Source organism: Enterovirga sp. (genome assembly GCF_035325185.1).
Lineage (GTDB): Bacteria > Pseudomonadota > Alphaproteobacteria > Rhizobiales > Beijerinckiaceae > Enterovirga.
The window spans coordinates 5,617-53,559 of record NZ_DAOLAJ010000015.1; the positions used below are offsets into that span (position 1 = coordinate 5,617).

Genomic DNA, 47,943 nt, shown 5'->3' on the forward strand with positions numbered 1-47,943 from the left:
GCTTCGTCTGGCTGTCGCCGCTCTTCGATCTCGCCCTCTACGTCATCCTTCTGGGAGGGGCCGTCGCGCTGGCGGCCCGGACATTGCCATGAACCGCGTCCTCTCCTTGCTGCCGCGAATCGCCGTCACCGCCGCGGTCGTGGCGGTGGCCTGCGTCGTCGGGCTCGCCCTGTGGAACTACTACATGGAGGCGCCCTGGACGCGCGACGGCCATGTCCGCGCCGACGTCGTGACGGTCGCCCCCGACGTCTCCGGGCTGGTGACCGAGGTGCTCGTCGAGGACAACCAGGAGGTCAAACGCGGCGACCTCCTGTTCCGCATCGACCCGGAGCGGTTCCAGCTCGCGCTCCGGCAGGCGGAGGCCCTCGTCCAGGGCCGCCTCGTCACGGCCAAGCAGCAGGCGCTCGACGACGAGCGCTATGCCAAGCTGAGCGGCGGCATCGTCTCGGACCAGAAGGTCGAGCAGGCGCGGGCCCTCCATCTCTCGGCCCAGGCGGCCTACGAGCAGGCGGTGGCGGATCGCGACCTCGCCAGGCTCAACCTCGCGCGCTCGGAGGTCCACGCGGCCGTCAACGGGCGCATCACCAATCTCGACCTGCGCCCCGGAACCTATGTCCAGGCCGGGCGGGGCGTGGTGGCCCTCGTCGATACCGACACGATCCGCGTAGAGGGCTATTTCGAGGAAACCAAGCTTTCGCGGATCAAACCCGGGGCGGCCGCCCGGATCTCGCTCCTCGGCGACAGCGGCACCATTGCCGGGCGCGTGGAGAGCATCGCGGCCGGCGTCGCCGATCGCGAGCGCACCGCCGCCTCGAACCTCCTCGCCAATGTCAGCCCGACCTTCGCCTGGGTCCGCCTCGCCCAGCGCATCCCGGTGCGGATCGCGGTGGACATCCCCAAGGACGATCCGCGCCTGATTCCGGGGCGCACCGCGACCGTTTCGATCGAGCCCCCGGCGGGGGACCGGCCGCTCGGATTCTCATGGATGGGATGGTAGCGGGAGAAGAGGCCGCTCACACCAGGACCGGCTGGGCCACCTGCTCCTGCGCGCCGAAGAGGCGGCGGTAATGCTCGACCTCCTCGCGGGGCCCCGTGGCCTTGCTGGGATTGTCGGAGAGCTTCACGGCCGGCCGGCCGTCGGCGGCAATCACCTTGCAGACGATCGAGATCGGATCGAGGGCCCCGTCCGGCGCCATGCCGCGGAAATCGTTGGTGAGGAGCGTGCCCCAGCCGTAGCTGATCTTGGTGCGGCCGATGAAATGGGCGTGCAGCCGCTCGATCGTGTCGATGTCGAGTCCGTCCGAGAAGATCGTGAGCTTGTTGCGCGGGTCCTGGCCGCGCGCCTCCCACCACCGGATCGCCTGCTCGCCTCCGACGATGGGATCGACCGAATCGATGCGGATGCCGGTCCACGACGCGACCCAGTCGGGCGCGCGCTTGAGGAAATCGGTCGTCCCGTAGGTGTCCGGCAGGATGATCAGGAGGTTGCCCTGGTAGTCCTGCTGCCAGTCGGCAAGGACCTCGTAGGGCGCCGCGCGCTTCGCCTCGTCGCCGTCCGCGAGGGCCGTGTAGACCATCGGCAGTTCGTGCGCATTCGTGCCGATCGCCTCGACCTCCCGATGGAGCGCGATGAGGCAGTTCGAGGTGCCGGTGAAGGCCGGGCCGAGCCCCTCGATCATCGCCTGGACGCACCAGTCCTGCCACAGGAAGCCGTGGCGCCGCCGCGTGCCGAAATCGGACATGCGCAGGCCGCGCAGCTTCCTGAGCCGCTGGATCTTCTCCCAGACCCGCGTCATCGCACGGGCATAGAGCACCTGAAGCTCGAACTTGCCCATGTCGCGCGTGACGCCGCGCGAGCGCAGCTCGTTCAGGATCGCGAGCGCCGGGATCTCCCACATCGTGGTTTCGATCCAGGGGCCGTGAAAGGTCAGCTCGTATTGCCCGTCCCGCTGCGTCAGCTCGTATTCGGGGAAGCGGAAGCCTTCGAACCACTCCATGAAATCGGCCGAGAACATCTGCCGGCGGCCGTAGAAGGTGTTGCCGCGCAGCCAGGTGGATTCCCCGCGCGACAGCCGCAAGGTGCGGACATGGTCCAGCTGCTCGCGCAACTCGCCGTGATCGATGAGATCGGCGAGACGGACGCGCGTCGTCCGGTTCGTCATGCCGAAGCTGACGGCGACGTCCCGATGACGGCGCCAGATCGTCTGCGCCATCAGGAGCTTGTAGAAGTCGGTATCCAGAACCGAGCGGACGATCGGGTCGATCTTCCAGCTATGGTTATAGACCCGCGTGGCGATATCGACCATCGCGCACCAATCCTAGAGGCTGCACGGCCGATCCTGCCCCATTTCGGGGGGCGCGTCACGGCCCCCGCGACGGAACCGCGCCTTCAATTTCCCGCCGCGAGCGGGCGCGGCGGCGCGGCCCGCTCGCGCAGATCGAAGAGGCCGCCCTCCTCCTCGCTCATCTCGACCTGCCTGTCATGCATGCGGATCAGCGTCGAACGATGGCCGATCGAGACGATCGTCGTGTCCGGCAGCTCCCTGCGCAGGATCGCGTAGATGGCCGCCTCCATGGGCTCGTCGAGCGAGGCGGTCACCTCGTCGAGGAGGAGCCAGTCCGGCTTGGCGAGGAGAACGCGGGCGAGCGACAGGCGCTGCTGCTCGCCGCCCGACAGATGGTGCGCCCAGGCATCCTCGACATCGAGCTTGTCGACGAGATGGCCGAGACTGACCGCCTTCAGCGCGGCGACGATCGCGGCATCGTCGTATTGCGCGTCGAGGCCCGGATAGGTCACCGCCGCACGGAGCGTGCCGGAGGGGATATAGGGCTTCTGGGGAACCAGCATCACGCTCTTGCCGGCGGGCACCCCGACATGGCCTTGCCCGAAGGGCCAGATTCCCGAAATGGCGCGCAGCATCGTCGACTTGCCCGAGCCCGAGGGGCCCGTGACCAGCACCGAGGGGCCCTCCGCGAAGGAGAAATCCTTGATGTCGACGATCTCCCTTCCGTCCGGCAGCGCGAGCCTCAGGCCCTGGAGAGAGAGGTCGGCGCCGCTCTCGCGCGGCTCGAGGTCGATCGCGCTCGCGAGCCCCGTCGCCTCCGCGCGGGCCATCGAGGCGTTGAAGGTCGTCAGGCGGTCGGTATTGGCCTTGAAGGCGGCGAGCGTCGTATAGGCCGAGATGAAGAAGGACATCGCGCTCTGCACCTGCGAGAAGGCGCTCGCGGTCTGCTGGAACTGCCCGAGGGTGATCCGGCCCAGGAAATAGGACGGCGCGGCCAGCACGTAGGGGAAGATCACGCTGAGCTGGCTGTAGCCGGCGGTGAAGGTCGTCAGCTTCATCTGCCGGCTGAGGATTTGCAGGTAGTTCCGCACCACCTCGGAGAAGGACAGGTCGAGGCGCGCCGTCTCCGCCTTCTCGCCCCGCAGCAGGGCGACCTGCTCGCCATATTCGCGCAGCCGCGCCAGCGAGAAGCGATAGTCCGCCTCGACGCTCTCCTGCCGGAAATCGAGCCCGATCAGCGGCTTGCCGATGACGTGGGTGAGCCACGTGCCGACCACGGCATAGACCACGACCAGCCAGACGAGGAAGCCCGGAACGACGAGGCTCGTCCCCGGAATGACGAAGTCGCGCGAGAGACCCCACAGGATGATGACGAAGGAGACCAGCGTCGCGGCCTGGGAGAGGAGGCGGATCGACAGGCTCATCACCTGGAGGATGAAGAGGCGGATGTCGGATTGGATGCGCTGGTCGGGGTTGTCGGTTTCGTGGCTCAGGAGCGAAATGCGGTAATGGGTCCCGTTGTCGAGCCAGCGCGAGGCCATCTTGCGCGTCAGCCAGGTCCGCCAGCGGATATGCAGGGAATTGTCGACGAAGATCTCGTAGACGGCGACCGTGATCCAGATCGTCGCCAGCGGCACGAAGACGAGGAAGATCTGGTGCCAGAAGGTCGGCAGATCCTTGCCCTGGAGCGCGTTGAAGAGGTCGCGATACCAGACGTTGAGCCTGATCTGCATCGCGACCTGGAAGAAGTTGATGGCGACGAGGAGCGCGACGAGGCGCGAGCCGACCTGCCCCTCCGTCGAGCCGAGCCAGCGGAACGGATTGCCGAATTCGGCCGAGGACGCCTTCGCCTCGAAATAGGGGTCGGCGAGGGCCGTGATGGTCCGAATGACCGGCAGGAACGAGGCGCCGTAGACGATGAGCGCGAAGACGATCGCGGCCGCCGCCGAGAAATCGGGCGGCAGCAGCTCGACCATCGCCGCCGGCAGGACACCCGCCTCGCCGGCCAGGGTCAGCGAGGCCAGGAAGAGGAAGCCCGCCGCATACATCACGATGAAGATGCGCAGATAGGGCGAGATCGTCCGGGAGAGATGGATGACGGCGGCCAGGACGAGTCCGCCGAGGCTCACATAGACCGGAAGCCTGTCCGCCACGATGTTCGCGGCCGAGAACAGGGCCGTCACGATGGCCAGAAGCTGCATGGCGGGGCTCCTGCCGCCAATGCGTCGGGCGGCCCGAGGTCTCCGTCGCGCTCGACGTGAGCGCAGGCGACCTCGCGAGTTGGGATGGACCGTCCGGCGCCAAGCGCGGTCGGAAAAGATTCGCGCCCCTCTAGCCGGATTTCCAGGTCGCGCGAAGAGGCGGTGCCCGGTCCCTCGGTCGCACCTGCCTCAGAGCGAGCGCTCGAAGCGCAATTCGCCGTTCGGCCCCTTGATGATGAGCGTGCCGATCTGCGTGTCCCACTTGGCCGAGGTGCGGAGCGCCGTGAGGAAGGCCATCTCCGAATCCATCTTGCCCTTGTCGCAAGCGCGCTTGGTCAGCGCGAGCGGCCCGACCGCGAATCCCTGCTCGCGCAGCGGAAAGGCGGAGGTGGCGAAGCTGTTGCAGCCCCCGAAGCCGCGCACGCGGAACTGCTCGTCGAGCGAGAAGGCGGGCCGCTCCGCGCCCGTATAGGGCTTGCCGTTGAGGCTCACCGCGATCCAGGATGCGCCGAGCGGAAAGCGCTTGTCCTGGTCGGTCTTCTTGACCGTGGCGAAGGCGTTGTTCGCCTTCTGGTCATCGCTGCCGCGGCGGCCGGCGCCCCAGCCGCGCGCCGCCTCGCTCTGCGCCTGCGCGGCCGTCGCCGAGAAGGCCATGACGGCAGCGAAAATCGTGATGCCGAGTGCCCGCATGTCTATCCCCATCGTCATAACGGCATGCAATGCGCGCCGATAACCACGAGAATCGCGCAACAATAGGGCACGGACGCCACTGTCATTCGCCGAGGCGCCCGAACAGCCTGTCGCTCAGGGGATTGGACGTCCGAAACAGATATTCCGGCGTCGAGACCGTGATGTCCTCGCCCCCCGCGGCCAGGAGCGCATCCACCGCCGCGAAGACGTTGGGCGCCGGGCAATGCACGACCAGGATGCGGTCGTTCGCGCGCCCGGCGGGAACCGTCGCGCCGGTCTGCGCGCGGAAGGCCGCGAGGTCGAAGCTCCCGACATCCAGCGCCGCCCTGATCTCGCGCGTGGTGCGGGCGGCCTCCTCGGCCGCGATCCGGCCGAGAACCGTGCGCGCGGCCGCCCGCGCCCGCTCCCCCCAGGGCGCGGCGAGCGAAGCGACGAGATTGGCCTCCGAGCGCAGCATGGTGCCGTCGTCGAGCACCTTGAGCCCGTTGGCGGCGAGGGTCGCGCCGGTCGTCGTGATGTCGACGATGATGTCGGCCGTGCCCGATTGCGGCGCGGCCTCCGTCGCCCCGAGGCTCTCGACGATCCGGTAATCGAGCAATCCGTGCCCGGCGAAGAAGGCGCGGGTGAGGTTCATGTACTTGGTCGCGACGCGCAGCCGCCGCCCGTGCCTCGCGCGCATGGCGTCGGCGACCTCGTCGAGATCGGCCATGGTGCGCACGTCGATCCACGATTGCGGGACCGCGACCACCACATTGGCGAAGCCGAAGCCGAGCGGCGTGATCAGCTCGAGCCGCTTCTCGACATCCGCCACGCCCTCGCGCAGCAGGTCCTCCCCGGTGACGCCGAGATGCGCGCCCCCGCTCGCGAGCTGGGCGACGATCTCGGCCGCGGAGAGGAACATCACCTCCACCTCCGGCAGGCCGGCGAGCGAGCCGCGATAATCGCGCGCGCCGCGGGCCTGACTCATGGGCAGCCCGGCGCGGCGGAAGAAATTCGCCGCGTTCTCCTGGAGCCGCCCCTTCGAGGGCACGGCGATGACGAGTTGCTGATCGCTCATCCTTCCGCTCCCGCGAACCTGTCGAGCCAGAAGGAGCAGCCGATGGCAGGCACCGGGACCCGCTTCTCCCCCTCCCGGCCGAGATGCTCGAAGAGCCGGTCGTAGCGCCCTCCGGCGGCGACGTACCAGCCCTCGGGCCGGCTCGCCTGCCGGATCTCGAAGATGAAGCCGGTATAGTAGTCGAGGACGCGGGCGAAATCGGCCGCAAAGACGAGGCGCTTGAGGTCGATGCTCCGCGCCGCGATGAAGCCGATGCGGTCCTCGAAGCGGTCGAGGGCAGCGTCGAGGTCGAGCCCCTCCTCGCGCGCCAGCATGCGCACCGCATCGGCGCAATCGTCGAGGTCGCCCCGGATGGCGAGATAGCGCTGGAGGACGGAGCGGCTGCGCTCGGTCAGATCCGAGCGGCTCTCCGCCTTGGCGAGGAAGCGGTCGGCGATCTCGGCCGCGCTCCGCCCGCCGACCTGCGCGAGCCCCGCGATGGAGATGACGTCCTCGACGAAGGCGCGCGCCGCCTTGGGGTCCTGCCCCTCGATCGCGGCGAGGAGCCCCGCATAGCGGGAGGTCTCCGGCGCCTCCCCGCCCGCGAGCGCCTTCACACCCTTGCCGGCGGCGAGCCCGCGCGTGATCCGGCGTCTTAGGGAAGAGGGCACTTCGAGCGCGTCCAGCACCGCCTCGAGCAGCCCCATATCGCCGAGCCGCGCCTTATAGGGCTCGCGCCAGCCGACCACGTAACCGTCGAGCGCAAGGCCGAGCATGTCGGCATCGGCCGGACAGGGATCCGCGCGGCCGATCGATTCCGCCCCCACCTGGAGGAACTCGCCGAAGCCTTCCTGGCGCTGCCGGAAGACCGGGCCGAGATAGCAGTATTCACCGGCCTCGCGCCCGGATTCGACATGCCGGCGGCAGACCGGGATCGTGTATTCGGGCCGAAGGCACAGGTCCCGCCCCTGGCCGTCCTGCGTGAGATAGAGGCGGCGGCGGATATCCTCTCCCGAAAGGTCGATGAAGATGTCGGCGGGCTGGAGCACGGGCGTCTCGACGCGGCGGCAGCCCCGGCTCTCGAAGAGCCGCAGCAGCGTCGCGCCGGTCTCGGCGGCTGTGTCGGAACTCGTCATGCGCGCGCCCTTGGAGCCCTTTCGAAAATTCGCCGGACCGACCCCTCCGATCCTTTCGGAAGAGGCTCATAGAATATGCCGCCCGAAAGGGGAGCCGGGCTTTGCCGAAAACATCCTGCGGCCCCAATAAATGAGAGCCCGCTGTTGTTTCCGCGAGACATCCTTTCTCGAACCGGGCGCGATCTCTTCGAAACGCAGATCCACACGGGCGAAAAACCGCCATCCCCTTTTCCGACCATGCTCTAGCCCAGGCGGGGCGCGCGGGCGACCGCTATCCAGAGCGAGGGTAAATGCCCGTCAGGTGGCGGGCGGAGCCTTGCCGGCGCCCTTCCCGGCCTTCCGGGACGGGGCGGCGGCCTCGTTCGGCGTGGCCGGGTCCTCCCCGGTCTCCGGCCCTGCCTCGGCGGGCGGCGGCTCCTCGATCTCCTCGGCGGTCTTCTGGACCGACGTGGAGATCTGCTGCGCGAGATAAACGAGAAGCTCCGCGAGCATGGCCCGACCGAGTTCGCTGTGGAGCCAGCTCGCGATCTGGTTGCCAATCGCACGCACGCTGTCGCGGACCTGCGGGGGGCCCGCCGGCACGGGAATCTCGGCGACAAGCGCCTTGGCCTGGGCGCGGGCGGATTTGAGCGCCTGCTTGGCGGTGGCCGGCGCCGAGGTGACGCGGGAGACGGGGGTGCGCGCGGCGGGCGGGGCTGGCTTGCGGCTGTTCGGCGTCGTCTTCCCGGCCTTGACCTTGGCCTTCGGCGCCTCCGCCTTGCCGGTCTCGGCCTTGGCGGCGACCTTGCCCCTCTTCGCCTTGGCAGCGGATTTCGGCGCGGCTTCCTCAGCGTTCGCCTTGACGTCCGTCTTCGTCTCTCCCTTGGCGGGCTTTTTTCTGCCGGGCATCTTGATTGTTCTCGTATCCTGCTTGCGCACCATTGCGGAGCTCCCTGCCGCGCCAAACGCCGAGCGCCGCTTCGGTTCCGGCATTCCACGCCCTGCGGCGCGACGTCACCTCAGGCCGTGACGATCGAATATCTTGCCGACCTCCGCAACGAGATCCTGCTCCGAAACCGAGATCTGGGCCAGACGGGCGGCGCGGTATTCCGCATTCGAGGCGGCGGCATCGACGACGGCACGCTCGGTGCCCTGGATGAGATCCTTGATCTGGACCTCGCCCTTTTCCTTCTCCTGGCTGCCCTGGATGACGACGCAGGGCGCCTTGCGGCGGTCGGCATATTTCATCTGCGCCTTCATGCCCGCGGAGCCGAGATACAGCTCGGCCGGAATGCCGGCCAGACGCAATTTCGAGACCATCTCCTGGTAATCGGCGATGCGATCGCGGTCCATCACGAGCACCACGGCCGGCCCCGCATGCGCGCCCGAAGCCGCGAGCGGGCTTCCCACGTGCTGGAGTGCGGCGAGCAGGCGCGAGACGCCGATGGAGAACCCCGTCGCCGGCACGGGCTCGGCCCGGAAGCGCCCGACGAGTCCGTCATAGCGCCCTCCCCCGGCCACCGAGCCGAAGCGCACGGTCTGGCCCTCGTCATTGGTGATGGAGAAGGTCAATTCGGCCTCGAAGACCGGGCCCGTATAGTATTCGAGGCCGCGCACGACGGTCGGATCGATGACGATACGGCCGTCGCCATATCCCGCCGCCTCGAAATACCTCTCGATCGCCGCAAGATCGTCGATGCCGGCGAGGCCGGCCGCGCTGTCGCCGACCGCCGCCCGAAGGGCGTCGAGCCGGCGCCCTCCCCCCGAACTCTCTCCACCTCCGACGAAGACGAGGAGACGCTCGACCGCGACCTCCCCGAGCCCCGCGCCTTTCGTGAAATCCCCGCTCTCGTCCTTGCGGCCCGGACCCAGCAGGAGGCGCACCCCCTCGATCCCGAGGCGGTCATACTTGTCGAGCGCCCTGAGCACGGTCAGCCGCCGCCCGGCATTCTCCGCGCCGCCGAGGCCGACCGCCTCCATGACGCCGTCGAGGACCTTCCGGTTGTTGACCTTGACCACATATTGCCCGCGCGGGATGCCGACCGCCTCCAGCGTGTCGGCCATCATCATGCAGATCTCGGCATCCGCCGCGGGCGAGGCGGAGCCGACCGTGTCGGCGTCGAACTGCATGAACTGGCGGAAGCGGCCCGGACCCGGCTTCTCGTTCCGAAAGACCCAGCCCGCCCGGTAGGAGCGGTAGGGCAGGGTCAGGCTCTGCTGGTCGAGCCGCTCGGCGACGTGACGGGCGAGCGGCGCTGTCAGGTCGTAGCGCAGCGACAGCCATTGCTCGTCGTCGTCCTGGAAGGAGAAGACGCCTTCGTTCGGCCGGTCCTGGTCCGGCAGGAACTTGCCGAGGGCCTCCGTGTATTCGACGAAGGGCGTCTCCAGGGCCTCGAAGCCGTAGAGCCGATAGGTCCTGCGGATCGCATCGAGCATCCGCTCGGTGGCGGCGAGGTCGGCGGCAGGCCGGTCGACGAAGCCGCGCGGCAGGCGAGCCTTGAGGGTATTGGACATCTGGCTTCTCTCGGAAGGCGCCCTTCTGATGCCTCCGCGCCACGATGTCGAGAGAACATCGGCGCATTTGAAACGGGCGATCCGGCCGGGAATGGCAGGGCCGTGTCCGCACCGCAACACCGCATGTGGCAGCGCGCATGGAAGGACGAGGACGGCGCTATATCTCTCCGCCTCCACTTGCAACTAAGTCGCACCTGCAATATCGACAGGCGAGGCACGGGGTGTGTCGTCCAAGTGTCGCAATCCCCGGCGTAGTTGCGCTAGCGCATGTCCAGGCGGGATGGTCCCGGTTCGCGCAGGAGCCGAAGGCCCGCTCCGGAGAGATGCGCCCAGGCATGGAAGCGAGCCGATTCCGCCGGAAGCGGAAGGGTTTCGGAGGGGCGAGTGGCGGTGGATCGGGAAGGGATGAGCATTCGGGCGGCCGGGCTGCTGCGGGCGACACGATCGCTGCGGGCGACGGCGGCGGCCTGCGGGGCTTCGGCCTGCCTCGCCCTGAATGCGGCGGCGCAGGAGGCCGGCCGGCTCTTCCCACCCATCGATGCGGCGAGCCACGCGGATTGGAGCGGCCCCTATCTCGGCCTCTCCGCCGGCGCCGGGAGCAATTACGGGCGCTATCGGACGAGCCCCTTCATGCTGGGGCCGGACATGGTTGCGGGCCTGTCGGGCACCTTCACCACGGCCGGATCGGCCACGCCCTGGAACGCGGGCGGATTCGCCGGCTATCTGTGGCAGGCCGGCCCGATCGTCTACGGCGTCGAGGGCCGGCTCGGCACGACCTCGACCAAGCGTTCCCTGGCCTTCGACGGCACGGCCGATTCCGTCACGGCGAAGCAGAGCCTCGGCGGCGGCCTGCGGGGCCGTCTCGGCTATGCTTTCGACAACTATCTCTTCTACGGCACGGCCGGGCTCGCCTTCGGCCGCCATCGTTTCGTCGCGGCCTCTCCCTTCCTGACGACGCGCGACACCTCGGACGATCTCGGCTTCTCCTACGGATTCGGGATCGAGACCGCGATCACGCCCACCCTCGCCCTCGGCATCGACTACCAGCGGATCCGGTTCAGCCGGAACGGGACGCCCTTCACCTCCGTCCCGCGCGCGCGGCTGGACAGCGACGAGGTCGCCGCGCGCCTCACCTGGCGCCCCTTCGGCATGGCGCTCGCGCCGGAGCCGAAGGAGGAGGAAGGCCAGCCCTCCGACTGGAGCATCCACGGCCAGACGACCTATATCCAGCAGGCGACGCCGCGTTTCCGCTCGCCCTATACGGGCCAGAACAGCTTCCTGCCGACGCAGTCGCGGCAGACCTGGACCCTGAGCGGGTTCTTCGGCCGCCGCCTCTGGGAGGGGGGAGAACTCTATTTCAACCCCGAGCTGAACCAGGGTTACGGCCTCAGCAACACGCTCGGCATCGCAGGCTATGTCAACGGCGAGGCCCAGAAGGCCGGCGCCTCCTATCCGAAGTTCCGCGCCCAGCGCTATTTCTTCCGCCAGACCTTCGGGCTCGGGGGAGAGACCGAGACCGTCGAGGACGGCCCGAGCCAGATCGCCGGAACGCGCGACATCGACCGCATCACGTTCACCATCGGCAAGATCGCGGTCGGCGACATCTTCGACGACAATGCCTATGCGCATGATCCGCGCGCGAATTTCAACAATTGGGGCCTTTGGGCCTCCGGCGCCTACGACTTTCCGGCCAACCTGCCCGGTCTCACCCAGGGGGCCGTCGCCGAGCTGAACCGGAAGGACTGGGCCGTCCGCGCCGGACTGTTCCAGGTTCCCAAGGAGCCCAACAGCGACGTGCTCGATCCGCGGATCACCCAGAAGGGCGGCGCGGTCGTCGAATTCGAGCAGCGTTTCTCGCTCTTCGACCAGCCCGGCAAGCTGCGGATCGGCGCCTTCACCAATGTCGGGCGGACGGCGGATTACCGCACGGCCCTCGTGACGGCGGATATCCTCGGCCTGCCCGATCCGAACGACGCGGCCCTGCTGACCCGGCGCGACCGCCGCAAGAGCGGCTTCTACGTCAATCTCGAGAAGGCGATCACGGACGACCTCGGCCTGTTCGCCCGCGCGAGCTGGAACGACGGGCGTTCCGAGATCCTCTCCTTCACCGATATCGACCGCTCGCTGTCCGGCGGCTTCGCGCTCAAGGGCACGATGTGGAACCGTCCCAAGGACACGGTCGGGATCGGCGCGACCTACAACGCGATCTCGAACGCGCATCGCGACTATCTCGCCGCCGGGGGACTCGGCCTTCTTCTCGGCGACGGACGCCTGAGCTACGCCCCGGAACATGCGCTCGAAGCCTATTACAAGCTGAACCTCGCGGGCTCCGTCGACGTCACCTTCGATTATCAGCTCGTGGCCCGCCCCGGCTACAATGCCGATCGCGGCCCGGTGAACCTCTTCGCAGCGAGGCTGCACGCCGAGTTCTGAGCGCCCTCTCCGCGGCGGCCCGGGATGACGGCGGCGGAGAATTCCGGCCCGGCCTCAAAGACACACCCGCATCGTCAATGAGCGCCCGGCGCCCGGTGGCGCTTGCCTTCCCGTCCGCGATCTGCTCGATGTTACGTTGTAACATTCAATGCGTGACATGAAACCTATCCTCCCAACGACCCTCGCTCTCGTCCTGTGCTCGGGATCCGCCCTCGCCCAATCGGCGGCGCTTCCTCCCGTCTTCGTCCCCGCTCCGGCGGAGAAACGGGCCGCGCCCCGGCCCGGCCCGGAGGCGCATGCCGCCCCGCATGCAAGGCCGAAGGCGGCGCGACCCCGCCGGGCCTCGCGCGCAGTTGCTTCCCACCCGGCCGCCCGTCCCCGGCAGGCCGCCTCCCCGGCCCCGGCCGCCCCCGTCCCGACGGCCGCTCCGGCGGCCTTGACGCCGGATAGCTTCGCCGCCCGCGACCTGTCGCAGCAAACCATCGCCCGCGAGCAGCCGACGACGCTCGGCGGCGCCCTCGCCGATCGCCTCGGCGCCGCCTCGTCGAGCTATGCGCCGGGCGGCGCCGAGCGTCCGATCCTGCGCGGCCTCGACAACAACCGCATCCGCATCCAGGAGAACGGCATCGGCGTCCAGGACGTCTCCGCCCTCGGCGAGGACCATGCGGTGCCGATCAACCCGCTCGTCCAGGACAGGATCGAGGTGATCCGCGGCCCCGAGGCGCTGCGCTACGGCTCGCAGGCGGTGGGCGGCATCGTGAATGCGGAGAATTCGCGCATTCCGAGCTTCATCCCGCAGGGCGGATATACGGCGCGAATCCTCTCGGGCTATTCCTCGGTGAGCAACGGCAGCGAGGCCGCGGCGACCCTCGACGCCGGCAGCGGCAACGTCGCCATCCACGCGGACGGCTACAGGACGCAGAGCGACGATTACGGAACCCCGCGCGGCACCGAGCTGAACTCCAAGGCCCGCCACCAGGGCGGCGCGGTCGGCATTTCGTGGATCGGCGAGAACGGCTTCATCGGCATCGGGGCCAGCCGTTCCTCTTCGCTCTACGGCATTCCCGGCGGCGAGGAGGCGATCTCCCGCACGCGCCTGAACCCGGAGCAGGACAAGGTCTATTCGAAGGGCGAATACCGCTTCGAGGGCGGCCCCTTCGAAGCGTTCCGCTTCTGGATCGGCGGCTCGACCTACAAGCACGACGAGGCGGGCCTCGACGAATATGGGATCGACGGCGTCCGCGCCACCTTCAAGAACCGGGAGGCCGAAGCGCGGGCCGAGTTGCAGCACGTGCCGGTCGCAACGGATTTCGGCAGGCTGACCGGCCTCGTCGGCATCCAGGCCGGCCACCGCGAGGTCAGCACGTCGGGCGAAGCGGGCGGATTGCTGGCGCCTGCCGACAGCCGGCTTCTCGCCGGCTACCTTTTCGAGCAGTTCGATCTCGGCGGCGGCTTCAGGCTTCAGGGGTCGGGGCGGATCGAGGCCACGCGCGTCACCGGCACGGCCGCCTCCTATCCCCCCGACTACCTGCCGACGGGAGCGCCGGACGAGCCCTATTCCTATCACAGCCGGCGGGAATTCACGGCGAAGAGCGCCTCCTTCGGCGCCTACCAGGACCTGCCACACGATTTCGTGGCGAGCCTGACGGGCCTCTATTCCGAACGCCCACCGACGGTGGCGGAACTCTATTCGCGCGGCGCGCACGACGCGACGGCAACCTTCGAGATCGGCAATCCGAATCTCAAGCTCGAGCGCGCCCGCACGATCGAGCTGGGCCTGAAGCGGAACGTCGGCGCCTTCCGGCTCGACGCGGCCGCCTATTACACGCATTATTCCGGCTTCATCTGGAAGCGGCAGACGGGCGCCCGCTGCGACGACGATTTCGACTCCTGCGGCTCGGGCGACGAACTCCAGCAGATCGTCTATTCGCAGCGCAACGCCACCTTCTGGGGCACGGAGATCGCCGGGCAACTGGACCTTCTGCCGATCGGCGCGGGCATGGCCGGCATCGAGGGGCGCTACGACTTCGTCCATGCGAGCTTCGACGGCGACGGCCCGGTGCCGCGCATCCCGCCGCATCGCCTGGGCGGCGGGGTCTATTGGCGGGACGGGGGCTGGTTCGCCCGCGTGAGCCTGCTCCACGCCTTCGACCAGAACCGCGTCTCGCCCTACGAGACGACGACCAAGGGCTGGGACAACCTGCGCGCCGAGCTGAGCTATACGAAGGCGCTCGACCGCAAGGTCACCGGCATGAGCGAGGTGACGGTCGGGCTGCGCGGCGAGAACCTGCTCAACGACGACATCCGCAACGCGACCTCCTTCCGTAAGGACGAGATCCTGATGCCCGGCCGGACGGTGCGCCTCTTCATGACCGCGCGGTTCTGAAAATACCGGCGCGCCGCTAGCGCGCGCCGGCCGGGACCGCCGGCGCGGAGACGCCGCCCTTGGCCTCCTGGCGCCGGGCGGCCAGCTGGCGCGGGCCGTAGACGACCGCCGCGCCGGCCGCGAGCACTCCGAGCGACACCAGGGGCCGGAAGAAGAACCACGCGACCGCGATGACGAGCGGCGCGACGACCATGGTCAGGAGCAGGGCGGCGAGCCCCGTCCCCGCCCCGAGGACCGAGCCGACGATCGGCACGACGTCGCCGAGGACCGCGAGCGGACGCAGGATCAGCAGGAAGCCGAAGAACATGCAGACCGCGCCGACCGCGCGGATGATCCAGGTGATGATCCGGTTTTCCGCCTCGGCCTGCGCGAACATGGCCTGCGGCGTGACGAGGCCCGAGCGGGCGAGAAGCAGCGCGTCGCCGGCCTTCGTCTGGTATTCCTGGAGGTCGGCGCCGGCTTGCCGGCCGATGAAGCTCGCCGGGCCGAGAGGCGCGATCTTGTAGGTGATGCGCAGGTCCCCGATCCGGGGCTCGGACGGGTTCTGGCCGAGATAGAGCATCCCGTCCACCACATGGGCCGGCCCGAGATCGGTCCTGCCTTCGAATTGCGGGGCGGCTTCCTGCGGAATGGGCTTCGCCTCTCTCGCGGGGAGGCGCGACAGGGCCCGCTCTCCCGGCCGGAAGGCGCCGAGCCGGGCATCCGCGGCCGTGGCCGAATAGGCCGAGAAGCGCATCTGCGGGTTCTGGTGGCCGCCCTGGCGGTTGAAATGCGAGGAATCGATCCGCTTGTCTTCCCAGACATGCCTGTAGGTATAGGTGGTGACGCGCTCCTCGCTGCCGCCGAGATGCTTCTTCGTCTCGGTGTGGCGCTCCTCCTTCCACTGGTACATCTCGACATGGCGCACGAGGCGGGCCGCCTTGGCGCGGATGCCGAACGTGGAATCGGAGACCGGCATCTGTGCCGTCAGGTCGCCCTGGACATGGACGAGCTTGCCCTCGTTCCCCGGATCGACGCGGTCGGCATCGGCCTTCACGACGATCCCGGCCCCCTCCTCGAGGGAGCGATAGGTCTGGACCGCCCTGCCCTCGTTCCAGAACAGCAAGGCCGACATCGCCAGGACCAGGAGCAGCCCGAGTCCGACCCCGACGATGGAATCCATCAGCTTCTGCCCCCACGAGACGTGGGTCGTCTCGGTGAAGCTGTCCTCGCCCCCCGAATCCAGGTCGGGCAAGGCGGCGCTGTCATCCATCGCCTGGGCGGGGCCGCTCGAATCGCCCCTGCCGGAAAGAAATCCGCCCTGATCGTCGTCGCCGGCCATGAGGTTCCCCGCGGCTGTTCTCATACAGCCCCGGCGCCCCGTTTGACCATGCCGGATGTCCCGCCGATGTCGTCCCGGTCATCCGATTGAAACGGAGCGCACGCTCAGCGGCCCCGGGAAGGTCCGCGCTGGAGCCAGGCGATTCCGCCGCCGCCCTCCCCGCGCGCCGCATTCCGATCCCGGCCGGGGGCCGGCTCCCAGCCGGGGACCGGCTTCTGAGGCTTGGGGCGCCGGCCCTCGGAGGGCTGTCCCCGGTGGGACGCGCCCTGCTCGCCGGGCCGGTGCGCATCCCGGGAGGCGCTTGCAGGGCCGCGGCCGGGATTCGGCCCGCCGGGACGGCGGCCCTGGCGCTGCCCCTCGGGACGGGCGCCGCGGCGATGGGAGGCCGGCTCGGCCGCGACCGCCGGCTCGCGCTGCGCGGGTGCGAAGCCCGGCGGATAATCCGCGACCGGGACCGCGAGGCGGGTCAGCTTCTCGATGTCGCGCAGATAGGCCCGCTCCTCCTGATTGCAGAACGAGACGGCCTGCCCGTCGGCCCCCGCCCGCGCCGTGCGGCCGATGCGGTGGACATAGCTCTCGGGCACGTTGGGCAGGTCGAAATTGACGACGTGGGAGACGCCGTCCACGTCGATGCCCCGCGCCGCGATATCGGTCGCGACGAGGACGCGGTTGCGTCCCGCCTTGAAATCGGCGAGCGCGCGCTCGCGCTGGCCCTGGCTCTTGTTGCCGTGGATGGCGGCGGCCTCGATCCCGGAGCGGGCGAGCTGCGCGACCACCTTGTCGGCGCCGTGCTTCGTCCGCGTGAAGACGAGCACCCGGTCGATGTCGCGGTCCTCGATCACGGCGCGCAGGAGGGCCGGCTTGTCGGGCTGGGCGACGAAGAGCACGCTCTGCTCGACCCGCTCGGCCGTCGTCGCGACGGGCGTCACGGCGACCTTGACCGGATCGGCGATGAACTGGGCCGAGAGCTGCTCGATGCTCTTGGGCATGGTGGCGGAGAAGAACAGCGTCTGCCGCTTCCGCGGAACCAGCGTCACGATGCGGCGGAGCGCATGGATGAAGCCGAGGTCGAGCATCTGGTCGGCCTCGTCGAGGACCAGGATCTCGACGTCCTGGAGGGTCAGGCTGCGCTGGTCGACGAGGTCGAGAAGACGGCCGGGGGTCGCGACGAGGATGTCGACGCCGCCGGCCAGGGCGCGCTGCTGGCGGCCGATCGGCACGCCGCCGAAGACCACGGTCGTCGACAGACGCAGATGGCGGCCATAGGCACGGAAGCTGTCGGCGATCTGGCTCGCCAGCTCGCGCGTCGGGCTGAGGACGAGGACGCGGGTGCCCTTGGGCCGCGGGCGCACGGGCTCCTTGGCCAGCCGGTGCAGGATGGGCAGCGCGAAGGCGGCGGTCTTGCCGGTGCCGGTCTGGGCGATGCCCTGGAGATCGCGGCCGGCCATCACGCTCGGAATGGCCTGAAGCTGGATGGGGGTCGGGCTTTCATAGCCCTCCTCGGCGAGCGCGCGGAGAATGGGCGCCGCCAGATGGAACTGCTGAAAATCGGTCAAAGGAATGGAGTCTTTCGAAAAGACGCGACGGCGCGATGGATCGGCGCCGGCGTCGGACGCTATGGGCTGCCCGCGTGATCGGGGCATTCCGGGAAGCGGGCGAACGAAGAGGGAGCCGAGCCGCATGCAAGCGGACATCACGCGGCTCCGATCAAGCCCTTTCTCGGGGCTGACGCCTGCCTTTCTCATGCGCGATTTGCTGCGCTGCGTCAACAGCGCCGAACGGCCGCGGACGTGGAACTAGGCGATTTGCTCGCCTGTTGACCCTGGCGACAACCCAGGAGGTAACCATGCCGAGAGGCCATCCGACCTCGACCAGAGGCTTCGCCTCGATGAGCGAGGAGCGCCAGCGCGAGATCGCCAGCAAGGGCGGGCGCAGCGTGCCCGCCGAAAAGCGATCCTTCTCGCAGGACCGCGAGCTGGCTTCGGAGGCGGGCCGGAAGGGCGGCCAAGCTTCCGGCCACCGCTATCTCGCCGATCACGAATGAGGAAATTTTCGAGAGCCCCGGAACAAGGCCAGCGACCCGGCGTTAATTAGGCAACCGGCCCCGCTTTGCCCCCATCGGCCGGCACCTGAATGGCGTGGCTGCCTCCGTGCAGTCACGCCTTTTTTCTTGGCCTCGCCCATAGGAAATCCGGCCGCTCGGGCCGGACTGCTCGCCACGGGCGCCACTATTTGCCATCGGCATCATGGGCGGGCTTGTCCGGCCATCCCCGCTCGTCGCGCGCTATCCCTCTCCATCTGTCTCACGAGCTTCAACGTCATGGCCGGGACGAGCCCGGCCATGACGGAGAGGAGCAGGATGGAGATTGAGGGAGATGCCAGCGGGCGTGCCAGCACCTGCCTCGCGAGGCAGTTCTAAGTGATGCAGCGGCCGATGGTCGCGGAGGCGGAGGAATGCACAAGCGGGCTTACGAGGCGCTCGCAGCCCAGCGGAATCCCCGACCGGCGGCGCTGGACCACGACGCGGTGCCCGAAGGGGGACACGATCGTCTCCGGCGCCTGCGGGCTGGAAGCGGGTGCGGTCTCGGCCGCAGGCCGGGCCGGCGGAGTCGCGGGCAGGGCAATCGGGACCGGAGGTTCGGCCAGGACCGGCTTCTCGACGGCGACGACGGGCGAGGCGACCAGAGCGGGCGCCGGATCGAAGACCCCGGGGACGAACGCCGCCAGAACAGCCGACGCGACACCCAGCGAAAGGAGTGTGCCACCTTTTGCCGCCATCCCGACCCCCCGCTTTCGTTGCGGGGGGATAACGCCGATGGCGCAGCCGAGGTTCCCGGCGAGGCCGGAAGCGGCCTCAGGCCGAGGTGGCCTCGCGCCGCCGGGCCGTCTGCTGGAAGAAGAGCGCCTGGCTGATGACGGCCGACACGTTCGCCGGCTGGAAGGGCTTGGCGATCAGGAAGGCGGGCTCGGGACGCTCGCCGGTCAGGAACCGCTCGGGATAGGCCGTGATGAAGATCACCGGCACCTCGAAGGTCTCCAGAAGATCGTTGACGGCATCGAGGCCCGAGCTGCCGTCGGCGAGCTGGATGTCGGCCAGGATGAGGCCGGGACGCCTGCCGCGGGCGAGGCTGACCGCCTCCGTCCGCGTGCGGGCGATGCCTGTCACCCGGTGGCCCAGCCCCTCCACGAGCGATTCGAGATCCATCGCGATCAGCGGCTCGTCCTCGATGATCATGATGTCGGTAGCGATGTCCGCGGCCAGCTCGCGCCCCGCCTCGTCGACGAGCTCCCTTACGCGATCGACCGTGGCGTCGAGGATGACGGCGGCCTCCTCCTCGGAGAATCCCTCGAGGCTCGAGAGCAGGAACGCCTGCCGCGGCAGCGCCGTGATCTGCCCGAGGCGGACCTCGGCCGGCAGGTCGCGGCCCGCCGGCTCGCTCTCGCCGTTCACCGCAAGCGAGTTCCAGATCCGGGTGAAGACCTGGAACAGGGCCACCTTCACCTGAGCCTGCCCGCCGATCGCGGCCGGATCGCTCACGAGCGTCTCGAGGGTGGCCGCGACATAGGCGTCGCCGGCCACCTGGCTGCCCGTCAGCGCCCGCGCGTACCGGCGAAGATACGGCAGGTATTGCACCACGAGTTGCGCTGGCGACATCCAAGGGCCTCGGAACGTTGTATGGCGGTGGTTAGACAATCGCCCCCCAACCCGCAAGGCAGCCGAAAGTTCCGCACCGGATGGAACCTTCGGGGGCCTGACGGCGTTAAGGCCGGTTTTCGACGCAGAGTTTGGGGTGGGCATGGCGGGTTCGGCGAAGCGGGACAGACGAGATCCCAGGGCCGCCTCGATCGGGGCAATGAGAAAACCGGAACCGACGCCGTCCCTGGACCGCGTGATCCAGGCGCAGATCGGCGATAAGCTGAGAGCCATGTACGGCGAGCTCGCCGAACAACCCGTGCCCGACCGGCTGACGCAGATCCTCGCGCGGCTGGGCCAGGAGTCGAAGGCGTGAATTCACAGCCCGAGCCCGAACTGAGAGACGCCTTGCTGGCGGCGGTGCCGAGCCTGAGGGCCTTCGCCATCTCGCTCTGCGGGCAGGTCGACCGCGCGGACGATCTCGTCCAGGACACGCTCCTGCGCGCGCTGTCGCATATCGACCGCTTCGAGCGCGGCACGAACCTCAACGCGTGGCTGTTCACCATCCTGCGGAACCTGTTCCATTCCGAATATCGCAAGCGCCGGCGCGAGGTGGAGGATCCCGACGGCTCCTATGCCGGCCGCCTGAAGGCCCAGCCGGAACAGGGCTCGCGGCTCGATTTCGAGGATTTCCGAACCGCGCTGGCCAAGCTTCCGCCCGAGCAGCGCGAGGCGCTCCTTCTCGTAGGGGCTTCCGGCTTCTCCTATGAGGAGGCTGCCCATATCTGCGACTGCGCCGTCGGCACCATCAAGAGCCGCGTGAACCGGGCCCGCTCGCGCCTCGCGGCGCTCCTCGCCGTGGACGACGTCGGCGATCTCGGCCCCGACAACATGACCCGCGCCGCGCTTCAGATCGCGAGCTGAGCGCAGCCCCCCTCCGGAGGCGGGGGGCTGTCGCATATGGCGTGTCGCAGCCGAACTCTTCCTTCACACTAAAAACGCGATCGGGTTCACATTGCGGTTGCCGCCGCGCCATATGCGATCGCCCAGGCTGCACGGGGCACCGCCCGGAAGGCGGTAGAGAGAGCCCCACTCGAAAGGCTCATGCAATCCCAGGGGTAGGCATCTATACGCCCGGCGTGCGCCCCCTCAGCAAGCCGACGATCGCGGAGATCGCAAACAGCACGATCGCAACGAAGAAGATCAGCTTGGCGATCTCGACCGCAGTACCTGCGATGCCGCCGAAGCCGAGTACGGCAGCGACCAGCGCCACCACGAGAAATGTCAAAGCCCAACCGATCATCGTCTTCCCTCGCTTGCATTGCCGAGAACATTCGGCTTGTCGAGCAGAACCCTCCGCTCTGAGACAGGTTCCCCCTGTTCTTGGGAAAACAACCCAAGTATCGCCGCATTCGCGAAGCATCAGCCGGGCTCGGCACCCCGCGGATCATCCGGTCCGCGCCATCTTGCCGCAATGCAACATTACAAATATGCTGGCGTCGGAGTTCGCCTCTCAGCGTCGCCGCCCGGATTCCGTCCGGCGGATGGCCGGGTGATCGATCGGCAACCGTGCCCCTGGAGCCAAGGTGCTGCAAACACCGAATTCCAATCGTGACGTCGTCGTGGTCGGGCGAGCCTGCCGCCTGCCCGGGGCCTCGGGCGTCGAGGAGCTTTGGAAGAACCTCGTGGCGGGGCGCTGCTCGGTGCGCGAGATCCCGCAGGACCGCTGGTCCCTGGACAGGCACGGCCATCCTCGCCTCCGGGAAGCGGGCAAGAGCTATGTCTGGTCCGCCGGCACCATCGACGACGTCTGGAGCTTCGACCCTTCCGTCTTCGGCCTGTCTCCGCGCGAGGTCGAGCAGATGGACCCCCAGCAGCGGCTCCTGCTCGAACTGACCTGGGAAGCGCTGGAAGATGCCGGCATCCGGCGCTCGGACGTGGCGGGGACCGAGGTCGGCGTCTTCGTCGGCGCCTCCTCGACCGAGTACCAGACGCTGCGCAACGCCGACATCTCCGGCGCGGACGGCTATTCCGCGACCGGGGGGGCGCTCTCGATCGTCTCCAACCGCATCTCCTACGTCTTCGATTTCCGGGGACCGAGCCTGACGGTGGACACGGCCTGCTCGTCCTCGCTCGTCGCGCTGAGCCAGGCGCTCGCCGCCTTGCGGGCGGGCACGATCGACACGGCGATCGTGGCGGGGGTGAACGTCCTGCTGTCCCCCTACGGCTTCGTGCTCTTCTCCCAGGCCTCGATGCTGTCGCCGAACGGATTATGCCGCTCCTTCGACGCCAAGGCGGACGGCTACGTCCGGGCCGAAGGCGGCGTGGTGCTGGTCCTGCGGACGGCCGCCCGCGCCGCGCGGGAGAACAACCCGGTCCACGGGCGCATCGTCGCAGCCGGGGTGAATTCGGACGGGCGCACCAACGGCATCGCCCTGCCCTCGCGCCACTCGCAGAAGCGGCTCCTCGAGGACGTGTATCGCCGCGCGCGAATCGACCCCTCCCGGCTGGCCTTCGTCGAGGCCCACGGCACCGGCACCCGGGTCGGGGACCCGATCGAGGCGTCCGTCATCGGCGAGGTGCTGGGCCGCAGGCGCTCCTCACCCCTTCTCGTCGGGTCGATCAAGTCGAATATCGGGCATCTGGAACCGGGCTCCGGCCTCGCCGGCGTGCTCAAGGCGCTGCTCGCCCTGGAGCACGACCTGCTGCCACCCTCGCTCCATTTCAAGGAGCCCAATCCCGACATCGCCTTCGACGAATTGAACATCGCCGTCTGCGCCGGCGCGACGCCGCTCGCCCGCGGCGAGGGACCGCGCTATGCGGGCGTGAACTCCTTCGGCTTCGGCGGCACCAACGCCCATGTGATCGTGAGCGACGCGCCGCCCGCGGCCGGCCGCCGGCCCGCGGCCTCCCATTCGTCGGATCTCTTCGCCCTGTCGGCCGCCACCGAGCCGGCCTTGCGCAGCCTCGCGCGCCTCTATGCCGAGCGCCTGGGCTCGGCGAGCTTCGAGGAGGCGCGCGAGGTGGTCGCCGCCGCCGCCCACCAGCGCGAATTCCTCGCCCAGCGCGCGATCGTCGCCTGGAGCTCGCCGCGCGATCTCGTCCGCAAGCTCGAGCGCATCGCCGAGAAGGATGCGGAGGTGCCGGAGGTCGTCCGGGGAACGGTGGCGGAGACGAGCGCGCCGGTCGCCTTCGTGTTTTCCGGCAACGGCGCCCAATGGCCGGGAATGGGCCGCGACGCCTATCACGGAAGCCGCTGCTTCCGGGAAAGCTTCGACGAGATCGACGCGATCTTCGATGCGAAATTCGGCTGGTCCGTGACCGAGGCCCTGCTCGCGCCCGATCTCGAAGAGCGCCTGCGCTTCACGCATGTCGCCCAGCCGCTGATCTTCGCAATCCAGGTCTCGGTTGCGCGGGCGCTCCGCGCGCAGGGCCTCGAGCCCTTCTGCGTCGTCGGCCACAGCGTCGGCGAGATCGCCGCCGCGGCGGTGGCCGGCGCGCTGAGCCTCCAGGACGCCGTCAGGGTCATCCAGGCCCGCAGCCATCGCCAGGAGGTCGCGCGCGACCTCGGGCGCATGGGCGTCGTCGTCGCCGGCCGCGAGCAGGTCGAGGCTTTGTGCCAGGAGATCGGCGACGTCGCCATCGCCGCCGAGAACGCCGCCCGCGCCTTCACCGTGGCCGGCCCGACCGAGGCGGTCGCCCGGCTCGGCAAGCTCGCCCATCGCCGGCGGATCGTGTTCCGCCAGCTCGACCTCGACTATCCTTTCCATTGCCGGCTCGTCGACGCAGTCAGGCAGCCGATCCTTGCCGACCTCGCCGGACTCGCAGGCTCCCGTCCCGAACTGGCGATGATCTCGACGGTCACGGGCGATCTCGTGGAGGGGCCGCTCGACGCGACCTATTGGTGGCGCAACATCCGCGAGCCGGTGCGATTCTCGACCGCGATCGACCGCGCCGCCCAGCTCGGCGCGCGCATCTTCATCGAGATCGGGCCGCGGAGCATCCTGCTCTCCAACATGAGGGAGACGCTCGAGGCGACCGGCCTGCCCTGCGCGGCGATGGGGGTCCTCGAACGCGGCGAGGCGGATGGCGGCGAGGCGGCCGATCCCATCCGTCCGGCCGTCCTGTCGGCGGTGACCCGCGGCGCCGATGTCGCCCTCGACGTGCTGTTCGGGCCGAAGCCCCGCTCGGCGGTGCCGCTGCCGACCTATCCCTGGGCCCACCGCGAGTTCCGCCACGCCGAGACCGGCGAGGCGGCGGGCTCGACCCTGGACCTGCGCTGGCACGCCCTTCTCGGCGCGCGCAACACGGCGGACGGGCTCGACTGGTCGCGCCTGCTCGACAGCACCGTCCTGCCCGAACTGGCCGACCACGAGGTGGGGGGGCAGGCGATCCTTCCGGGCGCCGCCTTCGTCGAGATCGCACTCGCCGCGGCCCGCCAATGGCTCGATTGCGAGCGGCCCGAGCTGCTCGAATTCGACATCACCCAGCCCCTTCCCGTCGAGAAGGACAGGACGCGCGAGATGAAGGTGCGGATCTCGCCCGCCACCTCGACATTGGAAATCCTGAGCCGCCCGCGCCTGAGCCGGGGCGGCTGGACCAGCCACGCGGTCGGACAATTCTCGCGCGGGCCGCAGGGCGTTTCCGAGGAGACGATCGAGCTGCCGGCCCCTGACAGATACGTCGCGGCCGAGGCGATCTATGCGGCGGCCGAATCGGTGGGATTGCGCTACGGCCCCGCCTTCCGGCTGCTCGACTCCGCGGCGAGGATCGGCGGTCACGGATTGCGGATCGATCTCCTGCCGTCCCAGAGTGCCGATCCCCGCTACGGCATCGACCCGGCGCGCCTCGACGCCTGCTTCCACGGTCTCTTCTCCCTGTTCGGGGAACTCGGCGCGCGCCGGCGGGGCACGGCCTATATCCCCGTGCGGTTCGGCCGCGTCAGGATCGACCGTCCGGGCGTGGTCCTCGCGGGGGCGATCATCGACATCCGCCGGGCTGGCGAGGGGTCGATCCTGGCCGATTTCATCCTCCTCGACGGGGAGGGCCGCCGAATCGGCCATCTCCTCGATTCCCGCTTCCAGGCCGCCCGCGTCGCGCGGACGAGCACGCTCGCCGAGAAGGCGCTCGTCGCGCAGAGCGTCGCCATCGATGCCGGCGCGATCGGAGGCTCCGGCCTGCCCGTCACGGCCGCGGACATCCTGCGGGCCGCCTCGCCCCGGCTCGGCCGCGAGGAGGCCGACCTGCGCTCCAGCGACCAGCTCCTCCTGGAAGGCTGGGCCAGCGCCGCCGGCCTCGCCATCGCCCGGAGCGTCGCAGGTGGGGTCGGCGATCTGCCGCTCGACCTGCTGTCGCCCCTCTCCGCGCAGTCCCGCGCCTGGCTGATCAACATCCTGCGCGGCCTCGAGGACAGCGATCTCGCCCGCGAGACTCCCTCGGGATGGTCGCTCACCGAGCCGGACAGCCTGCCGGAGCCCGACACCATCCTGCGCACCCTGGCCGGCGATCATCCCGAGCGCTCGACCGAGCTTCTGCTCGCCGGGCGGGCCGCGGCCTGGACGCCGCAAGCCTCCCTCGCGGAGGACGAGACGTGGCTCTCCGCCGCGGCGCTCGACGGATATGATCTCGGCGGCGTCTCGACGCGCGCCGCGGGGGAGACGATCCTGCAACTGCTCGCCGATTCGGGGCTTCCGAAGCGCGAATCGGGCCTGCGCCTGCTCCAGGTGGGCTTCGGGCCGCTCTCCTTCGAGCTGGCCCGGATCGCCCGCGGCGCCGAAGCGCGGCTGACCATCCTCGACCTCGATCCCCGCCGTGTCGAGCGCGCCCGGCTGGCGCTGGAAGGCGGGCATCTCGCCTTCGCCTCCGACCCGGCCGCGCTTCCGGCCGGCGGCTTCGACCTGATCGTCTCGGCCGAGGGGCTCCACCGCTTCCGGCGCGACGGCGGCGTGTTTTCGTCCCTGCATTCCCTGCTCGCTCCCTCGGGTCTCCTGGTCGCGGTCGAGCCCGTCCCCTCGCTGTTCCGCGACGTGGCGCTCGGCCTCTCCCCCGGCTGGTTCGGGGAGGGCGCCACGCAGCTCCACGGGCCGCTGCTCATGCCGGGCGAGTGGACGCGAGACCTCGAGGCGAGCGGATTTGGCGGGGTGTCGAGCCTCGCGATCGGCACGACGGCCGAGGAAGCGACCCTTCTGGTCGCCGAAGCCGGCAGGGGCGAGCCGCCTTCCGCCGACAGGGCGCCACGGGCGATCGTCATCCAGGCGGCACCGCGTCAGGACGGGCTCGACCTTCCCGGCCGGCTCGCAAGGCTGCTCGAGGCCGACGGCGAGGACGTCACCCGCACGGAATGCGGGAGCGCCGTGGAGACACCCCTTCCGGCGGGCGGGATCGTCGTCGCCTTCCTGCATCCATCGGCCGCGCAGGGCAGCGTCGCCGCCTTGCGCGAAGGCGCGCTGGCGCTGACGGCGGCGGCGGAGCTTTGCCCGCGGAGCAACGGCGAGCTTTGGGTGGTGCTGCGAGCCGACGGCCCGGCCGCCGCCCCGATCGCGACGGGCCTCGCCGCCTTCGCCAGAACCCTCGCCAACGAGAATGCAGCGCTGACGGTCCGCCGGATTCTCGTCGAGGGGGCTCTCGATGCGACCTCGGCCGCGGCCTCGCTGCACACATTCCTGCGCAATCCGCAGACGGAAACGGACATCGTGGTCGCTGCGGAGGGCATCCGCGCCCTGCGCTTCGTCGGCCTCGCCGATGCGCAGGACACGGCGCAGGCGGACGGCTCCCAGGCCGGCGCGATGAAGCTCGAGCGCGGATCGGAAGGCGGCCTTGCCGGGCTCGGCTGGCAGCCGGCCGGGCGGCCGGAATTGAAGAAGGGCGAGGTCGAGATCGCCGTCGAGGCGACGGGGCTCAATTTCCGCGACGTCATGTGGGCGATGTCCCTCCTGCCCGACGACATCCTGGAGGACGGCTTCGCCGGCCCGACGCTCGGGCTGGAATGCGCCGGAGAGATCACGCGCGTCGGCGCGGGCGTGTCACGCTTCCGTCCCGGCGAGCGCGTGCTCGCCTTCGCGCCCTCCGCCTTCTCGACCTCCGTCGCGGTGCCGGAGAACGTGGTCATGCCCGTGCCCGCCTCCTGGCGGACAGAGGCGGCCGCCGGCGTGCCCGTGGCCTTCCTCACCGCCTATTACGGGCTGGTCACGCTGGGCAGGCTCGGGGCGGGCGACTGGGTGCTGGTCCACGGCGCCGCGGGCGGGGTGGGCCTCGCCGCCATCCAGATCGCGCAATGGCGCGGCGCCACGGTCGTCGCCACCGCCGGCTCGCCCGAGAAGCGCGACCTTCTGCGCGCGCTCGGCGTCGAGCACATCCTCGATTCACGCTCGACGGCCTTCGCCGAGGAGATCCGCAGCCTCCGCCGCGAGGGCGTGGACGTGGTGCTGAACAGCCTGTCCGGCGAGGCGATGGAGCGCAGCATCGCGACGCTCAAGCCTTTCGGGCGCTTCATCGAACTGGGCAAGCGTGACTATGTCGCCAATACACGGATCGGCCTGCGGCCCTTCAAACGCAACCTGTCCTATTTCGGCGTGGACGTCGACCAGCTCCTCTCCGATCGCGACCGCGCGGGCGAGATCTTCGCCGAGCTGATGGACCTCTTCGAGGCGGGCGACCTTTCGCCCCTCCCCTATCGCGTCTTCGGCGAGGGCGAGACGCTCGACGCCTTCCGGCTGATGCAGCAATCCGGCCATATCGGGAAGATCCTGCTGCGCCCCCCGCGCAAGGCCGCGCCCCTGCGGGAAGAGGCGGGCTTCCGCTTCGATCCCGAGCGCACCCATCTCGTCACCGGCGGCTTCGGCGGCTTCGGCCAGGAGGCGGCGCGCTGGCTCGCCGACCAGGGCGTGCGCCATCTCGCCTTGCTCGGGCGCTCGGGCGCGGCGAGCGAGGAGGCGAGGGCCCTCGTCGAGGAACTGGAGGGGCGCGGCGTCTCGGTGGCCGCCCTCGCCTGCGACGTCGCCGATGCCGGGGCCGTCCGCACGGCCCTCGACGCGATCCGCTCCGCCATGCCCCCGCTCGCGGGCATCCTGCACGGCGCGATGGTGCTGGAGGACGGACTCACTGCGCACCTGACCACGGACCAGCTCACACGCGTCCTCGCCCCGAAGGTCGCGGGGGCCGACAATCTCGACCGGCTGACGGCGGGAATGCCGCTCGACTATTTCGTGATGTTCTCCTCGATCACGACCTTCATCGGCAATCCGGGACAGGGCGCCTATGTCGCGGCGAACGGCTATCTGGAGGGCCTCGCGCGCCAGCGGCGGGCCCGCGGCCTGCCGGGCCTCGCCCTCGCCTGGGGCGCGATCTCCGATGTCGGGGTCCTCGCCCGCAAGAAGGGCCTGGCGGAGGCGCTGGCCAAGCGCGTCGGCGTCGTCGGAATGCCCGCGCGCGAGGCGCTGGCGCTGATGGCGGAAGCGCTCGCCCTCGAAAAGCAGGGCGGCCCGAGCACGCTGGCCGTGGGCTCGCTCGACTGGAGCGCGGCGCAGCGCCTGCCCGCCCTGTCCTCGCCGACCTTCGCGGCACTGACGCGCGAGGGCGGCGCAGCCGATTCCGCCGAGCGGCAGGCCCTCGATCTGCGCCTCCTGATCGCCTCCGAGGCTCCGGAAGCCGTGCGCAAGCGCGTCGCCGAGGTGATCGTCGAGGAGATCGCCGCCGTCCTGCGCGTACCCAAGCAGGATGTCGGCCCCACCAGGAAGCTCGGCGAACTGGGCCTCGATTCGCTGATGGCGATTGAGCTGGCCTCGGCCTTGCAAGACCGTCTCGGCCTCGATGATCCGCCTTCCGGCTCCGTCGCCGCCATGACGACCTTCGCCCTCGCCGACCAGCTGATCTCGCTCGCCTCCTCCGGCCGGACGGACGAGGAGGCGCGCGCGGCGCTCGCCCTGAACGAGCGCCATGTGGGCGGGGAACTCGACACCGCCGCCATCGCCCCCGCGATCCGCGCGGTGGCGGAGCGCTCGCGCGACCTCAAGGGGCTCATGCAGTGAGCGGCGGACGGGGAGGCAGGCTGACCGCGGGAGACAAGGAGGCGCTTCTCGCCCGCCTGTCCCGCAGGGCTGGAGAGAGCGGGCGGCCCCGTGCCCCCGCGCCCCCGCCGGGGGCGACCGATTTTACCACCCTGCCGGGCTATCGCGAGTTGCAGACGCAGCGTTCCTTCGCGCAGATGATCGGGCTCGAGAATCCATTCTTCCGCGTCCACGAGGAGCGCGCCGGCGCCCGCACCCGGATCGGGAACCGCGCCTACGTCAATTTCGCCTCCTACGATTATCTCGGGCTGAACGGCCATCCCGCCGTGCAGGCGGCCGCGAAGGCGGCGATCGACCGCTACGGCACCTCGGCCTCGGCCTCTCGCCTCGTGGCCGGCGAGCGGCCCGTCCACCGGGAGCTGGAACGGCGCCTCGCCGCCCTCTACGAGGCCGAGGACTGCGTCGCGATGGTGAGCGGGCACGCCACCAATGTCGGCGTCATCGGCGCGATCCTGGGCGCGCGCGACCTCGTCGTCTATGACGAGCTGATCCACAACTCGATCGCGCTCGGGGCGCAATTCTCGGGCGCCGCCCGGCGCTCCTTCCCGCATAACGACATGGCCGCCCTCGAAGCCATCCTGGAGAGCGCGCGCCCCTCCCATACGCGCTGCCTCATCGTGGTGGAGGGCCTCTACAGCATGGACGGCGACTGGCCCGACCTCGCCGCCCTGGTCGAGCTGAAGCGGCGCTTCGGGGCCTGGCTCATGGTCGACGACGCGCACGGGCTCGGCGTCCTCGGGCCCCGCGGCCACGGGCTCGCCGAGCAGGCCGGGATCGATCCGCGCGAGGTCGATATCTGGATGGGCACGCTGTCGAAGACGCTCGCCGGGGCGGGCGGCTATATCGCCGGCCCCTCCCCACTGATCGACTTCATCCGTACGAGTGTCGGGGCCTTCGTCTTCAGCGTCGGCCTGTCGCCGCCCCTCGCCGCGGCCTGCGCCGCCGCGCTCGACGCCATGGAGCGCGAGCCCGAGCGCGTGCGGCGCCTGCACGAGAACGGCGCCGCCTTCCTGAAGGCGGCGCGCGAGCGGGGCCTCGATACGGGCACCAGCGAGGGCTTCGCCATCATCCCGGTCATCCTCGGAGAATCGCTCAAGGCGGCGATGCTGTCGAACCGTCTCTCGGCGCGGGGCATCAACGTGATGCCGATCCTGCATCCGGCGGTCGCGGAGCGGCACGCGCGGCTGCGCTTCTTCATCACCGCCGAACACAGCCTCGCCGATATCGAGGAGGCCGTACAGGCAACCGCCGAGGAGATGGCCAATCTCGTCGACACGAGCGAGACCATCGCAGCCCTGACGCGCTCCCTGACCTGACCGGCGTGCCCTCTGCCGATAGGGCACGCGCCACGGCTCCATCCTCTCGAAAGTGGAATTCTCCGCCAAGCCCCCGACGGTTCAATCCGCTGCGCTCCTGCATCGTCCCGCCATGAATAGTGGGCGATGAATAATATTCATTCCCCACGTGAACCCACTAGAAGCCGCTCGCGGACACGCCCTACTCCCGTGATTCGACAGACCTCATGCCGGCAGCGGCACCTGGTTGGGACGCAATGCATATAACTTGGGACACCATGCACTTGCATGGTTGAGGGATTCGATCAGAGTCTTGAAAATTGCAAGAAATAAAAAAAGACAAGGAAACGCAGGTGCGCATTTCATCTGGCTTGATCGAGATCAATGGCCGCTGCAACGCGCCGCGCCATGATCATGCGTCGATGGGTGAAAGCTCCCATCGGCAGCTCTAGCCGCGTCTGCTTCTTTCTCATTCTGCAACACCTGAACCGGCGCACGGCCACCGTTCCTGCGCCTTACGCCGTCGCCCGCATATGGAGACGTAGATGAGTGGCGCGACAATTACTTTCGTTCTTATTTTTGTTGCGCTCGGGCTTTTCATCTGGGGGCGCATTCCCGCGGTCATGGTCGCGATCGGCGTGTCCCTCGCCTTGTTCTTCACCGGCATCCTGCCGGCGAACCAGGCGCTCGGCGGATTCGGCGATCTCACCGTCGTCCTGATCGCCTCGCTCTTCGTGATTGCGGCCGGCCTCGAAATCACGGGGGTCACGACCTGGGCGGGACAGCTCCTCATCAAGCATGCGGGCGACAGCCGCAACCGCCTCATGGTCTACCTGCTGCTCATGGCGTCGCTGTTCTGCGCGACGATCAGCGTCAATGCGACGGTCGCCGCGCTCCTGCCGCTCTGCGTGGTCCTCGCGGTCCGGCTGAAGATCCCGACCTCGCATCTCCTGCTGCCCATGTGCTTCGCGACCCACGGCGCCACCATGCTGACCCTGATCGGCGCGCCGCTCAACGTGCTCGCCTCCCAGGCCGCCGAAGGGGCCGTGCACAGGCCGATCGGATTCTTCGAATTCGCGGTCGCCGGCGTGCCGATGGCGCTCGGCACCATCGGCATCATGATGCTGACCTACAGGTGGCTTCTGCCGAGCACGAGCGGAGCCTCCCTGCCGCGCGACTTCAGCGCGCACGCCACCACCCTGATCGAGCAATACCGGATCGAAGACGGGCTGCACCGGCTCCGCATCCGCTCCTCCTCGCCCCTGATCGGCGCCCCGAAGGACGCGGCGCATCTCGAAGGCGAGCCGGGCCTGTCTCTCGTCGCACTGCAGGACGCCGCGACCGGGGCGCCGCCGGAGCGTCCCCAGCTTGCCGAGGGCGACATCGTCGTCATTCGCGGCGACGCGCAGGCGGCCGGCCGGTTCGCGGCGGAGAAGCATCTCGCGTTCCGGGCCGAGGAGGAGGGATCGGCGGGCCTCGCCGACACGCTCTTCAACCGCAATTCCGGCCTCGCCGAGGTCGTGATCCCGCCGCGGTCGAATCTGATCGGCCAGGAGGTGTTCGCGGGCATGGCCGCGCGCGACGGCGACCTGGTCATCCTGGGCGTGCAGCGCAGCGGCGAGGATGTCGCGGCCTGGCCGCATGTGCTCGCGAGCGGTGACCATCTGCTGCTGCAGGGCACCTGGCAGGCGCTCGACAAGCATCTGGCCGATCCTCAGGTGCTGGTCGTCGATTCGCCGGAGGTGGTGCGGCGGCAGGCCGTCCCGCTCGCCGCCGGCGCCAAGGAGGCGCTCGGCATTCTCGGGCTCCTGGTCTTCCTGCTGGCCACGGGCTGGGTGCCGAGCGCCGTCGCGGGCACGATCTGCGCGAGCCTCATGATCCTGCTCGGCGTCTTGACCCTGCCCCAGGCCTATAAGGGGATCGACTGGAATACCTGCTTCCTGGTCGGCGGCATGATCCCGCTGAGCGCGGCCATGACCCAGACCGGCGCGGCGGATCTGATCGGGCATACGGTGATCGAGCTGCTCGGCAATGCGGGGCCGCGCGTCGTGCTGGGCGGATTGTTCCTGGCCTGCCTCGCGGTCACCTCGGTCATCAGCAACACCGCCGCGGCGCTGCTGTTCTTCCCGATCGGCATCGCGACCGCCGCGGAGATGCACGTCTCTCCTCTCCCCTTCATCGTCGGCCTCGCCATCGCCTCGCACGGCGCGCTGCTGACGCCCGTCGGAACGCCGGTGAACTTGATGATCATGGGACCCGGCGGCTACAAGTTCTCCGACTACACCAAGTTCGGCGCGCCCATCGCGGTCTGGTGGATCATCGTCACCCTGTTCGTCGTGCCGCTCTACTGGCGCTTCTAGGGAATTTTCGACCAAAACAGATCGCGACGGCGCTTCACCGAAGCCTCGCCGCGATCCGAACCACCGGGACAAGCGTCGGCATGACTACGCAGCAGCACACGGCATTTCAGCGGCTGATCGCCCGGGTCAAGGGAATGCCGGCCACTCCGACCGCCGTCGCCCATCCGTGCGACGAGTCGTCCCTCGCCGGCGCCGTCGATGCGGCGGAACTCGGCATCATCATCCCCATCCTGGTCGGCCCGAAGCGCCGCATCCAGGCCGCCGCCGAGAAGGCGAAGCTCGACATTTCGCCCTTCGAGATCGTCGATGCCGAGCACAGCCAGCAATCGGCGGAAAAGGCGGTCGCGCTCGTGCGCGAGGCGCGCGCGGCGATGCTGATGAAGGGCTCCCTCAGCACCGACGAGCTGCTGGCGGCGGTCGTCCGGCGGGATACGGGCCTCAGGACCGGGCGGCGTCTCAGCCACTGCTTCATCATGGACGTGCCCAACCACCCGACCGTGCTCGTCATCACGGACGCCGCGATCAACATCTTCCCGACCCTCGAGGACAAGGTCGACATCGCCCAGAACGCGATCGACTTCGCGCGCGCCGTCGGCATCAGCGAGCCGAAGGTCGCGATCCTGTCGGCGACCGAGAAGATCAATCCGAAGCTGCAATCGACGGTCGAGGCGGCGGCGCTCTGCAAGATGGCCACCAGGGGCCAGATCACGGGCGGCATTCTCGACGGCCCCCTCGCGCTCGACAATGCGATCAGCCCCGAGGCGGCGCGGATCAAGGGACTGTCCGGGCCCGTCGCCGGGCAGGCCGACATCCTTCTGGTGCCCGATCTCGAAGCCGGCAACGTGCTCGCGAAGAGCCTGTCCTTCCTGATGGAGGCGGATTCGGCGGGGATCGTGCTCGGCGCGCGCGTTCCGATCACCCTGACGAGCCGGGCCGATTCCGTGCAGAGCCGCCTCGCCTCCTGCGCGGTGGCCGCGCTCGTGGCGCGGCGCCAACTCGAAATGGCGGCGGAGTCACTCTGACATGGGCGACGCGATCCTGGTCCTCAATGCCGGCTCGTCCAGCATCAAGTTCCGCAAATTCGTCACGGATGGCGACACGCTGCGGCTCGAGCTGAAAGGCGCGCTGGAGGAGATTCACGGCCGGGCGCGGTTCCGGGCCCGCGATCCCGACGACAAGGTCGTCGGCGAGCACGCCTGGGGCGAGGGCGAGCCGCCGGCCCATGCTGGCGCGCTCCGGTTCCTGCTCGACTGGCTCGACGAGCAGGGCGGCGACACGCTGTGCGGGGTCGGCCATCGCGTCGTGCATGGCGGCGACGCCTTCCGCACGCCCGTGCGCGTCGACGACGACGTGCTCGGGCGGCTCGAATCCTTCGTGCCGCTCGCGCCCCTGCACCAGCCCCATAACCTCGCCGCCATCCGCGCCGTCGCAGAGCGGCGGCCGGGGGTGGCGCAGGTCGCCTGTTTCGACACCGCCTTCCACCAGACCGCGCCGGCCGTGGCGCAAGCCTTCGCCCTGCCGCCAGCGATCACCGACCGGGGCGTGCGACGCTACGGATTCCACGGCCTCTCCTACGAGTACATCGCCTCCGTGCTGCCGGAGCACGATGCGCGGGCCGCGGCCGGGCGGACGATCGCGCTCCATCTGGGCAACGGCGCCAGCATGTGCGCCATGGCGGATGGCAAGAGCGTGGCCTCGACCATGGGGTTCACGGCGGTCGAGGGGCTGCCGATGGGGACGCGCTGCGGCACGCTCGATCCGGGCGTCGTGCTCTATTTCATCCGCGAACTCGGGATGGAGCTGAGCGCCATCGAGAAGCTGCTCTACAACGAATCCGGGCTGCTCGGCATGTCCGGCATTTCGAGCGACATGCGGGAATTGCTCGCGAGCGCCGATCCGCGCGCGAAGCTCGCCATCGACGTGTTCGTCTACCGCATCGGCCGCGAACTCGGCTCCCTCGCCGGGGCGCTCGGCGGCCTCGACGCCGTGGTCTTCACGGCCGGGATCGGCGAGCGCGCCGTCGAGATCCGCGACAGGGTCTGCCGTCAGGCCGCCTGGCTCGGCCTCGCCTTCGACCCGGCCGCAAATGCCACGAACGGGCCTCTGATCAGCACCCCGGGCAGCAAGGTCGCAGCCTGGGTCATTCCGACGAATGAAGAATTGATCATCGCCCGTCATACGTTATCCCTCCTCTGACGGATCAATGATCCGACAGGATCGGGCGATGCGGGGCGGCGGCGAATAAAGGGAGTGTCGTCATGGACATGAAAGTTGCCGACAGCAAGGATGCGGTCGCCTGGCGCGGCTTCGTTCCCGGCCCCTGGACCACCCGGATCAACGTGCGGGATTTCATTCAGCGCAACTATACTCCCTATGAAGGAGATTCATCCTTCCTGGCCGGCGTCACGCCCCGCACCCGCAAGATCTGGGACACCCTGACCCCGCTCCTGGCGGAGGAGACCCGCAAGGGCGTCCTCGCTGTTTCGCAGGAGCCCTCCAGCATCCTGGCGCACGGCCCGGGCTATATCGACAAGGAGCTGGAGCTGATCGTCGGCCTTCAGACCGACGCGCCGCTCAAGCGGGCCATCATGCCGAAAGGCGGCTGGCGCGTGGTCGAGGCGAGCCTCGACGCCTATGGGATCGCGCCCGATCCTGCGATCAGGAAGATCTTCTCCGAATATTGCAAGACGCACAACGACGGCGTCTTCGACACCTATACGCCCGACATCCGCGCCTGCCGCAGCTCGGGCATCCTGACCGGCCTGCCGGACGCCTATGGACGCGGGCGCATCATCGGCGATTATCGACGCCCCGCTCTCTACGGCGTCGATTTCCTCATCGAAGACAAGCTGCGGGAGCGCGACGAGATCGACCGCCGCCATTCGACCGAGAAGGTCATCCGGCTGCGCGAGGAGCTTGCCGAGCAGGTCAGGTCACTGCGGCAGCTCAAGAAGATGACGGAGCTTTACGGCTACGACATTTCCGGCCCGGCGCGGACCGCGCGCGAAGCCGTGCAATGGACCTATTTCGCCTATCTCGCCGCCATCAAGGAGCAGAACGGCGCGGCGATGTCGGTCGGGCGCCTGTCGACCTTCCTCGACATCTTCATCGAGCGCGACCTGCGGGAGGGCAAGATTACCGAGTCGGAGGCGCAGGAGCTGATCGACGACATCGTGATCAAGTTCCGCATCGTCCGCTTCCTGCGTACCCCGGAATACAATCAGCTCTTCTCCGGCGACCCCACCTGGGTGACGGACTATATCGGCGGCATGGGCGAGGACGGGCGCACCCTTGTCACGAAGACGAGCTTCCGCACCCTCAACACGCTCTACAATCTCGGGCCGGCGCCCGAGCCGAATCTCACCGTCGGCTGGTCGCCGCGCCTGCCGGAGGGCTTCAAGCGCTTCGCCGCGAAATGCTCGGTCGATACGAGCGCGATCCAGTACATGTCCGACGACATGATGCGTCCGAAATACGGGGACGACGCGGCCATCGCCTGCTGCGTCTCCGGCATGCGCGTCGGCAAGCAGATGCAATATTTCGGCGCCCGCGTGAACCTGCTCAAGGCGCTGCTCTTCGCGATCAACGGCGGCCGCGACGAAGTCTCCGGCAAGCAGATCGGCCCCCGCTTCGCCCCGGTCGAAGGCGACGTCCTGTCCTATGACGAGGTGCTCGAGCGGCTCGACCCGATGCTGGAATGGCTCGCGAAGACCTATGTCAACGCGCTCAACATCATCCATTACATGCACGACAAGTATTGCTACGAGGCCGTGGAGATGGCGCTCCACGACCGCGACATCCTGCGCACGCTCGCCTGCGGCATTGCCGGCCTGTCGCATACGGCCGACAGCCTGTCGGCCATCAAATATGCGAAGGTCACGGCCATCCGGGACGAAACCGGCCTCGTCGTGGACTATGCGGTCGAAGGCGAGTTTCCGAAATACGGCAACAACGACGATCGCGTCGACAGCATCGCGGAAATGCTCGTCACGACGATGATGAACAAGATCCGCCAGTTCGACACCTACCGGGACGCCCTGCATACGCAATCGGTGCTGACCATCACGTCCAACGTGGTCTACGGCAAGCAGACCGGAAACTCGCCGGACGGACGCCGGGCCGGCGTTCCCTTCGCCCCGGGCGCCAATCCTTCGAACGGCGCCGATACCCATGGCTGGATGGCGGCGATGCTGTCCGTCGCCAAGCTTCCCTATGACGATGCCGAGGACGGCATCTCGCTCACGATCTCGGTCGTGCCCACCTCGCTCGGCAGCGAGTCCGAGCGCCTCTCCAAGGTCTCGAACGGGCTCGATGCGTATTTCTCCTCGGACGGGTTCCACTGCAACCTGAACGTCCTCAACCGCGAAACTCTACGCGACGCGATGGAGAACCCGGACAAATATCCGCAATTGACGATCCGCGTCTCGGGATACGCCGTGAACTTCGTCAAGCTGACCAAGGAACAGCAGCTCGACGTCCTCAACCGCACGTTCCATGGCGCGGAGTAGGCCGTGAGAATCCCCGAGGACGGCCGCTACGCGCTGCATCTCTCCCAGGCGGGGGTGCATGCCCGCGCCGCCGCCCACTCCTATTCCGAGGCCTATCCGAGCGACGAGGAGACGCGCGAGGACGAGGAGAGCCTCCTCGGATACGTGCATTCGATCGAGGTCGGCAGCACGGTGGACGGCCCGGGCATCCGTTTCGTCCTGTTCCTGACGGGATGCCCGCTCCGCTGCCAGTACTGCCACAACCCCGACACCTGGCACAAATCCAACGGCCGGCCGATCAAGCTCAACCAGATGATGAGCAAGATCGGGAAATACGTCAAAGTCCTGCGCATTTCCCAGGGCGGCCTCACGATCTCAGGCGGCGAGCCGGTCTTGCAGCACGGCTTCGCGACGCGCGTCTTCCGGCGCGCGAAAGAACTGGGCCTGCATACCTGCCTGGATACGTGCGGCCGGCTGGGAGAGCGGCTCACGGACGAGGAATTGCTGGATATCGACCTCAATCTCTTGGACATCAAATCCGGCGATCCCGAAACCTACCAGCGCGTCACCGGCCAGCCGCTCGAGCCGACACTCCAATATGCGCGCCGCCTCTCGGATCTGGGCCGCAAGATGTGGATCCGCTACGTGCTGGTTCCGGGCCTGACCGACGCCTACGACAATATCGAGAAGGTGGCCGACATCGCGGCGAGCCTCAGGACGGTCGAGCGCGTCGAGATCCTGCGCTTCCATCAGATGGGGATGGAAAAGTACCACAAGCTGAAGATCCCCTATCCGCTTGAGAATACGGAACCTCCCACTCCCGAACTCACCGAGCGGGTCCGCGGGCAGTTTCGGAGCCGGGGGCTGACGGTCTTCTGACGCGGGATCCGCAGTTTGAACTGCGATCCGTCTTCCAACCACCGAGGATCAAGCATGAAAATCATCGCAACGGAGGCGGCGCCGAAGGCCATCGGGCCCTATTGCCAGGCCGTCGTGCATGGCGGGCTGCTCTATTGCTCGGGCCAGATCCCGCTCGATCCGGCGACGATGAAGGTCGTCGAGGGAGGGATCGTCGAGCAGACGGAGAGAGTCTTCGCCAATCTGGAGGCCGTGCTGCGGGCGGCCGGAACCGACTTCTCGAAGGTGCTGAAGACGACCGTCTTCCTCAGCAACCTCGAAGAATTTCCGAAGATGAACGAGGTCTTCGCGCGGGCCTTCGGCGAGCACCGGCCGGCGCGCTCCACCGTGCAGGTGGCGCGCCTGCCGCTCGATGTCCGCGTGGAAATCGAATGCATCGCGGCGCTCGCCTGAACCGGCTTGCTCGCCCTGCATAACGAACTATTTCGGAAGGAAACGCCAAATGTCTTCGACGATTTCGGTGACGGTCGCGGATATCAAGGAAGCCCGCGAGAGGATTCGCCCCTTCGTCAACCTGACGCCTTGCACCTATTCGCCCAACCTGAGCGGCGAACTCGGCTGCGAGCTGTTCTTCAAGATGGAAAATCTGCAACGCACCGGAGCCTACAAGGATCGCGGCGCGATGAACGCGGTGCTCAGCCTGGACGACGCCCAGAAGAAGGCGGGCGTCATCGCGGCCTCGGCGGGAAACAACGCCCAGGGGCTCGCCTTCGCCGCGCAGCGCAACCACGTCCACGCCACCATCGTGATGCCCGAGACGGCGCCGATGGCGAAGGTGCGCGGCACGCGCAAATACGGGGCCGAGATCGTCCTGCACGGCAACGGATATGACGACGCCTTCGGACGGGCCACCGAGCTTCAGAAGGAGAAGGGCTACACCTTCGTCCACGCCTTCGATGATCCGCGGGTGCTGGCGGGCCAGGGAAGCGTCGGATTGGAGCTTCTGGAGCAGAATCCCGATCTCGACGTGTTCGTCGTTCCGATCGGCGGCGGCGGGCTCGCCGCCGGCATGGCCATCGTTCTGAAGGACGCCAATCCGCGCTGCCGCATCGTCGGCGTGCAGGCCGAGACCATCGCCAGCATGAAGGCGAGCGTCGAGGCAGGCCATATCGTCTCCGTCTCGGGAACGACGATCGCCGACGGCATCGCGGTGGGGCGGCCGGGCGGCCACACCTTCCCCGTGATCCAGAAATATGTCGACGAGATCGTCACGGTGACGGAAGACGAGATCGCCCAGGCCGTGCTCGTCCTCCTCGAATCGGAGAAGATCGTGACCGAGGGCTCCGGCGCGGCCGGGGTCGCGGCGCTCCTCAGCCGCAAGATCTCCGGCCTCGAGGGCAAGAAAGTCTGCGCCATCCTGACCGGCGGCAATATCGACACGACCTTCCTGAAGAACATCGTCGCGCGCGGCATGGCGCGGGACGGGCGGCTCGCGAAGCTGCTCGTCATCGTGCCGGACCGTCCTGACAGCGTCGCCAAGATCGGCGCCCTCGCCGCGGCCGAGAAGGCGCATATCCTCGACATCCATCATCGCCGCGCCTTCAACTCCGCCGCCTACAGGGAAATCGAACTGGACCTGCTGGTCGAAACCCCCGGCGCCAAGGAGACCCAGGCGCTCCTCCAGGCGATCAGCGCGCAGGGCTACAGCACGCAACTGGTGGAGCCGGACTAGGCTCCGCCTGCGACGCGGGGCAGCCGTCCCGGCTGACGCTCTCATCGGAGCGGCGCCATGTTTCCTTTCTCCGCATTGGATAGCCTGGCCTTCGCCTGGTTCTGCGCGGTCTGGCTGGCCTATGCCACGGTCCTGGACCGGACGGCCTACGGCAGGCGCAGCCTCAATGCCCAGGCGAACCGGTTCCGCTATGCCTGGATGGAGGAGGTGCGCGCGCGCGAGGTGCGGATCGCCGATGCGCAGATCATGGCGTCGTTGCAGAGCGGCGCCGCGTTCTTCGCCTCGGCGTCGCTGATCGGCCTCGGCGGCGTGCTGAACGTGTTCGGCCCCCGGGCCGAGCTTCTGGACGCGCTCGCCGGCCTGCCCTTCGGGACCCGCACCACGCCCCAGCAATGGGAGGCCAAGATGATCGGCCTCGCCGTCATCTTCGCCTATGCGTTCTTCAAATTCGCATGGTCGTACCGGCTGTTCATGTATGTGTCCCTCATGATGGGCGCCGCCCCGCCGAGGGAGGAGCGGGACACCCCCCGGTCCTATGATCATGCGCGCCGCGCGGCAAAGCTCGCGGAGGAGGCGGGAGGCCAGTTCGCCCGGGGCCAGCGCGCCCTGATCTTCGCGCTCGGCTATCTCGGATGGTTCGTCCATCCGGTCCTGCTCATGGCGGCGACCGTCGCCGTCGCCGCCGCGCAGTGGCACCGCGAATTCGCCTCGCGATCGAGCCGGATCGTGAAGCAGTAGTCACCGGAGAACGCGCCGCTTATCCTCGGTCGCATGCGGCGGGAGGGCCCGCCCGGAAGCGAGGAGCTGAAATGAACAAGCCGGCATGCTGGCCGCTCGCGGCAATCGCGCTTCTCGCATCGACCCCCGCCTTCGCGGCGCTGGCGCCCAAGCATCAGCGCCTTCGCGAGCTTCAGGCCGTCACGACGCGCGCCGGCGAGGCGCTCCGCGATCCGATCGACGCCGTCGAATTCGTCGAGACCGACCTCTATCGCGTCAGGGCCGGCCCCTGCACGCTGGAGGTGCGCATCGTCGAGGCGCGCCCGGCGGTCCGCGCCGTGCCGATGGCCGGGCGCCGCCGGTTCCGCGCCGCGCCCGGCCAGCCCCAATGCCGCTGACCCCGCCGCGTCAGCCGCGCGGGGCGAGGCCCAGCATCAGCTCGGCATTCTGCACGGCCGCGCCCGAGGCGCCCTTGCCGAGATTGTCGAGCCGCGCGACGAGGAGAGCCTGGCCGTCGCACCCGTAGACGCGCAGCTCCATGAGGTCGGTGTCGTTCAGCGCCTCCGGCTCCAGCCGGTCGTCGGGCGAGCAGGGCACGACCCTCACCTGTCCCCCTTCCGGGTAATGCGCCTTCAGCGCCGCCTCGAGATCGGCCGGCGAGGGCCGGCCCGGAAGCATGTCGAGATGCAGCGGCACCGAGACCAGCATCCCCTGCCGGAAATTGCCGACCGAAGGGATGAAGATCGGCCGCCGCGTCAGCCGGGCATAGGCTTGCAGTTCCGGCAGATGCTTGTGCCGGAAGCCGAGCCCGTAGAGCTCGAAGGCGGGCCCCTGCCCGCTCTCGAACAGCTCGATCATGCTCTTGCCGCCGCCGCTATAGCCCGAGACGGCGTTGACCGAGACCGGATGGTCCGGCGGCAGAAGGCCGGCATCGACCAGCGGGCGGATCAGGGCGACCGCGCCCGTGGGATAGCAGCCGGGATTGGCGACGCGCCGGGCCCCCGCGATCGCCTCGCGCTGCCCCGGAGCCAGCTCGGCCCAGCCATAGACCCAGCCCGGCGCGACCCGGTGGGCGGTCGAAGCGTCGAGGAGGCGCGGGGCGCCCGCCCCGATCTCGTCGGCGAGCGCCACCGTCTCCTTTGCCGCCGCATCCGGCAGGCAGAGAATGACGAGGTCGACCTCCTCCATCATGGCGCGCCGGGCGGCCGGGTCCTTGCGCCTCTCGGGGTCGATGCTGCGGATCTCCAGATCGCGCCGGCCGGCGAGGCGCTCGCGGATGCCGAGCCCGGTCGTGCCGGCCTCGCCGTCGATGAAGACCCGCGCGGGCCTCGTCCTGCTGGGAGCGTCTGCGAGCGTGCTGCTCATGGTCGTCACTCGGTTTGGGATCGGAAAAACAAAAAAAGCCGCGCAGCGGCGCGGCTTCGACACACGGGACCGGAGGCCCACGACAAAGCGCGCGCTAAAGCGGCAAGCGTCGGACCTGTCGTCGCATGATCATGCGGCGGATATGTCCCCGGAAAAATCCCCTGTCAATGCTCACGCGCCGCGGGCCATGAACGAAAAGGGCGGCCCGCAGGCCGCCCAGATCGTGAAATGCCGCTTGCGGATCAGCGCTTGGAGAACTGGAACGAGCGGCGGGCCTTCTTGCGGCCGTACTTCTTGCGCTCGACGACGCGGCTGTCGCGGGTGAGGAAGCCCTCGCGCTTCAGCGGCGAGCGCAGCTCCGGCTCGTAATGGGTCAGCGCGCGGGCGAGGCCGTGGCGGACGGCGCCCGCCTGGCCCGAGAGGCCCCCGCCGGCCACCGACACGACGATGTCGTACTGGTCCAGGCGGTTGGCGACCTCCAGCGGCTGCTGGATGATCATGCGCAGGACGGGACGGGCGAAATAGACCTCGATGTCACGATCATTGACCGTGACCTTGCCGGAGCCCGGCTTGATCCAGACGCGGGCCACCGCGTCCTTGCGCTTGCCGGTCGCGTAGGCGCGGCCCTGGGCGTCGGTCTTCTTCTCGCGGACGGGAGCGTCCTGGACGCTGTCGGTGCCGCGGACGGACTGGCCGAGATCGGCGAGGGACTGCAGGACGGCCATGTCAGTTGCTCACGTTCTTGCGGTTGAGGGCGCCGACGTCGAGCGGCTCGGGAGACTGGGCGGCATGGGGATGCTCGGCGCCCTTGTAGACGCGCAGGTTGCCGAGGATCTGCCGGAAGAGCGGGCCGCGCGGCAGCATGCGCTCGACCGCCTTCTCGACGATGCGCTCGGGGAACTTGCCGGCCATGATCGACTTGGCCGAGCGCTCCTTGATGCCGCCGATATAGCCGGTGTGGTGGTAATACACCTTCTGGTCCAGCTTGCGGCCGGTGAACTTCACCTTGTCGGCATTGATGACGATGACGTTGTCGCCGCAATCGACATGGGGGGTATAGGCGGGCTTGTGCTTGCCGCGCAGGCGCATCGCGACGATCGAGGCGAGGCGCCCGACCACGAGGCCCTCCGCATCGATCACGACCCACTTCTTCTCGACGTCGGCCGGCTTGAGGGAGAAAGTCTTCATCGTGAATTCCGATCGGGCGGCGGACCGCCCATAATGAAACGCCGCCCACGACGAGCGCGGCGGCGGATGCGGCCGTCTACGCAACCGATGCCTGCCGGTCAAGCGAAAAGCGCCGGAATTCAGCGATTTAGAGGGTGAGGTATTATAATACCTCACCCCTGCGCCGCCCGGCGAATCTCACCGCGGCGGAATCGAATAGGTCCCGGTCGCGTGGCAGACGACCTCGTCCGCCCCCTCCGCGAACAGGCTCGCCTCTCCCACGGCGAGGCGCTTGCCGAGCTTCATCAGCCGGCACTCGGCCAGGAGGTCGCCGGGCCCGGGCTTGCGCAGGAAGTTGAAGCCGAGGCTGGTCGTCACCGCGAGCCCCACGGGGCCGATCTGCGCGAGAATGGCAACGTAGAGGGCCAGGTCGCACAATCCCATCATGGCCGGTCCCGAGACGGTGCCGCCGGGACGCAGGTGCCTCTCGCCGGCCCGCATGCGCATCCGCGCGGTCATCGGGCCGACGGCCTCGATCGTGTAGACGCGCCCGTCGGCCAGGAGTTGGGGGAAGACCTCCCCGAGATAAGCCTCCACCTCCGCAACGCCCATCACCGGACCCTTCGCCATGCCGTTCCGCCTCCGCCGAGCGGGCCTTGCACCACGGCGAGGAGCTTCCGACAATAGACGCAGAATCGAGCCTCCATGAACGCCCCGACGACCACCGACGCCCCTCCCCTGTTGCGGCGCGACGAGGCCGGCATCGCCGTCCTCACGCTCGACCGGCCCGCCTCGCGCAACGCCCTGTCGGAAGCCCTGATCGGCGCGCTGACGGAGGAATTGGACCGGATCGGCGCGGATCGCTCGGTCAGGGCGGTGGTCCTTGCCGCATCCGGTCCCGTCTTCTGCGCCGGCCACGACCTCAAGGAAATGACGACGCGCCGGAAGGATGCCGATCGCGGCCGCGCCTATTTCGCCGAGATTCTCGGGCGCTGCTCGGCAATGATGCAGCGGATCGTGCGGCTGCCTCAGCCGGTGATCGCGGCCGTCGAGGGGATCGCGACGGCGGCCGGCTGCCAGCTCGTCGCAAGTTGCGACCTCGCGGCGGCGGGAGAGAAGGCGCGCTTCTGCACGCCGGGGGTCAATATCGGCCTCTTCTGCTCGACCCCCATGGTCGCGCTGTCGCGCAACCTGTCGCGCAAGCACGCGATGGAGATGCTGCTGCTCGGCGAGACGATCCCGGCCGCGGAGGCCGCCCGGATGGGCCTCGTCAACCGCGTCGTCCCGGCGGGAAGCGCGGTCGCGGAGGCGATGCGGCTCGCCGCGATCATCGCCTCGAAGTCGACATTGACGGTGCGGATCGGCAAGAAGGCTTTCTACGAGCAGGCCGAGATGACGCTCGCCGAAGCCTATGACCACGCCTCGCGGGTCATGGCCGAGAACATGCTGGCGCGCGATGCCGAGGAGGGAATCGGCGCCGTGCTGGAGAAGCGCCAGCCCATCTGGACCGGAGAGTGACCATGAACGCCCCCGCCCCGGCCCTCGCCCATCACGACGGCTATCCCGATGCGCTCGTCCGCCGGATCCTGCGGGAGGTGAAGACGATCGGCCTCGTCGGCGCCTCCGACAATCCGGCCCGCCCGAGCTACATCGTCGTGAAATACCTGCTGGACCGGGGCTACGACGTCGTCCCGATCAATCCCAAGCTCGCCGGCAGGACCCTGCTCGGCGCCGCCTGCCACCGGTCTCTCGCGGAGGTCGGGCGCCCGCTCGACATGGTCGAGATCTTCCGCAACAGCACCGATGCGCTGGGAGTGACGCAGGAAGCGCTCCGGCTCGATCCCCTGCCGAAAGTGATCTGGATGCAGCTCTCGGTGCGCAACGACGAGGCCGCGGCCCTCGCCGAGGCGAAGGGCGTGACCGTGATCATGAACCGCTGTCCCAAGATCGAATATGGCCGTCTCTCGGGCGAGATCGGCTGGCAGGGCATCAACTCGCGTATCCTCTCCGCGAAGAAGCCGGCTTTGGCCGGGCGCGGCTTCCAGAAGCTGACGATCGACCGGAAGCTCTGATACGAAATCAGATGGATCAGCGCGCCACGAGGATCTGGCGGCACTCCGCCGGCAGGGCGTCGAGGGAGAGCGGAGGCTTCGGCTTCGGGGGCGGCCCGATGCGGGGCTTCCTGGGCGCGAAGATCGCCTTGTGCTGCTTGGCAAGCCAGTCCTGAAGCTCCTCGCCGCAGCCGTCGCCGGGCCCCGGAGGAGTCTGCGGCGTGCAGCCCGGCTCGCCCACCGGGCACACCATGCGGACGTGGAAATGGTAATTGTGCCCCCACATCGGGCGCACCTTCGACAGCCAGCCGCGATCGGCCCCGGCCTCGCGGCAGAGTGCGACCTTCAGCGCGGGATTGACGAAGATGCGCTCGATGCGCGGATCGGAGGCCGCCGTCCTGATCAGCCTCGTCTGGCCGCCCGTCCAGACCGAAGGATCGACATCCATCCAGTCTGACCGCGCCATGTTGAGCGCGGGCATGTTCTCGCGCTCGGTCGGCGTCACGCCCCGGGCCGGCATCGGGGTCAGCCAGATATCGGCGTCGAGCCCGATCTGGTGGGAGGCGTGGCCGGTGAGCATCGGCCCGCCGCGCGGCTGCGAGATGTCGCCGATCAGGATGCCCGGCCAGCCGTTGATCTGCGGCACCGCCTTCGCCAGCCGTTCCAGATAATCGATCAGGATGGGATTGCCCCAGTTGCGGTTGCGCGCATGGCGCATGACCCGCCATGTCGAGCCGTCGACCGGCATGGCGACGGCGCCCGCGAGGCAGCCCCTGGCATAGGAGCCGATGGAGCGGGCCTGGAGCTGGGCCGGCGTCACCTTCTGCCCGAACATGGCCCGCGCCGCATGCGGGAAGGCGGCGAGGTTCTCCGCCCGGCGCTTCGCCTCCTCCTGGGCCGTCTGCTGGGCGCAGGCGCCATGCAGCCCCACGAGAAGGAGCGCGGCGGCCACGGCGAGCCGGCAAGGGTGCTTCGAGAGGGAATGAAGCGTCATGACCGCGCGCGGACCCTGCTGGAATGGCAAACGATTCCCTCCCGATCACAAGAATTTGGCGCCATCGCGGCCCCCTCCGGCACCGTATCCTTCCTTTTCGCGCCCTTGGTCATTTTCCCGAAACCACATCGGTCGACCACCGTTTAACCTGAACTTCCGTTCAGATTCCGATGTTAACCGGCTGCTTGCACAGCTTACGCAATTCTTGCTCGCGACATGAAGAGCCGAAAACAAATGGCTCTCGGGGGCTAGAACATGATCAGGTCTTCACTCGAGTCTTTCGTCGAAACCGTCACCACGGCGGGCGAGATCACCCTCGCCGATGTCCGCCGCCTGCAGCGCGACATCCTTCCCCACGGCCCCGACGACCGCGACGAGGCGGATATCCTCATCGCGCTCGACCGCGCCGTCGCGGCGAAGCATTGCAGCTGGAACGCCTTCGTCATCTCGACGATCGTCGACTACGTCGTCTGGACGGCGCGGCCGACCGGCTATGTCGACCGCGACGCCGCCCTCTGGCTCGTCGCCTCGCTCGGCGCCGGGCGGGGCCCCACCCCCGTCGCCGAGGCGATCGCCTTCGAGGTGGCGCGCGAGGCCGAGCGCGCCGACCAGGCGCTCGTCGCCTTCGTCATGCGCTCGGCCGCCGCCCGCCGGCAGGGACTCGCGGACATGGCGGCTGCGCATCAGGGGTGACCATCGCCGCGGGGGCCTTCAGCGCGCTCCGTTCCCGAGGCGGTTCGCCTCCTTGAACAGACGCGCGAGGCCCTCGCGGTTCACCTCCTCGGCCTGGAGATCGACGATATAGGTCCGCCCGCCGACCGACAGCGTCAGCCAGGGCGCCTCGATCCAATGCTTGACCGTATAGAGCCGGCCGTCATGCTCGCGGCCGGGCGCGAAGGCCGCGAGGGGAACCGAGCGTTCTCCCATCGGCCAGCAGGCGCCCGACAGGACGACCCTCTCGCCCTGCCAGACGAGGCCCGCCACATAGCGCCTGACGTAGGCGATCATGCCGAGAAGGGGCAGGAGCCCGATGGCGCCGACGATCGCGGCCGCCGTCAGCCGCACGCCCGGCGGCTTCAGGACGCCGCCGTCGCCGGGAGACAGCCCGTAGGTCTGCGACAGGTCCCAGGCCCAATAGGCGAAGCCGGCGAAGAAGAGGAAAAGGCCCCAGAAAACCCAGCGCACCTTCCGTGCCTGCCAGCTATTCGCAACGAGGATCACGGGCTCGGTCGGAAGCGGCATGCAACCTCATCCATTGGTAGAAGGCGGCCTCTCTGAAGAGGGCGCGTTTCACACCGATGTCGTGCCGCGGGGCGATCCTGGCTCAAGGGCGCGCAGTCTCGCTTTTCCCGCCGCGCAGCTTGGTCTAACGGGAGTGAAGCTGCCGCGCTCCGCGGCATGGTTCCTGCCCCGGCGAAGACGCATGTTCGAGAAGATCCTGATCGCCAATCGCGGCGAGATCGCTTGCCGCGTGATCAAGACGGCGAGGCGCATGGGCATCCGGACGGTCGCGGTCTTCTCCGATGCCGACCGGAGCGCGCTTCACGTGCAGATGGCGGACGAGGCGGTGCATATCGGCCCGCCGGCGGCGGCCGAGTCCTATCTCATGATCGAGAAGATCGTCGAAGCCTGCAAGCTGACCGGCGCGCAGGCCGTGCATCCGGGCTACGGCTTCCTTTCGGAGCGCGAGGCGTTTCCGAAGGCGCTCGCGGCGGCCGGGATCACCTTCATCGGCCCCAATCCCCACGCGATCGCCGCCATGGGCGACAAGATCGAATCGAAGAAGGCGGCGGCGGCGGCCAAGGTCTCGACCGTGCCGGGCTTCCTGGGCGTGATCGAGAGCCCCGAGCAGGCCGTGACGATCGCCGAAGAGATCGGCTTCCCGGTCATGATCAAGGCGTCGGCCGGCGGCGGCGGCAAGGGCATGCGCATCGCCTATTCCGCCGCCGAGGTGGCAGACGGCTTCGCGCGGGCGAAGTCGGAAGCCGCCTCCTCCTTCGGCGACGACCGCGTCTTCGTCGAGAAATTCATTACCGATCCCCGCCATATCGAGATCCAGGTGATCGGCGACAAGCACGGCAACGTGGTCTATCTCGGCGAGCGCGAATGCTCGATCCAGCGCCGCAACCAGAAGGTCATCGAGGAAGCCCCCTCCCCGCTCCTCGACGACGCGACCCGCCGCAAGATGGGCGAGCAGGCCGTCGCCCTCGCCAAGGCGGTCGGCTACGACAGCGCCG

At 68.8% G+C, this 47,943-nt stretch carries 38 protein-coding genes; 21 read left to right on the forward strand and 17 right to left on the reverse strand.

All coding sequences use genetic code 11. The features are described from left to right. The first annotated feature begins 88 nt into the window (after window positions 1–88). Entirely contained in the window at window positions 89–997 is a 909-nt protein-coding gene (locus PKD06_RS04880; RefSeq protein ID WP_324378153.1) for an HlyD family secretion protein, read from the forward strand. A gap of 16 nt (window positions 998–1,013) precedes the next feature. On the opposite strand, the gene pncB is transcribed toward PKD06_RS04880, so the two are convergent. The 7 genes from pncB to hisS form a co-directional block, all read right to left on the reverse strand. Continuing rightward, window positions 1,014–2,306 carry a nicotinate phosphoribosyltransferase gene (gene pncB, locus PKD06_RS04885; RefSeq protein WP_324378155.1) on the reverse strand — a complete coding sequence of 431 codons (1,293 nt, stop codon included), beginning with the start codon at window positions 2,304–2,306 and terminating at the stop codon, window positions 1,014–1,016. A gap of 83 nt (window positions 2,307–2,389) precedes the next feature. After that, the gene (locus tag PKD06_RS04890) at window positions 2,390–4,486 is read right to left on the reverse strand and encodes an ABC transporter ATP-binding protein/permease (RefSeq protein ID WP_324378157.1); all 2,097 of its coding nucleotides are present in this window, start codon (window positions 4,484–4,486) and stop codon (window positions 2,390–2,392) included. A gap of 189 nt (window positions 4,487–4,675) precedes the next feature. After that, the gene (locus PKD06_RS04895; protein WP_324378159.1) at window positions 4,676–5,176 is read right to left on the reverse strand and encodes an META domain-containing protein; all 501 of its coding nucleotides are present in this window, start codon (window positions 5,174–5,176) and stop codon (window positions 4,676–4,678) included. A gap of 82 nt (window positions 5,177–5,258) precedes the next feature. Continuing rightward, window positions 5,259–6,233 carry an ATP phosphoribosyltransferase gene (gene hisG, locus PKD06_RS04900; RefSeq protein ID WP_324378162.1) on the reverse strand — a complete coding sequence of 325 codons (975 nt, stop codon included), beginning with the start codon at window positions 6,231–6,233 and terminating at the stop codon, window positions 5,259–5,261. Next, entirely contained in the window at window positions 6,230–7,348 is a 1,119-nt protein-coding gene (locus PKD06_RS04905) for an ATP phosphoribosyltransferase regulatory subunit (RefSeq protein WP_324378164.1), read from the reverse strand. Before PKD06_RS04905 ends, hisG begins: the two co-directional genes overlap by 4 nt. A gap of 297 nt (window positions 7,349–7,645) precedes the next feature. After that, window positions 7,646–8,236, reverse strand: a complete 591-nt coding sequence (locus tag PKD06_RS04910; RefSeq protein ID WP_324378166.1) for a hypothetical protein — start codon at window positions 8,234–8,236, stop codon at window positions 7,646–7,648. A gap of 105 nt (window positions 8,237–8,341) precedes the next feature. Beyond that, complete coding sequence (gene hisS, locus PKD06_RS04915; RefSeq protein WP_324378168.1) at window positions 8,342–9,841, reverse strand: histidine--tRNA ligase; 1,500 nt, start codon at window positions 9,839–9,841, stop codon at window positions 8,342–8,344. A 405-nt stretch (window positions 9,842–10,246) separates the two neighbouring features. Between hisS and PKD06_RS04920 the strand changes: the two genes are divergently transcribed. Beyond that, entirely contained in the window at window positions 10,247–12,274 is a 2,028-nt protein-coding gene (locus PKD06_RS04920; protein WP_324378170.1) for a carbohydrate porin, read from the forward strand. Between the two features lie 436 nt (window positions 12,275–12,710). Beyond that, a complete protein-coding gene (locus tag PKD06_RS04925; protein ID WP_324378172.1) occupies window positions 12,711–14,660 on the forward strand; it encodes a TonB-dependent receptor in 1,950 nt (649 codons plus the stop codon). Window positions 14,661–14,676: 16 nt separating this feature from the next. Here the strand turns inward: PKD06_RS04925 and PKD06_RS04930 are convergent, their stop codons facing one another. Both PKD06_RS04930 and PKD06_RS04935 read right to left on the reverse strand, forming a co-directional pair. Further along, window positions 14,677–15,981, reverse strand: coding sequence for a TMEM43 family protein (locus PKD06_RS04930; RefSeq protein ID WP_324378174.1), 1,305 nt, complete (start codon window positions 15,979–15,981; stop codon window positions 14,677–14,679). A 104-nt stretch (window positions 15,982–16,085) separates the two neighbouring features. Next, on the reverse strand, window positions 16,086–17,537 hold the full coding sequence (locus PKD06_RS04935) for a DEAD/DEAH box helicase (RefSeq protein WP_324378176.1): 1,452 nt from the start codon (window positions 17,535–17,537) through the stop codon (window positions 16,086–16,088). 290 nt (window positions 17,538–17,827) lie between these two features. Here PKD06_RS04935 and PKD06_RS04940 point away from each other — a divergent pair, with 290 nt between their 5' ends. Next, window positions 17,828–18,025: a general stress protein gene (locus PKD06_RS04940; RefSeq protein ID WP_324378178.1), complete on the forward strand. Its 198-nt coding sequence runs from the start codon at window positions 17,828–17,830 to the stop codon at window positions 18,023–18,025. Window positions 18,026–18,835: 810 nt separating this feature from the next. On the opposite strand, the gene PKD06_RS04945 is transcribed toward PKD06_RS04940, so the two are convergent. Next, window positions 18,836–19,636 (reverse strand): response regulator, encoded by an 801-nt coding sequence (locus tag PKD06_RS04945; RefSeq protein ID WP_324378180.1) that lies wholly within the window; start codon window positions 19,634–19,636, stop codon window positions 18,836–18,838. Between the two features lie 199 nt (window positions 19,637–19,835). Here PKD06_RS04945 and PKD06_RS04950 point away from each other — a divergent pair, with 199 nt between their 5' ends. Together PKD06_RS04950 and PKD06_RS04955 are read left to right on the forward strand one after the other, a co-directional pair. Next, window positions 19,836–19,991: a NepR family anti-sigma factor gene (locus PKD06_RS04950; RefSeq protein ID WP_324378182.1), complete on the forward strand. Its 156-nt coding sequence runs from the start codon at window positions 19,836–19,838 to the stop codon at window positions 19,989–19,991. Then, window positions 19,988–20,539 (forward strand): sigma-70 family RNA polymerase sigma factor, encoded by a 552-nt coding sequence (locus PKD06_RS04955; RefSeq protein WP_324378183.1) that lies wholly within the window; start codon window positions 19,988–19,990, stop codon window positions 20,537–20,539. The genes PKD06_RS04950 and PKD06_RS04955 overlap by 4 nt, the downstream gene beginning before the upstream one ends. Window positions 20,540–20,741: 202 nt before the next feature. Here PKD06_RS04955 and PKD06_RS04960 read toward each other — a convergent pair whose 3' ends face one another. Next, window positions 20,742–20,918: a DUF1328 domain-containing protein gene (locus tag PKD06_RS04960; protein WP_324378185.1), complete on the reverse strand. Its 177-nt coding sequence runs from the start codon at window positions 20,916–20,918 to the stop codon at window positions 20,742–20,744. Window positions 20,919–21,201: 283 nt separating this feature from the next. On the opposite strand from PKD06_RS04960, the gene PKD06_RS04965 reads away from it, so the two are divergent. From PKD06_RS04965 to PKD06_RS05015, 11 genes are all read left to right on the forward strand, one after another. Further along, window positions 21,202–28,641 carry an SDR family NAD(P)-dependent oxidoreductase gene (locus PKD06_RS04965; RefSeq protein WP_324378187.1) on the forward strand — a complete coding sequence of 2,480 codons (7,440 nt, stop codon included), beginning with the start codon at window positions 21,202–21,204 and terminating at the stop codon, window positions 28,639–28,641. A 56-nt stretch (window positions 28,642–28,697) separates the two neighbouring features. Continuing rightward, window positions 28,698–29,996: an aminotransferase class I/II-fold pyridoxal phosphate-dependent enzyme gene (locus PKD06_RS04970; RefSeq protein WP_324378230.1), complete on the forward strand. Its 1,299-nt coding sequence runs from the start codon at window positions 28,698–28,700 to the stop codon at window positions 29,994–29,996. Between the two features lie 524 nt (window positions 29,997–30,520). Continuing rightward, window positions 30,521–32,335: an SLC13 family permease gene (locus PKD06_RS04975; protein ID WP_324378189.1), complete on the forward strand. Its 1,815-nt coding sequence runs from the start codon at window positions 30,521–30,523 to the stop codon at window positions 32,333–32,335. An 80-nt stretch (window positions 32,336–32,415) separates the two neighbouring features. Next, on the forward strand, window positions 32,416–33,357 hold the full coding sequence (locus tag PKD06_RS04980; RefSeq protein ID WP_324378191.1) for a phosphate acetyltransferase: 942 nt from the start codon (window positions 32,416–32,418) through the stop codon (window positions 33,355–33,357). 1 nt (window position 33,358) lies between these two features. Further along, complete coding sequence (locus tag PKD06_RS04985; RefSeq protein WP_324378193.1) at window positions 33,359–34,531, forward strand: acetate/propionate family kinase; 1,173 nt, start codon at window positions 33,359–33,361, stop codon at window positions 34,529–34,531. Window positions 34,532–34,599: 68 nt separating this feature from the next. Then, window positions 34,600–36,843, forward strand: coding sequence for a formate C-acetyltransferase (gene pflB, locus PKD06_RS04990; RefSeq protein ID WP_349255102.1), 2,244 nt, complete (start codon window positions 34,600–34,602; stop codon window positions 36,841–36,843). 3 nt (window positions 36,844–36,846) lie between these two features. Continuing rightward, the gene (pflA, locus tag PKD06_RS04995) at window positions 36,847–37,701 is read left to right on the forward strand and encodes a pyruvate formate-lyase-activating protein (RefSeq protein WP_324378197.1); all 855 of its coding nucleotides are present in this window, start codon (window positions 36,847–36,849) and stop codon (window positions 37,699–37,701) included. Window positions 37,702–37,755: 54 nt separating this feature from the next. Beyond that, on the forward strand, window positions 37,756–38,133 hold the full coding sequence (locus PKD06_RS05000) for a RidA family protein (protein ID WP_324378199.1): 378 nt from the start codon (window positions 37,756–37,758) through the stop codon (window positions 38,131–38,133). Window positions 38,134–38,182: 49 nt separating this feature from the next. Then, window positions 38,183–39,412 carry a threonine ammonia-lyase gene (ilvA, locus tag PKD06_RS05005; protein WP_324378201.1) on the forward strand — a complete coding sequence of 410 codons (1,230 nt, stop codon included), beginning with the start codon at window positions 38,183–38,185 and terminating at the stop codon, window positions 39,410–39,412. A 57-nt stretch (window positions 39,413–39,469) separates the two neighbouring features. Beyond that, on the forward strand, window positions 39,470–40,150 hold the full coding sequence (locus PKD06_RS05010) for a DUF599 domain-containing protein (protein WP_324378203.1): 681 nt from the start codon (window positions 39,470–39,472) through the stop codon (window positions 40,148–40,150). Window positions 40,151–40,221: 71 nt separating this feature from the next. Further along, the gene (locus tag PKD06_RS05015) at window positions 40,222–40,527 is read left to right on the forward strand and encodes a hypothetical protein (protein ID WP_324378205.1); all 306 of its coding nucleotides are present in this window, start codon (window positions 40,222–40,224) and stop codon (window positions 40,525–40,527) included. 10 nt (window positions 40,528–40,537) lie between these two features. Here the strand turns inward: PKD06_RS05015 and argC are convergent, their stop codons facing one another. From argC to PKD06_RS05035, 4 genes are all read right to left on the reverse strand, one after another. Next, window positions 40,538–41,494, reverse strand: coding sequence for an N-acetyl-gamma-glutamyl-phosphate reductase (gene argC / locus PKD06_RS05020; protein WP_324378207.1), 957 nt, complete (start codon window positions 41,492–41,494; stop codon window positions 40,538–40,540). A 242-nt stretch (window positions 41,495–41,736) separates the two neighbouring features. Then, window positions 41,737–42,219, reverse strand: coding sequence for a 30S ribosomal protein S9 (rpsI, locus tag PKD06_RS05025; RefSeq protein ID WP_324378209.1), 483 nt, complete (start codon window positions 42,217–42,219; stop codon window positions 41,737–41,739). A 1-nt stretch (window position 42,220) separates the two neighbouring features. Continuing rightward, complete coding sequence (gene rplM / locus PKD06_RS05030; RefSeq protein WP_324378211.1) at window positions 42,221–42,682, reverse strand: 50S ribosomal protein L13; 462 nt, start codon at window positions 42,680–42,682, stop codon at window positions 42,221–42,223. 177 nt (window positions 42,683–42,859) lie between these two features. Then, complete coding sequence (locus PKD06_RS05035; RefSeq protein WP_324378212.1) at window positions 42,860–43,291, reverse strand: PaaI family thioesterase; 432 nt, start codon at window positions 43,289–43,291, stop codon at window positions 42,860–42,862. A 75-nt stretch (window positions 43,292–43,366) separates the two neighbouring features. On the opposite strand from PKD06_RS05035, the gene PKD06_RS05040 reads away from it, so the two are divergent. Next, a complete protein-coding gene (locus PKD06_RS05040) occupies window positions 43,367–44,179 on the forward strand; it encodes an enoyl-CoA hydratase (protein ID WP_324378214.1) in 813 nt (270 codons plus the stop codon). A gap of 2 nt (window positions 44,180–44,181) precedes the next feature. Next, window positions 44,182–44,733, forward strand: coding sequence for a CoA-binding protein (locus tag PKD06_RS05045; RefSeq protein ID WP_324378216.1), 552 nt, complete (start codon window positions 44,182–44,184; stop codon window positions 44,731–44,733). A 16-nt stretch (window positions 44,734–44,749) separates the two neighbouring features. On the opposite strand, the gene mepA is transcribed toward PKD06_RS05045, so the two are convergent. Continuing rightward, the gene (gene mepA / locus PKD06_RS05050; RefSeq protein ID WP_324378218.1) at window positions 44,750–45,706 is read right to left on the reverse strand and encodes a penicillin-insensitive murein endopeptidase; all 957 of its coding nucleotides are present in this window, start codon (window positions 45,704–45,706) and stop codon (window positions 44,750–44,752) included. Window positions 45,707–45,961: 255 nt separating this feature from the next. Between mepA and PKD06_RS05055 the strand changes: the two genes are divergently transcribed. After that, complete coding sequence (locus PKD06_RS05055) at window positions 45,962–46,399, forward strand: hypothetical protein (RefSeq protein ID WP_324378221.1); 438 nt, start codon at window positions 45,962–45,964, stop codon at window positions 46,397–46,399. A gap of 18 nt (window positions 46,400–46,417) precedes the next feature. On the opposite strand, the gene PKD06_RS05060 is transcribed toward PKD06_RS05055, so the two are convergent. Continuing rightward, a complete protein-coding gene (locus tag PKD06_RS05060; protein WP_324378223.1) occupies window positions 46,418–46,948 on the reverse strand; it encodes a hypothetical protein in 531 nt (176 codons plus the stop codon). A 181-nt stretch (window positions 46,949–47,129) separates the two neighbouring features. Between PKD06_RS05060 and PKD06_RS05065 the strand changes: the two genes are divergently transcribed. Next, window positions 47,130–47,943, forward strand: an 814-nt coding sequence (locus PKD06_RS05065) for a biotin carboxylase N-terminal domain-containing protein (RefSeq protein ID WP_324378225.1), incomplete at its 3' end; no start/stop codon positions are given.

What these genes read in the sequence shown, in the direction of transcription:
- PKD06_RS04880 (WP_324378153.1), top strand. Translation starts at nt 89, where the DNA reads ATGAACCGCGTCCTCTCCTTGCTGCCGCGAATCGCCGTCACCGCCGCG.
- pncB (WP_324378155.1), bottom strand. Translation starts at nt 2,306, where the DNA reads ATGGTCGATATCGCCACGCGGGTCTATAACCATAGCTGGAAGATCGAC.
- PKD06_RS04890 (WP_324378157.1), bottom strand. Translation starts at nt 4,486, where the DNA reads ATGCAGCTTCTGGCCATCGTGACGGCCCTGTTCTCGGCCGCGAACATC.
- PKD06_RS04895 (WP_324378159.1), bottom strand. Translation starts at nt 5,176, where the DNA reads ATGCGGGCACTCGGCATCACGATTTTCGCTGCCGTCATGGCCTTCTCG.
- hisG (WP_324378162.1), bottom strand. Translation starts at nt 6,233, where the DNA reads ATGAGCGATCAGCAACTCGTCATCGCCGTGCCCTCGAAGGGGCGGCTC.
- PKD06_RS04905 (WP_324378164.1), bottom strand. Translation starts at nt 7,348, where the DNA reads ATGACGAGTTCCGACACAGCCGCCGAGACCGGCGCGACGCTGCTGCGG.
- PKD06_RS04910 (WP_324378166.1), bottom strand. Translation starts at nt 8,236, where the DNA reads ATGCCCGGCAGAAAAAAGCCCGCCAAGGGAGAGACGAAGACGGACGTC.
- hisS (WP_324378168.1), bottom strand. Translation starts at nt 9,841, where the DNA reads ATGTCCAATACCCTCAAGGCTCGCCTGCCGCGCGGCTTCGTCGACCGG.
- PKD06_RS04920 (WP_324378170.1), top strand. Translation starts at nt 10,247, where the DNA reads ATGAGCATTCGGGCGGCCGGGCTGCTGCGGGCGACACGATCGCTGCGG.
- PKD06_RS04930 (WP_324378174.1), bottom strand. Translation starts at nt 15,981, where the DNA reads ATGGCCGGCGACGACGATCAGGGCGGATTTCTTTCCGGCAGGGGCGAT.
- PKD06_RS04940 (WP_324378178.1), top strand. Translation starts at nt 17,828, where the DNA reads ATGCCGAGAGGCCATCCGACCTCGACCAGAGGCTTCGCCTCGATGAGC.
- PKD06_RS04945 (WP_324378180.1), bottom strand. Translation starts at nt 19,636, where the DNA reads ATGTCGCCAGCGCAACTCGTGGTGCAATACCTGCCGTATCTTCGCCGG.
- PKD06_RS04950 (WP_324378182.1), top strand. Translation starts at nt 19,836, where the DNA reads ATGAGAAAACCGGAACCGACGCCGTCCCTGGACCGCGTGATCCAGGCG.
- PKD06_RS04960 (WP_324378185.1), bottom strand. Translation starts at nt 20,918, where the DNA reads ATGATCGGTTGGGCTTTGACATTTCTCGTGGTGGCGCTGGTCGCTGCC.
- PKD06_RS04975 (WP_324378189.1), top strand. Translation starts at nt 30,521, where the DNA reads ATGAGTGGCGCGACAATTACTTTCGTTCTTATTTTTGTTGCGCTCGGG.
- PKD06_RS04980 (WP_324378191.1), top strand. Translation starts at nt 32,416, where the DNA reads ATGACTACGCAGCAGCACACGGCATTTCAGCGGCTGATCGCCCGGGTC.
- PKD06_RS04985 (WP_324378193.1), top strand. Translation starts at nt 33,359, where the DNA reads ATGGGCGACGCGATCCTGGTCCTCAATGCCGGCTCGTCCAGCATCAAG.
- pflB (WP_349255102.1), top strand. Translation starts at nt 34,600, where the DNA reads ATGAAAGTTGCCGACAGCAAGGATGCGGTCGCCTGGCGCGGCTTCGTT.
- PKD06_RS05000 (WP_324378199.1), top strand. Translation starts at nt 37,756, where the DNA reads ATGAAAATCATCGCAACGGAGGCGGCGCCGAAGGCCATCGGGCCCTAT.
- ilvA (WP_324378201.1), top strand. Translation starts at nt 38,183, where the DNA reads ATGTCTTCGACGATTTCGGTGACGGTCGCGGATATCAAGGAAGCCCGC.
- PKD06_RS05010 (WP_324378203.1), top strand. Translation starts at nt 39,470, where the DNA reads ATGTTTCCTTTCTCCGCATTGGATAGCCTGGCCTTCGCCTGGTTCTGC.
- PKD06_RS05015 (WP_324378205.1), top strand. Translation starts at nt 40,222, where the DNA reads ATGAACAAGCCGGCATGCTGGCCGCTCGCGGCAATCGCGCTTCTCGCA.
- argC (WP_324378207.1), bottom strand. Translation starts at nt 41,494, where the DNA reads ATGAGCAGCACGCTCGCAGACGCTCCCAGCAGGACGAGGCCCGCGCGG.
- rpsI (WP_324378209.1), bottom strand. Translation starts at nt 42,219, where the DNA reads ATGGCCGTCCTGCAGTCCCTCGCCGATCTCGGCCAGTCCGTCCGCGGC.
- rplM (WP_324378211.1), bottom strand. Translation starts at nt 42,682, where the DNA reads ATGAAGACTTTCTCCCTCAAGCCGGCCGACGTCGAGAAGAAGTGGGTC.
- PKD06_RS05035 (WP_324378212.1), bottom strand. Translation starts at nt 43,291, where the DNA reads ATGGCGAAGGGTCCGGTGATGGGCGTTGCGGAGGTGGAGGCTTATCTC.
- PKD06_RS05040 (WP_324378214.1), top strand. Translation starts at nt 43,367, where the DNA reads ATGAACGCCCCGACGACCACCGACGCCCCTCCCCTGTTGCGGCGCGAC.
- PKD06_RS05045 (WP_324378216.1), top strand. Translation starts at nt 44,182, where the DNA reads ATGAACGCCCCCGCCCCGGCCCTCGCCCATCACGACGGCTATCCCGAT.
- mepA (WP_324378218.1), bottom strand. Translation starts at nt 45,706, where the DNA reads ATGACGCTTCATTCCCTCTCGAAGCACCCTTGCCGGCTCGCCGTGGCC.
- PKD06_RS05055 (WP_324378221.1), top strand. Translation starts at nt 45,962, where the DNA reads ATGATCAGGTCTTCACTCGAGTCTTTCGTCGAAACCGTCACCACGGCG.
- PKD06_RS05060 (WP_324378223.1), bottom strand. Translation starts at nt 46,948, where the DNA reads ATGCCGCTTCCGACCGAGCCCGTGATCCTCGTTGCGAATAGCTGGCAG.